The sequence below is a fragment of the Enterobacter cloacae complex sp. SHL021 genome (assembly GCF_049237765.1).
Taxonomy (GTDB): domain Bacteria; phylum Pseudomonadota; class Gammaproteobacteria; order Enterobacterales; family Enterobacteriaceae; genus Enterobacter; species Enterobacter cloacae.
This window is the reverse complement of the sequence record NZ_JBMKJG010000015.1, coordinates 1-57,671: the sequence shown is the minus strand read 5'-3', so window position 1 is coordinate 57,671 and position 57,671 is coordinate 1. Positions and strand designations below refer to the sequence as shown.

The window sequence follows — 57,671 nt, the reverse complement described above, 5'->3', positions numbered from 1 at the left end:
CAGCGCCGTCAGCGGTTCAAAGCGAACATCCCCCTGCGCCAGGTGCGGGTCGTGTTCGTCGATATAGGGCGGATTACTGACAATCATCGCGAACGTCTGCTTCTCCAGCGCACTGAACCAGCTGCTTTGCATCACGGTCACATTAGTCACGCCCAGTCGCTCAACGTTACGCTGCGCCAGTGCCACCGCGTCGGGCATCACATCGACCGCCGTTACCGCGCAATCGGGCCGCTCGGTGGCGAGCGCCAGCGCGATTGCGCCAGTGCCCGTTCCGAGATCGAGAATGCGGCTGGCCACTGCGGGTAACCGCGCCAGCGCCTGCTCCACCAGACATTCGGTGTCGGGACGCGGAATCAGCGTCGCCGCTGAGACGAACAAGGGTAACGACCAGAACTCGCGCTCCCCGACCAGATGCGCCACCGGCTCGCCGGTTTTACGGCGGGCGAGCAGCGCGGCCAGTTGCGCTTCCTGCTCTACGGTCAGTTCAGTTTCACCGAAGGCCAGCAGATACGTGCGGGCTTTTCCCGTCACATATTCCAGCAAAATTTCGGCGTCGCGCTTCGGGCTTTCACTGTCAGGGAGCGCGCCAGTGGCCTGGCGTAACCAGCTCTGATAATCCATTATTCCTGCTCGGACAATGCCGCCAGCTGGTCGGCCTGGTATTCCTGCACGATAGGCTCAATCAGCATATCGAGCTTGCCTTCCATCACCTCATCCAGACGGTATAACGTCAGGTTGATGCGGTGGTCGGTCACGCGGCCCTGCGGGAAGTTGTAGGTACGGTTACGATCGCTACGATCGCCGCTGCCCAGCAGATTACGACGGGTTGACGCTTCCGCCTGCTGACGTTTTGCCATTTCCGCCGCGTGAATACGCGCACCCAGCACGGACAGCGCTTTGGCTTTGTTTTTGTGCTGAGAGCGTTCGTCCTGACACTCCACCACAATGCCGGTTGGCAGGTGGGTAATACGGATGGCGGAGTCGGTGGTGTTAACGTGCTGACCACCCGCCCCGGAAGAACGGAAGGTATCAATACGCAGATCCGCCGGGTTAATGTCCGGCAGTTCCGCTTCCGGCAGCTCTGGCATCACCGCAACCGTGCAGGCTGAAGTGTGAATACGGCCCTGCGACTCGGTCGCCGGTACACGCTGCACGCGATGGCCGCCGGACTCAAACTTGAGACGGCCATACACGCCGTCACCGCTGATTTTGGCGATCACCTCTTTAAAACCGCCGTGCTCGCCTTCGTTGGCGCTCATGATCTCCACGCGCCAGCGACGCGATTCGGCGTAACGGCTGTACATGCGGAACAGGTCTCCGGCGAACAGTGCCGCCTCATCACCGCCCGTTCCGGCGCGGACTTCCACAAACGCATTACGCTCGTCGTCTGGATCTTTCGGCAGCAGAAGCACCTGCAGCTGTTGCTCCATCTCTTCTGAGCGCGCTTTGGCATCCTGCAGCTCTTCCTGCGCCATTTCGCGCATTTCAGGATCGTCGAGCATCATCTGCGCGGTTTCGATATCTTCCTGAACCTGTTGCCAGTCGGTAAAGCATTTTGAAACATCACTTAACTGCGCATATTCACGCGACAGTGCGCGAAAACGTTCCTGGTCCGCAATGGTCCCGGCATCGCCGAGCAGCGCCTGGACTTCTTCATGGCGCTCGTGCAGAGCTTCCAGTTTAGCGACGATAGAAGGCTTCATAGGCGTAAGTGCACCTTGTAATAGAAAATGGGTATAGGGCGCTATTCCAGCCCGAGGCTGTTGCGCAGAATAGTCAGGCGTTCATCGTCCCCGTCACGGGCAGCCTGCTGGAGTGATTTGGTTGGTGCATGGATCAAGCGATTGGTCAGTTTCCAGGCCAGATCCTGCATAATAGCGTGTGCGTCGCCGCCCTGTTCCAGAGCTGCTAACGCTTTGGCAGTCAGGTCATCACGCACCTGCTCCGCCTGACCGCGATATTCGCGGATGGTCTCGCTGACGCTTTGCGCGCGCAGCCAGGCCATAAATTCACTGGCTTCCTGCTCGACAATGGTTTCCGCCTGCACCGCTGCCGCTTTACGCTGGGCAAGGTTGTGCGAAATGATGCTTTGCAGGTCATCCACGCTGTAGAGATAGGCGTTGGCCAGTTTGCCAACCTCCGGTTCGACATCACGCGGAACGGCGATATCCACCAGCAGCATTGGCTGATTACGACGGGATTTCAGCGCGCGCTCTACCATCCCTTTACCGATAATCGGCAGCGGGCTGGCGGTAGAACTGATGATGATATCCGCCTCTTTCAGGCGTTCGTCGATCTCGCTCAGCGCAATCACCTCGGCCCCGACTTCGTCTGCCAGCACCTGTGCACGCTCGCGGGTGCGGTTAGCGATAACCATCTTTTTCACTTTATGTTCGCGCAGATGGCGCGCCACAAGCTCAATGGTTTCGCCCGCGCCGACCAGCATCACGGTGACGGTCGACAGGGATTCGAAGATTTGACGTGCAAGAGTACAGGCCGCGAACGCAACAGAAACCGCACTGGCACCAATGTCGGTTTCGGTTCGCACACGCTTCGCCACGGAGAATGACTTCTGGAACATACGCTCCAGCTCGCTGGCTTTCAGATGCCCTTTTTGCGAATCCGCAAACGCTTTTTTTACCTGACCGAGAATTTGCGGCTCGCCCAGCACCAGCGAATCCAGACCACTCGCGACACGCATAAGATGGCTCACCGCATCGTTATCCTGATGCCAGTACAGGCTCTTACGCAGCTCGTCTTCGTTGAGATTGTGGTAGTCGCATAACCAGCGGATCAGCGCTTCATGCAGGTTATCCTGCTCTTCCACGCTTAAGTAAAGCTCGGTACGGTTGCACGTCGAGAGCACCACCCCGCCCTGCACCATCGGTTGTGCAAGCAGGCTATCCAGCGCCAGGTCGAGCGTATCCGGCGAAAACGTGACGCGTTCTCGCAGCGAAACCGGGGCGGTTTTGTGGTTGATGCCGAGTGCTAATAGGGTCATGTTGAGCGGGAGTAGTACCAGCGTTAATAAGGTTAGCAAGACGCATCATACAGGATGCGCGAGATCAATAAAAGAGACTGCCCCCTTTCGGAGTAATAGGTTACTCAACGCTTTGAGATAATTTGAACGTAGACGGTGACACCCTTCAACGCTAGCATTAACAGTTATAACTGCAACGTATCTCAAGGATTTGTCCTCATTATGACCCGACTGATTCGCCTGCTGCCGCTGGCAGCACTGGTTCTGACCGCATGTTCTGTCACTCAACCAAAAGGCCCGGGCAAAAGCCCTGACTCACCACAGTGGCGTCAGCACCAGCAGGACGTACGTAATTTAAGTCAGTACCAGACCCGCGGCGCGTTTGCTTATCTCTCTGACGAACAAAAGGTTTATGCCCGCTTCTTCTGGCAGCAAACGGGGCAAGATAACTACCGCCTGCTGCTGCTGAACCCGTTGGGCAGTACCGAGCTGGAGCTTAACGCTAAGCCGGGTGAAGCGCAGATCACGGATAACAAAGGCCAGCACTACACCGCCACCGACGCGGAAGAGATGATTGGCAAACTGACCGGAATGCCTATCCCGCTGAACAGCCTGCGCCAGTGGATCCTGGGCCTGCCGGGTGACGCCACCGACTACACCCTGGACGATCAGTACCGTCTGAGCCAGGTGAACTACACGCAGAACGGTAAAACCTGGAAGGTGGTGTACAGCGCCTATGACAGCAACAGTAAACCGTCGCTGCCGTCGAATATGGAGCTGACGCAGGGTAGCCAGCGCATCAAGCTGAAAATGGACAACTGGATCGTTAAATGATGACCCACTGGCCCTCTCCGGCAAAACTTAACCTGTTTTTATATATCACCGGCCAACGTGCTGACGGGTATCACACCCTGCAGACGCTGTTTCAGTTTATCGATTATGGCGACACGCTCTCGATTGAGCTGCGTCAGGACGGGCAGATCTGTCTGCTGACGCCGGTGGAAGGCGTAGCGCATGAGGATAACCTGATCGTGCGCGCCGCGCGTCTGCTGATGAACGCAGCGGCTGACACCGGGCGCTTGCCCGCCGGGAGCGGTGCGGATATTCGCATTGAGAAGCGTCTGCCGATGGGCGGTGGGCTGGGTGGCGGTTCATCCAATGCCGCGACCGTCCTGGTCGCCCTGAATCATCTCTGGGGCTGCGGATTGTCAACGGATGAACTGGCCGCGTTAGGGTTAACGCTGGGGGCGGATGTCCCGGTGTTTGTGCGCGGTCATGCTGCATTTGCTGAGGGGGTGGGTGAAATCCTCTCCCCGGTTGAACCGCCGGAAAAATGGTACCTCGTAGCCCATCCAGGCGTCAGCATTCCGACTCCGGTCATCTTCAAAGATCCTGAGCTGCCACGCAATACCCCGGCGCGGTCAATAGAAACGTTATTAAATTGTGAATTCAGCAACGATTGCGAGGTTATCGCAAGAAAACGTTTTCGCGAGGTTGATGCGGCGCTTTCCTGGCTGTTAGAATACGCGCCGTCGCGCCTGACTGGTACAGGGGCCTGTGTCTTTGCTGAATTTGACACCGAATCCGCCGCTCGTCAGGTGCTTGAGCAAGCGCCGGATTGGCTGCATGGTTTTGTAGCGCGCGGGATGAACACCTCCCCCCTACAGCAGGCCATTCTGGCGCAGACTGAGTTTCGGTGACAACGTCACCCTGTTCCAGACGTTGCATCGCGCTCTTTAATACACCGCCTGGATAGCATTTCGCCTGGCCCCGCACAGTTTGCGGCGAACGCTATCCACCACTGGACGCATGCCTGAGGTTCTTCTCGTGCCTGATATGAAGCTTTTTGCTGGTAACGCCACCCCGGAACTAGCACAACGTATTGCCAACCGCCTGTACACTTCCCTCGGCGACGCCGCTGTAGGTCGCTTTAGCGACGGCGAAGTCAGCGTACAAATTAACGAAAATGTACGCGGTGGTGATATTTTCATCATCCAGTCCACCTGTGCTCCAACGAATGACAACCTGATGGAATTGGTTGTTATGGTCGATGCCCTGCGTCGCGCTTCTGCAGGCCGTATCACTGCTGTAATCCCTTACTTTGGCTATGCCCGCCAGGACCGTCGCGTCCGTTCCGCGCGTGTGCCAATCACCGCTAAAGTTGTCGCGGACTTCCTGTCCAGCGTTGGCGTTGACCGCGTACTGACCGTTGACCTGCACGCAGAGCAGATTCAGGGCTTCTTCGACGTCCCGGTTGATAACGTATTCGGCAGCCCAATCCTGCTGGAAGATATGCTGCAGCTGAACCTGGACAACCCGATTGTGGTTTCTCCGGACATCGGCGGCGTGGTACGTGCCCGTGCTATCGCTAAGCTGCTGAACGATACCGACATGGCAATCATCGACAAACGCCGTCCGCGCGCTAACGTTTCTCAGGTGATGCACATCATCGGTGACGTTGCTGGCCGTGACTGCGTGCTGGTTGACGACATGATCGATACCGGCGGTACGCTGTGTAAAGCCGCTGAAGCGCTGAAAGAGCGTGGTGCCAAGCGCGTGTTCGCGTACGCGACTCACCCGATCTTCTCCGGTAACGCGGTAAACAACCTCCGTAACTCCGTCATTGACGAAGTTGTGGTATGCGATACCATCCCACTGAGTGACGAGATCAAGGCACTGCCAAACGTGCGTACCCTGACCCTGTCCGGGATGCTGGCCGAAGCGATTCGTCGTATCAGCAACGAAGAATCCATCTCTGCAATGTTCGAACACTAATCGAACACGGCCGAAAAACCCGCTGCGGCGGGTTTTTTTGTCTCTGGGTTTTATTTGTATGATTAATGCCTCCTTCACCTGCCATTGATATGACAGATGATGCGCATACGGATGATAGATAATTGTGAAAAACATCACTTCCTCACATGTTCTGCCCTTTCGCGCCCTCATCGACGCATGCTGGAAAGAGAAATACACCTCGTCACGCTTTATCCGTGACCTGATTGCCGGGATCACCGTTGGTATTATCGCCATTCCGTTGGCCATGGCGCTGGCTATTGGCAGCGGCGTGGCTCCACAGTATGGCCTGTATACCTCGGCCGTCGCCGGGATCGTGATTGCCCTCACGGGCGGTTCGCGTTTCAGCGTGTCCGGCCCTACCGCTGCTTTTGTGGTGATCCTCTATCCGGTATCACAGCAGTTTGGTCTGGCAGGCCTGCTGGTTGCCACGCTCATGTCTGGCCTCTTTTTGATTCTCTTTGGCCTGGCCCGCTTTGGCCGGCTGATTGAATATATTCCCCTTTCCGTAACGCTGGGATTCACCTCCGGGATCGGCATCACCATCGGAACGATGCAAATTAAAGATTTCCTGGGGCTGCAGATGCCTCACGTTCCTGAGCACTATCTGCAGAAAGTGGGAGCACTGTTTATGGCACTGCCCACGGCCAACATGGGCGATGCAGCCATCGGGATCGTTACGCTGGGTACGCTCATCGTCTGGCCGCGCTTAGGCATTCGTCTGCCTGGCCACCTGCCCGCGTTGCTGCTGGGCTGCGCGGTGATGGCCATCGTCAACATGTTTGGTGGTCATGTCGCCACCATCGGCTCACAGTTCCACTATGTTCTGGCGGACGGTTCTCAGGGCAGCGGTATTCCTCAACTGTTACCACAACTGGTTCTTCCCTGGGATATGCCCGGCTCCAGCTTTACCTTAAGCTGGGATTCGCTGCGTGCACTGCTGCCCGCCGCCTTTTCAATGGCGATGCTGGGGGCGATTGAATCTCTGCTCTGCGCCGTAGTGCTCGATGGCATGACCGGTACCAAGCACAAAGCCAACAGCGAACTGGTCGGCCAGGGCTTAGGTAACCTCATCGCTCCGTTCTTCGGCAGTATTACAGCCACCGCGGCTATCGCCCGTTCTGCGGCCAACGTGCGCGCGGGTGCAACTTCACCGGTTTCGGCGGTTATCCACTCCCTGCTGGTGATCCTCGCGTTGCTGATCCTCGCACCGCTGCTCTCCTGGCTGCCGCTCTCTGCCATGGCCGCCCTGCTGCTGATGGTGGCCTGGAACATGAGCGAAGCGCATAAGGTGGTGAACCTGCTGCGTCGCGCACCGAAAGACGACATCATCGTCATGCTGATCTGTATGTCGCTGACCGTGCTGTTCGATATGGTGATCGCCATCAGCGTCGGCATCGTGCTGGCTTCCCTGCTGTTTATGCGCCGGATCGCGCAGATGACGCGCCTTTCCCCGGTAAACGTGGAGGTGCCTGATGATGTGCTGGTGCTGCGGGTAATCGGTCCGCTGTTCTTCGCTGCGGCGGAAGGCCTGTTCAGCGATCTGGAATCCCGCATTGCGGGCAAACGGATTGTGGTGCTGAAATGGGATGCCGTACCGGTGCTGGACGCCGGTGGGCTGGACGCCTTCCAGCGCTTTGTAAAACGTCTGCCGGAAGGCTGCGAGCTGCGGGTGAGTAATCTGGAATTTCAGCCGCTGCGCACTATGGCGCGCGCTGGCGTGCAGCCGATCCCTGGCCGCCTTGCCTTCTATCCCAACCGTGACGCCGCGTTAGCGGATCTGTGATTCATCTGATGCGGAGAAACGTCTCTGCATCATTATCCCTATCGCCTGCTGGAGCCATTCAAGCACAGCAGGCGTCATCCATGTCCCTTTCATCAGATGCGGCTCCTGCTGCATAGCAGCGCGAAACTTTTGCTGCGTCTCAGGGTTTGTTCCTGCGTATGACTGGAACAACGCCAGCCAGGTTTCAGCCAGCTTTTGCGCCTCGTCAGAGGTGGGATCGAGATTTTCCCGCTGCGCCTGGTGCAGCTTCGCCACCAGCGGCGGCCACTCCATCATGCGGTCAAAGTAGTGTTTCCGGGTAAAAGCCATCTCATCGGCAGAGAGATACTTTTCCCAGATGACCAGCTTCGATTCGGCAAACGCCCGCGTGATGTAGTCGGTCATCTCTGCGGTGATGCCCGTTTGCTCACGCATTTGAGGTTCGACGCTGTGCATCTCGTTCAGCCGGGTGAGAAACTCCGGCTTGCCGGCAGTGTCCTGCTCCAGGCGCTCCATCCAGCGCGTCGCGAGATCCATCGCCCGCGGGTCAGAAACGGGTGTATGCTGTTCCAGCAGCGTGTTGGCCTCGGTAACCAGCCCTGACCAGACAGCCGCCAGCGCATCTTTCTGCACCGCAAACGGCAGTTGCTGTAACTCTTCTTTGCTAAACCAGCGATCGTACATATTCATTAACTCCAGAGTCTGTAGCCAGGATTCCAGATCGGGCGTTTCATCGCCGGTAAGCCCGGTGCGCAAGTCCACCAGCCTGTCACGCAGCGTGTTAATGCTGCGCAGTTGTTTATCCAGCAAACTGATTTGCGCATCGAGGAGTTCCGTTAACGAAAGCGACTCCTGCTCCAGAAAATCCCTGATTTCAGCAAGCTCCAGCCCCGCTTTTGCCAGTGCCTGAATCATATGCAAGCGCTGTACATCCGCCAGATTATAAAGCCGGTAGCCTGCCACGCTTCTGGCAGAAGGTAGCAATAACCCTGTTTGCTCATAGTGATGCAATGTGCGCACGGTGATCCCAGCGCGTTTTGCCAGTTCACCCACCTGAATCAACATAACTGCTCCTTTTATTTTGCCAGTGACGCCACTCTGGTGCCTTACGTTACGTGAGGGTCAACCCCTCAGGCAAAAAAAAACGACTCCATCTGGAGTCGTTTCAGTGTTCTTTATTCTATGCGCACTAGCTGTGCTTATGCTGGTCGCGGCGGCAGCGTTTGTCGTAATGGCGCACCCACCAGTATTTATCACACACTTCCTCATGACCGCTCACACGCGCCCCGGCGAGCCACAGTACCGCCCCCAGGAAGATGCTCAATACCGCACCATGCGCGAAGTATTGTGGGAGATCAAGCTGCGGCAATTGGTTTAAAATTGAATAACCCACACCGGCTACCATCACGAACAGCCCCAACCCCATCAGCACGTTACCGAGTAACGAAGCGTTTTTGCGTTTCATATGTCACCTCCGGAACTTTGGGTTGTAGGGAATAAGTCCCTATTCCTTGTGTGTAAAGTATAGACAACGCCCCTTTTATGAGTTGCGTCAATGATCACAATTACAGATTACTCCCAAACAAAAATTTACAAATAACGCATTGAACAGCTTGAAATTCTAATTGTTCAAATAAGTAATTATTCGTATTTCGCTGTTAAGGTCGCAGAATTTTGTCAAGCGGCGCGCCAGACAGTAAACTACGCGCCAGATCTGGAACCCATTAGGAATTGAATCGTGACGATTAAACTGATTGTCGGCCTCGCCAACCCAGGCGCAGAGTACGCTGCAACCCGCCACAATGCCGGGGCCTGGTACGTTGATCTGCTGGCCGAACGGTTACGTGCTCCCCTGCGTGAAGAACCAAAATTCTACGGGTATACCTCACGTATCAATCTCGCCGGCGCGGATGTGCGCCTGCTGGTGCCTACCACCTTTATGAACCTGAGCGGCAAGGCCGTGGCGGCAATGGCAACGTTTTATCGCATCAATCCTGATGAGATTCTGGTTGCTCACGATGAGCTGGACCTGCCGCCAGGCGTGGCAAAGTTTAAACTGGGCGGCGGCCATGGCGGACACAACGGTCTGAAAGATATCATCAGTAAGCTGGGTAATAACCCGAATTTTTACCGTTTGCGCGTAGGAATCGGCCATCCGGGCGATAAAAACAAAGTTGTTGGTTTTGTGCTGGGTAAGCCCCCGGTTTCTGAGCAGAAACTGATTGATGAGGCGGTAGACGAAGCGGCGTGCTGCACTGAAATCTGGCTCAAAGATGGGTTAACCAAAGCGACAAACCGCTTACATGCTTTCAAAGCGCAATAATCTGCCCGATACGGCATTTTTACCGCGCGGTAGGCGGGTTACGTGTATAATAGGCGTAGTTATTTACTTTTCATCAGTCGGTTATCGTTAACGGATTGATTATCAAGATATTAAGGTGATTTAGAAATGGGATTCAAATGCGGTATCGTCGGTCTGCCAAACGTGGGCAAATCCACCCTGTTTAACGCGCTTACCAAAGCGGGTATCGAAGCGGCGAACTTCCCGTTCTGTACCATCGAGCCTAACACCGGCGTTGTACCAATGCCCGACCCACGTCTGGACCAGCTCGCGGAAATCGTGAAGCCGCAGCGCATTCTGCCAACCACCATGGAGTTCGTGGACATCGCGGGCCTGGTGAAAGGTGCATCCAAAGGTGAAGGTCTGGGTAACCAGTTCCTGACCAACATCCGTGAAACCGAAGCGATCGGTCACGTGGTGCGTTGCTTCGAGAACGACAACATTATCCACGTAGCAGGTAAAGTAAACCCGGCGGAAGATATTGATGTAATCAATACCGAGCTGGCGCTGTCGGATCTGGATACCTGCGAACGTGCGATCCACCGTATCTCCAAGAAAGCCAAAGGTGGCGATAAAGACGCCAAAGCCGAATTAGCGGTACTGGAAAAATGTCTGCCACAACTGGAAAACGCAGGTATGCTGCGCTCTCTGGACCTGAGCAAAGACGAGAAAGAGCTTATACGCTACCTGAGCTTCCTGACGCTGAAGCCAACCATGTACATTGCCAACGTGAACGAAGACGGTTTTGAAAATAACCCGTACCTCGATCAGGTTCGTGCTATCGCCGAGCAAGAAGGTTCTGTCGTTGTTCCGGTTTGCGCCGCTGTAGAAGCCGATATCGCCGAGCTGGATGACGAAGAGCGAGACGAGTTCATGGCCGAGCTGGGTCTGGAAGAGCCAGGTCTGAACCGCGTTATCCGTGCAGGTTATGCCCTGCTCAACCTGCAGACCTACTTCACCGCTGGGGTGAAAGAAGTGCGTGCGTGGACTATCCCTGTTGGCGCAACGGCTCCACAGGCTGCGGGCAAGATCCACACCGATTTCGAGAAAGGCTTCATCCGTGCGCAGACTATCGCGTTTGAAGACTTCATCACCTACAAGGGTGAGCAAGGCGCGAAAGAAGCCGGCAAGATGCGTGCTGAAGGGAAAGACTACATCGTTAAAGATGGCGATGTGATGAACTTCCTGTTTAACGTCTGAGTCGATATGAATGAAAAAAATCCACGCTTTGGCGTGGATTTTTTTATTGCGCGGTCAAAACACATTGGCTAAGCGTTCTGTTTTCATGCTGGGTTCAAAAGGAATGATGTCAGCCGTCGCAAGCTTTAACCTCTGAAACGGATCTTCGCGTAGTCGCTCTTCAAGTGAGGCAAGACTCTCACATTTAGCGAGAATGACACCACCGTTTCTTGGGACCCGTCTTCCGGATGCGAGGAAAATACCCTCTGCATACCCCTTTTTCAGCCACTCTATATGTGCTGGTATCGCTGCATCAATCTCTTCGAGTGGTCTGATATAGGTTAAAATGACAATGTAAACCGTGCTCATCCTTTGCCTCTCAGTTGTGTTTTAGCCGCTTGTTGAAATTGCTTATGCAGTCCCTCTTTTGCCACCCGGTTATGGTTATCATTTTGGGCACATTTGATCTTAATATGCAGGGCCTGAGTAAGACAACGCGTTACGCGTCATATCCCAGGAGTAAAACCAATCATGCCAGCCGTTTTTTTTTGTTGGATAGCTACAGACAACGACCACTTCCTTTGACAGGTTGAATGTTAAGTAATAGAAAGTCGCGCCTTCAGGAGGTGCAGACCAAAATAGTTTTTCGCCCTGAGCCTTGAAGATGGTCAAAACGGTTTGTAATGGCTTTGGCTCGCTTAACGCAAAGACTAACTGGCGTGTTGAGTCGACCATTGCGAGGTCTAAGCAAGGTATACTTAAGCGTACGCTTCTTGTGCAGCATATCCACTCGAGCACGTCTTTTTCTTTAAAAAATTGAAATAAGCGATCATCTTCGCTCTTAATAAATATTTTTATTACGTTTATAAGTAAGTTTCAGATCATCTCGATATGTTATAGTTTGAAGCCCGATATATTATATAAAGCATCAACTATCGAATCGTTCTGAAGATTCCAAAGAGGTTTAGTGTGTTTATTTTTGAAAATAACCTCGCAATTTAATTTAGGGCATGAGTGTTTTATCTGAATACTCATGAAAATCATCTTTTTTTCGTCATAGATGATTTCTTTCGGTCTATAAATATATCCTTATAGAAGCATGGCATCATATTTTTAATCACGGGCCATAAAAATGCATCAGTGTGTTAAGATCATCTAAATCTTGTTTGGTTGGTTTATTTTTCTCCATTTTATCATATTCATAAATTATTCCTTTCATAGGAATGCCGGAATCATGATTAATTGCCAGCCCCATTAGTTTATCAATATCAGTCTGATTTTTTAAAGTATTCTTTAAAAATTTATGGAGAAGTTTTTCAGCATCTTTTCTTTCTAAGAAATACATCATGTTTATCCTGTGATATTTCAATAAAGTAAATGATTACGATTACCATCTTCATACACTAGCAAAATGCAGTTTTACAATGCTCTGAATATTTTAAATATTCATATCAAATTAAGGATAGCAAGATGAGTGAGCAGATCAAGTTTTAGAATCAGCTAAAGACCATGCTTGCAGCAATGGCTCTTAGCAGACAGTTTTAGAGCCTAATCGCACTCAAGAAAAATAAGGCTAACAAATCCTCAAAAGAACAGTGTCTATCATCATGGTTTAGTGTACAAAATTGTAACAGACTGGGGCAAGACTGCTTCGACGGCTAATTTCGTCCGCATGTAGATGAATTGAATGACGCTAGCTTTAATTTTAATACATTAAGCCGGTTAATAGTAATTATTTATGCGCTCTTTTATTAAAAATTGTCTGTTTTTGTGGTTGGAGTGAGAATTTCAAAAACAGACAACCACATAATTATAACCTCGCAAAAAATCATTCCTTCCCTTTGCTTAATATCAGGGCATCATTTTTTTAATATCAAGTGCGTAATTAACAACATCATCTAAAAGTTTTTCTTCCCTGAGGGAAAAGTTTGCGTATTGAGCCATAGCTCTGCATGTTGACAGACTTTCAACTATTTCCAATGAAATTTTGTCTCCAAAAATTATTATCTGATCATAACGAGTTTGAAAAAAATTTGCCGATTCATGTTTACCATTGGCATTAAGTTCAAAAATTATTTTTTCAAGTGCATTTTTTAAGTTATTCAAATTCATTACCAGGGAACCCTTAAAGTTTTAACCACCCATGCTCTTGGAAGATTTGACACCACAGCCTGGTATCCCATCCCAGGATATCCTGCCCCTTGAGCTGCAGCAGGACCTTCACTCACCCAAGTTCCCTTAGGAACTCTAAACTCTGATACATTAGTAATATTTACACCCCAATCATGACGAATAGCTAGCTTTTCTCGCAACACCTCCTCAGAATTGTATTTTTCATTTGTCAGCCAAGAGATTTTTCTTCCTGTTCTATTATTTACACCATGATATTTATAAAAAGTCTCGTCTCTTTTTAGCTGCCTGTTTTTATAAATACTTTTATCAAATGTTTCAGCAATTCCTCCAGGAAGTTGCGGCCCTGGTTTTTTCCCTGTATTGCATCTACTCAACCCCCACGGATCCACCCACCCCAACGCATTCGGCGCATACTGGTAAAGATTTATCCCTCCCGCCAGCCCTATCGGGTCCTGCTGCGTAAACCGCCCGCAGTCCGGGTCGTAATACCGGAACAGATTGTAGTGCAGCCCTGTCTCACGGTCCAGGTATTGCCCCTGCATCCGCAGGTTCTGGGAATATCCTGATAGCTGCGTCTCGCTTTCCCGCAGCAGCTTGCCCCAGGCGCTGTTAACGCCTTCCCAGCGCACCTGCCCTTCGATATCCGTCATCCGTTCCGGCGTACCGTTCGGCTGGCAGTGGAACCAGAAAATCTCCGGAGCATCAACGCCGTCAATACGTGCCAGCGGATCGTAGCTGTCCTGGTCGCTGTAGACGTAGGTCAGCGGCACGTCTCCATGCAGCTCCTGCAGCAGGCGGAACCCTTCCCAGACAAACCGGGTGGTGACGGGCTTACCGGTTGGCTGTCCGCCCAGCATCTGCTGGCGCGTTTTGCTGATGCGGCGCCCAAGCGGATCGTAACGGAAGCTGACCTGCGTCTGCGGCCTGTTGCGATCCCGCGGCTGGCTGATCACTTCCGTCAGGCGGTGTTCACCGTCGTACCGGTAGTGCCAGCGGGTCTGGCCGTTATCCTTCTCCACGGTGCGGCCGTGGATGTCATAACGCCAGCGAATGCCGTTCAGCTGCGTCAGACGGTTGTGCGTGACCTTCTCAGCAGATCCGTCGAGCGGGTTACCGGCCGCATCCCAGCGCCACTGCTCCTGCCCGGGCAGCGTGCCGTCCTGAACGAGCAGGCGCCCGGCGCTGTCGTACTGCCAGCGGTACCAGCTGAACGGATTATCATCCCGTTCTTCCCGCACCAGGTTATTGCGGTAGTCATAATCCCAGCGGCGGGACCAGCGGCGAGGTGACGGGCGCTGGGCGTTGCCGGTGAAGACGTCCCGGCGATGCAGGCGGCCGAGACGGTCGTATTCGCTGCGGGTGGTGAGCAGCCCCTGCGTGCGGCTGGTCTCCCGGTGGAGTTCGTCGCGGGTAAAGTCGGATACCGACAACTTATCAAGGGCAATGCTGAGCAGATGCCCGCTGCCGTAGTAGAACTGTTTGAGTTCGCGGCCATCCGGCAGCGTAACGGAGGTGCGGTTGCCAAGGGCATCATACTGCCATGCCAGCTCACCGTGCTCGCCCGCTTCGCGGGTCACGCGACCAAGTGCGTCATACTCAAAGGAAAGCTCCTGCTCAGCCTCGGTACTCCACGCGTCGGCTGAAAGCGCCGGGTGCAGCCCAATCCGGGTCAACAGCCCTGACGGGGTGTAGTGGTAGCGGGTCTGCCCTTCCGGCGTAGTGCGGGCGACCAGTTGCCCGCTCGCGCTCCAGGCAAAGGCGTGTGTGATGGCCTCCGGATGACCGGCAGCAAAGGTGCGCGCTATCGTGCGCCCACAGGCGTCGTAGCGATACTGCGAGGCCACACCATCGAGCCCCACCTCCTCCAGCAAGAGCGAGTCAGGCCCCCAGCGGAACTGATACGCTTCGCCGTTTTCATTTTCAAGGGCAATCAGACGCCCTCTGCTGTCCCAGCGGCGGCGGACCTCTTCACCCTGGGTATTACGCGTGGCGGTTAAGCGTCCGGCCTCATCGTATCTGAACTCGCTTTCTTTCCCGTCGGCGCCAGCATGCTTCACCGGCAGGCCACGTTTGTTCCATTTTAGCGACTCTGTCCAGCCTTCCGGACGATCGAGCTGTAGCGGGCGTCCGGCAGCGTCGTAGCGATAACGCGTCTCTTCGCCGTCGGCGCCCGTCTCGGTCATCAACCAGCCCAGCGGATGATATTGGTAGCGGGTGGTGTGGCCAGAGCAGCCTGTCGCACGCACCACTTGTCCTGCTTCGTTGTACTCATGATGGCGGCTGTTTCCGGCGGCATCCACCTCTTCAACGACCTGACCAAACTCATCCCGGCGCAGCAGCGTGGTCTGCCCCATTGGGTCCACCACGCGGTTCAGGCCGTGATGTTCGTCGTACCAGAACCGGGTAGCGCTGCCGTCGGCTTCAATGATGGCCGTCGGTAGCGCGCGGTGTTCAAGCCAGGTCGTGGTGCGGGCATTGCCGTCAGGGTCGATCTCCTGCACCCGGTTGCCCATCTCGTCGTAAACGAAGGTGACGGTGTTCCCGAGCGGATCAATGCGTTGCGTGAGGAGCTCGTTCTCATCCCACGTGTAGCACCAGTTCTCGCCGCGCTCGTCAACGTAGCGGACGATCAGATTTTGCGCGTTCCAGTAGTGCTGACGTTTCTGACCGTCGTAGTGTTCGACGGTGGTCAACCCGGCGTCAAGATCGTAGGTGAAGCGACAGCCATCCCCGGTGCTGGTGCGGTTTTCAACCACGCGCCAGTGGTCAAATTTTTTCCAGCGGTATTCACTTTCCAGCCCGCCCGGCAGACGATGCCAGACCATCAGGCCATGGTCGTTATAGCGGTATTCGCGGGTAACTACACCAGAGGCATCCGTCGCGCTCGCCAGCTGGCCACGCGCATCGTAACCCCATTGCATCAGCGGCCAGCTACGGCTGCCGTCAAAATGGCTGGCAGCGGTTACGCGCTGTGGGAACCGTTCGTGCTCATAGCGCAGGGTGACGTCTATTGCCCGCGGCTCATCGTGCAGACCGACCAGCCTGCCGTGCTCATCCCACTCCGTCAGCAGTGCGTTGCCGTATTCGTCGCTAAGGGAGGCCAGACGCAGAACGGATGGATTCACGCGTGTCGGTTTATACAGGCGCCACACCGCGCCGTCATCATCGGCTATCGCCACATCACCGCTCTCGTTGCGGCGGATGATAATACCCTCGCTGATGCTGTAGAACGCGCGGTCGACGGGTGGCAGTTCAAAGCTCAGCTCACGCCCGGTTTCGTCGAACCAGGTGGCATTGTTCTCTTCAAGCGTCAGATAACTGTCAAAGGTTGTTGCCCAGCCCAGGCCAAACAACCCTTCGCGGGTGGTCAGGCTGTTATAACTGCGCTGCCAGCGAAGCGGAAAACGCCCGGGCAGCGAGAAATCGAGCTCATCATCGTCATTCAACACCTTCACGCCGGTGGCGGCATGAACCGGGTGCGAGGAACCAAATACGGCATTGACGGCCATATCGGCCAGCATCCCGCCCCCGGCTGCTGCCAGGGCACAGGGCATGTTTTTTAAAATCTTGCCCGGACGGCCGCGCAGCAGGGAGAGCGCAATCATCCCCAGTGCCAGCCCCGGCGTTTTGCCGCTCTTGATATCGCGAACCGTCAGCGTCTCGCCGCCGATGATCACATTCGGGGAAACGTCATCGGAAACGGTCCCTTCGCAGGTGGTGCGATCTTTGGCACGTACTGCCGGTTGTCCATTGATAAAGACGCTTTTAGAGCCTTCCGCCAGATACTGTGGTCCGGAGTGTTTTTCACACGCGACCTTATCCTCTTCCAGCGGCGATGTACCCGCCGCAGCGGAGGCCACGCTCGGCTGCCACATTTCGCTGCCGAACTGTCCGGCAGCAGAGAGCAACATACCGGCGTAATCGGCAAAACTACCCGGTGATTGTGGTTCTGGAGGTGGCGTATCTGCGGGCGTCAGCGTTCCGGCCGCGCGTGCAGCGGGAAGGCTGTTGGTGAGCACGTTGCTGGAGCCGGTGGTGATTTTACCTGCGGGTGACGGCGGGAACAGCGCATCACCCAGTCCCTCCGCGATATTACTGATATCGTCAGTAACACCCGCCAGGTTAGCCAGTACGCCACCAACGATCCCGCTTAACAGGCAGCTGGATCCAATCGCCGCCACGCCCGCAGCGGCTGCCCCGGCTCCCAGCAGTGGTGCGGCGGCAGTTGCTGCCAGCCCTACCGCCGCGCCGATCACCGCGTAGGCGGCACCTTCCGCCACAATGCTGGTGATATCCGCGAAAATGCTGGAGTGAATAATCTCGTCACCCTTGCGGGCCGCGTTGTTATCGCTCATGCCTTACACATTCCGGTTGTCGTTAAGCGTCAAACTTTGCTTAAGCGCGCTCCAGCGCGCCTCGTCTTCTTCATTGAATGCTCTGAGTGCCGAGAGGGTAAAAATCATCAGGACCGGTTTACCCGGGGTCTGCAACGCCAGCTGTTTTTGCCACAGGCGCTGGCCGTTACGGTCAAACGAGGTTTCAACTTCCAGACCGTTGATTTTTCCGTCAGGACCGGCTTTTACGCGCTGAAATTCACTCTGGACGATCTCCCCCATCTGTGGGCGCAGCAGCTCCCACTGGCGGTGGAACTCTTTCTCATGATCGCTGCCATCCGGGATAACCCCGCGACTGACAACCACAGACAGCCCGCTTTCGTCATCGCGAATGATGTTCATCGTGTTATCCTGCCAGGCAGCAGGAAAAAGGGAAAACGAACCTTCCTGGAGGGTGTATTTCATAGGTGGACTCGGGATGATTAATATTGAAAGAAATAAAATGACCAGTTTGATTTGGCCTTTTGAACGGCTGTTTCGTTATTCAAGCCAGTGGCCCGACTGCTCAACCAAAATATGGCCGCCTTTGCTGACAACCAGTTTCAGTGGTGCATAGGTCACGGTATAGGTAACGTCCCCATTCTTATAGGTTGAGCCGGTTATTTTACCTGTGGGATCCTGAAGCGTTTTCCCCTTTAAGGAGATCGTACTGTTATCACTTTTGCGAACGCCAAGATAATACATCTGGCCACACTCACGCTCGAAACGCCCGCAGTTATTTACCAGAGAAATAGTGAACTTATCGGTATCCAGCTTTCTGGTTTCAACGTTATGAACGGGAGCCGCTTTATTTAGCGTATAACGCAGCGGAGCATAATCATGACCTTTTTGAGGAGGCGTTACTAAACGCCACGTCATTTTGCTTCCGTTAATTTCCAGAACTGCTCGTCCATCCACACCGCCAAACGAGGAGTCGAACTTAACGTTCGCACGATTGCCCGTGATAGCACCGCTTAGATTGTGTTCATCCTCTGCGGGACAATCGATGCGGTTTCCTCTCTGAGAGATATAGCAATATGACCCGGAGATACGGTCGCCTGATTCCGTTAAACGCAGGGTTAGCGTCGAGTCAGTGCCGAACGTGCCTGCCCACACCCCATCAAACGTTAATTTTGCCTGGCTGTTCGTTGCAAAATGCATCGCTTTGAATCTGGCAGCCCATTGCTGAATATCAGCATTCACCACCTGACGATGATCAGATGACTGATAATGAATAACGTCTGACTCAGGAACGACCCAGGCCGTATAGATTTTGCCGTCAGGTTCAACGACCAAAGCTGACGCATTCTCCAGATAAAGATCGTTACGCCAGCCTTCAACAAACAGGCCTTCGCCTGAGGTTGAATGGGGTTCGCCAAAGACATCAAAATTGCTAATAAACGTCTCGTAATCGCTGCCCAGCGTCTTCCTGAGCGTCTCATTCACTTCGCTGTCGTTAACGATGTGGTCTACGGTATCGAGCCTATTGTATTGCGATAGATCAAGCGCGGCTGAAGTTTCAACTGAGCCCAGTAATAGCGCGGTGAACAATGCGCATGCTAAATTTTTCCTGGCCATAAATTACTCTTGGGCGCCATTATCGTAATTGATTGTTATTGTCACAATCTTGCTGTCTTTAATCCCGAACGAGAGAAGCTTGTTACCCAATTGATAAAAACACCATTGTTCCCCGGCATCATTTTCCATCTGACCCTTGCCATATGCATTACTGAGTTCCCTGGCTGTTGACCCTACATGAATACCGCGCGGTGTTTTGCCCTCCCCGGCTGTAAGGGTAATTTGCGATACGATATAATCGTCAGCATTGCGTTCGACCTTATCCCACCAGAGATTGGAAACATATATGTCAATACCCGCCTTTTGATGCTGGTAGAATTTATAGTGGGTTCCGTCAAAAGGAACCTCACCGACAAAATTACCTTCTATCGGCACCTCAATTTTACGCGCAACGTCATCTGTCCATCTTTCGCCCAATGTGACAGTCTCATCTTCCATCTGCACAGTAAAATCCTGGTTAACTAAAACCGGCGGCATATTATGTGCATACACCCCATAGCAGTTCAGAGCGGAAAATATCGCGGTAAAACGAAGAAATATTAAAATGTAATTTTTCACGTTAATCACTGCCCGCGCTAATGACAACCGAGTCCAGACAATCAGGTTTATTTACGGAGAAACTGAAACTAGCCTTTTGTCCATTCATATCTTCTGGCGCGGTATAGCTGGTCACTTCATTTCCGGAGCGGCCTCGGGGATAATCCGTTAACACCAGCTCCGGATAATGCTTTTTAACGGCATCGAGTGTGATGCACTGACCTGACGGGGAAAAATTCAATAACGGTGCCATGCCGTCGCGCTCTTTGCTTACCCGTAAATCAATCCCGGTAATGCGCATATCCTCTGCCAGCCTGACATCATCGGCATGATAGAAGTGAATGTATTCATTATCTTTCGTCAGCGTAAACTGCAACGGCAGATCATTAACACTGGTGTTGGATAGCGTTCTAAGTGAAGCACTCATCTCTGCAATGAACATCCAGAGATCTTTTTTCGTTGCGTGTCCTTCTGGCATGCCCATCGCTAATAACGCGACAAGCACCGCTCCAGCCTTAATCACCCTCGGTCGTGAATTTCGCCTGAACCGCCGCATCAATGTCTCCTTTGTGCCCCGCGCCCGGCGCCGTTGTGCCTGGCTTAGCGCCTGACGTATTGAGATGCAGCTTACCCCCCGTGGTGATATGACCATCCCCTTCAACGAAGAAGTTAAACTCTTTACCGATCAGGCTAATTTTGCCGTTAGCGTTAAGTTCAATCGCACTTTCACCTGACACCAGCCGCAGTTTGGTGCCGGAGGCAAGGACATACTGCTCCACCGCCGCATCCAGCTTTCCTTTGCCGGTCAGGATCTCGGTTCCGCCTTTTACCGCCTGGATCTGATTCGCTTCCACACGATGCAGTTCATTTTTCTTTACGTAATGGCTACGCTCGCCGCCGACGCTGTGCGTTTCGTCATTCTTGATGCTGGTATCCATATTTCGCTCGGCCTGGATCCACACCTGCTCCGCACCCGCCTTGTCCTCAAACCGCAGGGCGTTGGCGTTATCCACGGAGCCATCTTTCGTGCGGCTCATAAAGCCCATCTGCGTTGCCGCTGCCGGCAGCGCCCACGGTGGCATGCTGGCATCGTTGTACACGCGCCCGGTGATAATCGGACGGTCCGGGTCACCGTTGATAAAGTCCACCACCACCTCATCGCCCACGCGCGGGATCTGCACCCCGCCGTAACCCTGGCCCGCCCAGGCGCTCGACACACGCACCCAGCAGGAGCTGGTGTCGTCCCCTTTTGCCAGACGGTCCCAGTGGAATTTCACCTTCACGCGGCCATATTTGTCCGTCCAGATGCTCTCTCCCTGGGGCCCGACGACCTTCGCCGTCTGCGGGCCGTAGGTACGCGGCCACGCCGTGGACTGCGCCGGACGGAACGACACCGACGCCGGGATAACCGTGAAATCGATACGGTGAATGGTCTCCCCTTCGCCGCTGGCATAGCGGTTCTCTTCCAGATGATACCCGGCCGCCGTCACCAGATAGTCACCGTTATCGCTGAAGAACGGTGCGTTGGTCAGGGTGAAGGTGTGGCCCGGCGCAATACCCGCCGCCGTGGCCGTGGCCTGAATCTGCTGATGCTCCACCTGCCAGCGCTCCTGGCGAATGCGGGCGTAGAACTCCGCATGCCCGGTCTCCACAAAGCGCCCAGGCCAGTCGTACACGTCAATGCTGCCCGGTTTCGGCGACGCCGGGTTCTGCTGCGCCTGAAACAGCCACGCGTTCGGCTTGCGGAAGTCGTAGTCGTCGAGGCTGTAAATGCCCGGCGTGACGCTGTCCTCCAGCGCCCACTGGCTGATGCCCTCTTCGTCCGTGCTGCCGCCGGACGGCGTCTGGTGATAGGGGATGACCTCGTAGCCGCTGAATGGCTGATGCTGCGTGGCGGCATCGGTGAGCACCAGGGTGTGTTTGTCGGCCTCGTGGCTGAAGTAATACGCTATCCCCTCCAGCTCCATCAGGCGGCTGATGAAGTCCAGGCTCGACTCCTGATACTGGACACAGTAGTCCCACACCCGGTAGCTGCCGGTGAGCTTATCTTCCACGTTGACCTGATGCTCGCCCAGCAGGGTTTTCACAATCTGCGGCACCGTCTGCCCCTGGAAGATACGCAGGTTACGGTCGCGCTTCATCGGCCACAGGTCCGGCTCCACCGTCAGCTGATACACCGCATAGCGTGTGCCCGTCAGCTCAACGGCGCTCACCGCCACGCGCGTGACTTTGCCGTTGATGTAGCGCGGGGTAAGCAGGTTCTGGGTCGGGATGGTCACCGTGACCGGCTGGCCCAGCAGTTTGCTGCGGTCGATACGCGCATCCGTGCCGAGCAGGGTCAGCGTCAGGGCGAACGACTCGGACATCGCCTCGCGGCCGGAGAGTTTCCAGAAGAGCAGCCCCTCGACCGGGAGCTGGACGGTAATTCGGTTGAGCATTATCGTTAATCCATATGGCTTATGCGACACAAATGATTACGTCAGTAGATCTGACATGCTGAATACTATTCTGATTCAGCCGACTTATTTATGGCGGGTTGACTTTTTATGAGATAAATAAGTGAACCTATCTTTACTATTTCAGACAGGACAAGAAGAGAGATAGTTACTATTAATCCGCCCCATCCTAATCCACCTGCAATCATAGGAAAAAAAGGTACTGAGCTTCGTAAAGTGATAATGCGCAAAACCTCAAGTGACAATGAAAACTTGACAGCATAATGCTTTTTCTTGAAAAAAAACCACGCAGAAAAAAGCAACACCAGCGGTATCAACACATAAACAAGGTAATACGTCCCCTGCAACGTATCATCTACCCCTCCGAACCATGTAATGTACACTAGCAAAGCCAGATTCACTAATGCTGAAACCCAATCTCCACCCAGAAAACCCCAGGAATCAATGGCGTAATACACAGCCCCAATGACATCCATGACACCCCAAAAGTAGAATATTTTTTCTCTCGCAGTCATACTGGGCACCAACGTAATTTAAATTTCGCAAAGAAAATTTATTTTCAGCAATCAACGCGAGCCATTTAAACTACGTTCTGTTTTCCTGTTGCTCATTAAATAGAGCATAGAATATAATTTCAGACACTCAGATAAAACAAACAACCCTAAATTCAGCCAAGTGTTTGATATTCCAGACACGGTTACCAACAGAGGGAATAGCGTTACTGAACACCTGAAAGAAATAAGCCGCAAAACCTCTTGGATAATCGCAAACTTAATCGCATATGTTTTTCTTTTAAAGAAGAACCAGGCAGAAGCAAATAGCGAAAGTAAGAGAACTAAATCCAAAATAAAAAAAAGAAATACCAGAACGCTATAACCACCGCTTGCAACATCGCTGGAAAGGCCACTAAACGCCACGATATCAGAAATAAATGGAATTCTACCCTGCCGAATTGTATTCACAAAATAAAGCATGACTGCCAGGACATCCATACATCCCCAGAAATACCATAATTTATTTTTTAAATTCATAATCTTCTTCTCTGACTCCCGGTATCCATTGCCATGATTTACCACTTACAGCCCAGGCATCATCCCCTTCCTGATACTTTTGATAAATCGATCGTACTTCACCATATCGCCTGATTACAGACTTTTCCGATATTAAGGCACGAGAAACACTATCTAAATCAGCAGGCAAAGGCGTCCAATTTTGAATTTTATCACGTGACGTATTCATATAATCTTTGCCGTCAGATCCAAAAACTCGCCCCTCATCCCCCATACTTGTCAGTCGGTTTATCGCCATAATCACAACATTTTTTGTGCCATGATAATCATTGTCTACCGTCTTCCAATATCCAGGCCCATATTGAGCCGTGGCGGGAACAAACGTATCTCTCGTTGGAGACGGTTTTCCGAACTGAGCCACATTATGGCGATAGCGCTCAATGATGTAATTTACAAAAGCCGAGTTGTACATCGCCGGATCAACACAAAATAAATCACCCGATTCAGCGATGAAAAAAGGGTAAGTGGATTTTGTACGTTGGCGTTGAGCAATTAAAACCACTTCCCCTGAGTCGATTAATCGCTCAATCTTATTCAGGTTCTGAGCATATAGCGGATCAAATACCGCGTTAGGGTTAAATTCGAAGCGATGTCGTATACTCAGGCCGTCTATGCTGTGAAATGGATTAGATACTCCACGAACCACGACAAATTCACGACCTACATCGCTCCGTGCATACACAGGAGAGACAATCTTTTCGAATTCCTTTGGATGAAGTCTTTGGCTTCTAAGATCGTACACTTCCATAAGATCTCCTGTTTATATTCCTACGGATTCACCAGCCATGTGCCAGGCTTCACGATATCCAGCGTCTGGCTACGGGTTCTGCCGTTGCCCTGCAGTTCAATGCTCACCTCACCCGCTGGCAGCTTGAGCGATGCATAGCCGTTGTTCGCCGGACGCAGCGCTTTCGGCTCGCCGTTCACTTTCAACGTCTCGCCGTCAAGAATGCGAATGTAGACCAGAGCAATCGGGCTGGCTTCAACCGGTGGCGGCGTCGGTTGCGCTGTTGCAGGCGTTGCCGCTTGTTCGCTCACCTTCGCGGTCTCCGGTTTGACATCTTGCGCGTTCGATGCGGTTTCCGTCGTGCGGGATGCTTCCGGCGCTTGCGCAGCCTGCTCTGGTGCATCGTGGCCGCCGCTGAACAGCATCGCGCCAGCGACCACCCCGACCAGCACACCCGCGGCAACCATCCCGGGGATCTTGTAACGACGCCAGTCAAACGCCGAAGCAGGTGCCTCTTCTTCCACCGGCACCAGCATGGTGCCCGGTTTTTTAGCAGTCAGCACGTCATCGATACCGGCGACCGGCATCTCGATTAACGCCGCGAACTCATCAATAGACTGCGGACGGTCTTCCATGTGCAACGCCAGGGCACGGTCGATAGCCTGCAACAGCGACAGGGAGTACCCCTGCGGCTGGATTTCCGCCAGCGGTTTGCAGGTATCCTGAATGGAACGCACCACGCTGACCGGTGGCGGTGAGCCCACGATCAGGGTGCGCAGCACCGCGCCGAGCGCGTAGATATCCGTCCACGGTCCCTGCTCGCTTTCGTTGTCGTCGGTGTACTGCTCGATAGGCGCAAAGCCCGGACGCAGCATGGTCTCGGTTTCGTCAGAGAGGTTACCGATGGTGCGACGCGCGGAGCCGAAGTCCAGCAGCACCGGCAGGCCGTTATCCTGGATCTGAATGTTATCCAGCGAAATATCGCGGTGCAGATAGCCCTCGTCATGGATGGTCTTGATTGCGCCAAACAGCATCGGCAGCGTACGACGGATCCATGCCTCGTTAATCAGCTCCGGCTTCTCCTCGCGCAGGCGAGAAAGCGTGGTGCCGCTGTAAAACAGCGTGCCCATGTAAGCCGTATCGTTTTGCACCCAGAAGCGCAACACGTGCAGCAGGTTCGGGTGGTTGAAGCGCGCCAGCAGGCGGGCTTCCTGAATGAAGCTGTTCAGCCCCGCCGAAAACGCTTTGCCAAAGCGTTCGCTGCGCAGTACCAGCGTCATGTCGTCGCCGCGCACGGCGAGCGAGGAAGGCATAAATTCTTTGATAGCGATAGTGCGTTCGAGCTGGTGATCCCAGGCGCGATAGACGATGCCGAATCCGCCGCCGCCAATCACCTCTTTAATTTCAAACTCGTTGAAGCGATACCCGACCGGGAGCGCGTTTGGGACAGTCCGATTGTTATCATTATCCGTCATCTTTTACAGTTCTCTTGATGATTATTACGCGGCAAACTGACAGTGAAACTCGCCCTGCTCGCAGGTGACATGCAGACGTCGGTACTGCTCGTCGCTGCGGCTGGCGGTAAGTAATATCTGACTCATCTGAGGCAGCAAGGTGTTGGTCAGGATCGCATCCACCATACGTCCACCTGATTCCACCTCGGTACAGCGCTGAACAATCTGTTCTACAACGCTGTCATCAAACTCGGAAATAATATTGTGATTCTCTTCCAGCCGACGCTGAATGCGTTTGAGCTGCAGGCGAACAATTTGCCCCAGCATCGCGTCGCTCAGCGGATAGTACGGCACCACCAGCAGACGGCCCAGCAGCGCCGGTGGGAACACCTCCAGCAGCGGCTGGCGCAGCGCCCCGCTTAACGCCTCCGGCTCCGGCATCAGTTCCGGATCGGCACACATGGCGCTGATAAGCTCGGTTCCGACGTTAGACGTCAGAATAATAATCGTATTACGGAAATCAATGTGACGACCTTCGCCATCCTCCATCCAGCCTTTGTCGAAGACCTGGAAGAAGATCTCATGTACGTCCGGGTGCGCTTTTTCGATTTCGTCCAGCAGCACCACGCTGTAAGGACGGCGACGGACGGCCTCGGTTAACACCCCGCCTTCACCATACCCGACGTATCCCGGGGGTGCACCTTTTAAGGTGGAAACGGTGTGCGCTTCCTGGAATTCACTCATGTTGATGGTAATGACGTTCTGCTCACCACCGTACAGCGACTCCGCCAGCGCCAGCGCGGTTTCGGTTTTCCCCACGCCGGACGGGCCACAGAGCATAAACACGCCAACCGGCTTGTTCGGATCGTCGAGTTTTGCCCGGGAGGTTTTCACCCGGCGGGCAATCAGATCCAGACCGTGACGCTGGCCAATCACCCGCTGGTTCAGCGTGTCGGCGAGGTTCAGTACCGCATCAATCTCGTTTTTCACCATCCGGCCCAGCGGGATGCCGGTCCAGTCAGAGACTACGGCCGCCACCACGTTTTCATCCACAGCGGCAAACAGCAGCGGTTCATCACCCTGTAAGGCGTTCAGCGCCTGCTGCTGCTCTGCCAGTTGGCTGCGCAGCTCAGCGGTATCCTCATCGCCCGCCGCAAACAGTGCGGCACGCAGGCGAATGATCTCCTGCACCAGGCTACGCTCGTCTTCCCAGCGCCGGGCCAGGGCCTCACGTTTCGCCTCATACGCGTCACGCTCTGCGGTTAATGCCGTGACGCGCTCAGATTCCCCTGCACCGACGCGCGCTTCGCGCTCCGCTATCTCAATTTCCACGTCCAGCGCCGCAAGATGGCGCAGGCAATCTTCCAGCTGCGCCGGAGGTGCACTCTGGCTCACCGCCACGCGGGCGCAGGCCGTATCCAGCAGCGCAACGGCTTTATCCGGCAGCTGACGGGCTGGAATGTAGCGATGCGAAAGCTTCACGGCTGCGCTAACCGCTTCGTCGAGCAGTAAGACCTGGTGGTGGGTCTCCAGCGGCGACACGGTGCTGCGCAGCATCAGAACCGCTTTGGCCTCATCGGGTTCATGTACCTGCACCGTCTGGAAGCGACGGGTCAGCGCCGGATCTTTCTCGATGTATTTTTTGTATTCCGCCCAGGTAGTGGCGCCAATGGTACGCAGTTGTCCACGCGCCAGCGCTGGCTTCAGCAGGTTGGCGGCGTCACCGGTGCCCTGCTGACCGCCCGCACCGATCAGGGTGTGGATCTCATCGATAAACAGAATGACTGGCGTGGCGCTGGACTGCACTTCATTGATTAATGCCTGCAGACGGGCTTCGAACTCGCCTTTCATCCCGGCACCGGCCTGCAGCATACCGATATCCAGCAGCCACAGCTGAATGTTTTGCAGCGGCTCCGGCACATCGCCGTCGGCGATGCGCAGCGCCAGCCCTTCCACCACCGCCGTTTTTCCGACGCCGGCTTCCCCGGTCAGCAGCGGGTTGTTCTGGCGACGACGCATCAGGATATCGATCATCTGGCGGATCTCTTCATCGCGCCCAACTACCGGGTCAATTTTGCCTTCACGGGCACGGGCGGTCAGGTCCTGACCATACTGGGCCAGCGTTCCCTGGGCAGCAGGCACCGAACCGGCTGGCGCATCCACTGCGGCAGCGGCCTGCTGCGTCTCTTTGCTGTTGGCACAGATAGTATCGAACTGCTCAATCAGCACCTCGACGTTAAGACGGGTAAACTGCGCCGAGATGCTCTTCAGCACGTTCGCCAGATTCCAGGTTTTCAGAATGCCGATCAGCAGATGGCCACCGCGGATACGGCTGACGCCAAACTTCAGCGATCCATAGACCCAGGCGCGCTCGACGGCGCTGTCGATATGTTCGGAGAGATCGGAAACGGAACTGGCTCCGCGCGGCAGGGCATCGAGCGCCGCCACGATATCGTGCGTCAGCTGCTGTTCGTCGAGGGCAAAATGACGGATCACCTGTTGCAGATCGCCATCCTGCTGCTGCATCAACTGATGCAGCCAGTGCACCAGCTCGACGTAGGGGTTGCCGCGCAGCTTGCAGAACGCGGTGGCGCTTTCCAGAGAGGTAAATAACAGCGTATCCAGTTTGCCGAAAAGCACGGCACGGCTAATTTCTGACATGTTAGTTTCCATTAACAATGATTCGGTATACGGAAGGATTACCGCTCTGCGCGATACACCAGATCGCCACGCGGGACAGGCTGCGGCTGAAGGCCCAGCCAGGTGTTGTACCCCAATCGCCCGGTGCTGCCGAGCGTGGCGCCCTGCACGGCGTCAGCGCGCAGGATCACCCGTGTTTCCCATTCAAATTCCACCCCTGCGTACTGGCGTACCCAGTCCCGCAGTTCGGTTACCCATGCTTCACCGGGCAAAAACCGGTTGTACTCTTCCGCGCTGAGTGGGCCAATCTCGATGCGAAATTTATGCTGCACGTCGCGGACCGCCACGCCCAGAAACGCAGATTCGCCCATCCGCGGCACGCGGCGTCCTGCTCCCAGCTGCGCCTGCTCGCGCGGTGAAAGCGGCATCCACTGCGGTACGTTGGCGATCAGTTTGACCGGGGCTTTAAAATAGTTACGCAGGATTTTTTCCAGACCTTCAGGATCCCGTCCGTGGCGGGTCAGGTGTCCGGCGTGGGTAAAGCGGGCATGGGCGCTCAGGCTGCCTTTGTCCATCTGGCCGGGCTGCCCCATACCAATCAACGACGCCAGATATCCCTCAAATCGTTTATTGTCGGCGCGATCGAGGGAGACGGCAGGCTGCGCATCGGCCCAGGCGCGATAAAACAGCAGCGTCAGACGATGATGGAACAGATCGGCAAACGCGCTCAGGCTCGTGTCCTGATGATGATGGATCCGCTCGCGGGCGTACTCGGTCATGTGAACCGGCAGCGGCCCATTAGGACCAAACAGGCCGAAGCTCAGAATGGAGACCTCGTGCAGCCCGTTGCCTTCGCGCTGGCGTACCTGCGCCACCGTCGAAGGCGCAAAACTCATCGACGGCTGCTGGCCCAGGCGTAGCGGCTCGAATTTTGGTAGCGGCGCACGCCCCAGCGGGTAGCGCTCCCCGCCCTGAGCATCAATGCGCCTTAACAGCTGGAACAGATCGTAGCGCCATGGCGTCTCGCGAACCCCGCGCCAGAAACTGTCCGGCAGCGGCGTCAGACGATGGACCTTCAGTGGCGCAGTGACAACGTCGCTCATACCAGTGCCCTTTTGCCCATACGCGGCGCCCAGTAGCCGATCTCGCCGCGCTGCTGACTTTTCAGGGTGAATTCCGTGAAGCTGTTGATCGATACCAGACGGGCAAACAGCCGCTCCAGCACGCTACCGAAAAGCCAGGGACTGGCACCGGAAAACGCACGTTCATCCACCGTCAGGGTAATGCCGATGCCACGGGCGAAGACGACCGGTCCCGGCTCGGGCACGCGGCGGTGAACCGGCTCCAGCACGCAGTGACGAACCCCTTCTACCTGACGCGCAACCGGCGTCTCCGCAAGATTGGCGTACAGCCCTAACAGCTGACGCAGCGCGGCGGCGCCCTCTTCGTTTTCACTGTCCATCAGGCTGAGGTAGTTCATCTGTAGCTGGCTGATCAACCGCCAGGTGCTGAACCCTTCTGCCAGCGCCGGACGCGGCGGCGTCGGCCCCTTACGCAAGGTCAGCGACTTCACCGGCATGGAGTCAGCCATAATGAACTGTCCCAGCTCCTGCTGCAGCATCAGCGGCAGATCCCGGCTGGTGCACAGCACCTCGGCGGAGATATAGCGCAGGTTCTCCTGCCAGGGTGCATGCTGCTCATCCACCAGCGAGACAAAGACCTCCGAGCCAATGTAGCCGGTGCGGGTGCCGTAACGCAGGGCGTGCTCAGAGAGCACGCGTTGTTCCCGGCGCAGGGAAAAGTAGGCCCCGTAGTTGCCTGCATCGCCGCTCCAGGTGCTCCAGAACGGACGAAACGTCTGGTCGTCGCGCTGACCATCCGCACTGCCGTATATCTTGTTTACCGCGTAAATTTCATAATCCAGCGGGCGGATGTTATCCACCACCAGATGGTATTCATGCTGGCCTTCGCTCAGCTTCTGACGCGCCGCTACCTTCGGGAACAGGTTGATCACTGGCGTGCAGTGCAGGGCCAGATGGCTGGCATCGACAACGCGCTCCAGCTGTTCATCGGTTTTATCCAGCAGAATGAAGATATCGAAGGCTTTTTCGTTTTCGCAGCGCTGGATCAGTTTGCTCAGCCCGCTCAGGCTGATGAAGCGGAAACGGGCCGGAAAAGCAAAGTACTCCTGCAGCAGACGGTAGCCGTCAAAGTTGCGCAGATCGTCCGGGAGTAGCGACTGATCCGCGTCAAACCCTTCCTGACGCAGGGCATCAGACGCCAGCACATCACGCTGCGGATGTTTGCTGACGGTCTGGCAGACCACCCCGACATGGTGCTCCATCACCAGCTCCAGCAGCTTTAACGCCTCGATATCCGGGCCGCTAAGGAAAAACTCCAGCCGGTCAAAATCAAGGTGGCCGAGGTTTTGCGGACCGTCGCAGGCAATGCGGATCCGTAAGGCGCTGCTGATCCCCTGCTGGCCCAGACCAAGCTGTGTCAGGGGCAGGTCGGCAGGCACACCGCCCAGCTCAACCTTGTCGATTTTCAGCGGCAGCAGGTTCACCTCATGCGCCGTGGTGTAGCTGCAGGTCACGCCGGTTTTCTTCAGCGCCAGGCTGTCCATCATTGTGCCGCGCGGCACGATAAAACCGTTGCTCAAATCGCCACGGCTGCTGTCAGGCTGAATTTCAGCAATCGCCATGGATGGAGTGGGCGCGAGATAGTTTGGCGCAATCATCTCCAGCAAGCGCTGGGAGAAGCGCGGAAACTCCGCGTCCATTTTCATCTGCACGCGCGAGGTCAGAAAGGCAAAGCCCTCCATCAGTCGTTCGGTGTACGGATCCGCCACTTCGATGCCGCGCATGCCCAGCCGTCCGGCCACTTTGGGATAGCGCTCGGCAAATTCGGCGCCCATCTCACGCAGATAGGCCAGCTCACGGTTGTAATATTCGAGCAGTTTACTTTCCACGATCACCCCGCATCTTTCAGTTCAAAGTGGCCGTTTTCCAGATCGACATCGGTACGAAACAGAAACTCCAGCGGGTACGGCACACACCACAAACGCCCTTTTATCTCGATGGAGAGCACGTTGTGCAGATCCAGCGAGGAGGTGTCCGACACACAGCCGACCTGCAGCCCCTGGGGCAAAATGCGGGGTTCAAAGTTGACAATGGCCTCGGTGAGTTTGCGCTGAATGTCGTGCCATTCGATATCCGACATGCGCTTTCCGGCCAGCGGCGCAACGCCAAAATTCACCACTGAACGGCTTACGTGTGGCAGCATGCTCAAATCGCCGGAGGCGTCGTGGTTGATGGTATTAAACAGCCACTGCAGATCCCGTAGCACGTTGCGACGCAGCGCGGCATGGGTGATCAGGTTGCTGTTGGCCGACTCGCGCTTTTTCTCCGGGTCGTTATCGGTGAGGCGATCGAGCAGCGACGGCTGCATTTTATCGCGCGCCCCCACCTTCTCCTGCTTACTGCGGGCTTGCCAGCCGCTGCGCAGCAGATCGCCTTCGCCAGCAGGATTACTCATGGGCTCCATCCGTTGCAAAAGTAACGAGACTCAGCGACAGCAGCGGGCTTTCGCTTTGCTCGCTGAGCCAGGCTTTCTGCCCCACCCCTTCATACAGAGTGCCGTCATCATCAAGCGGCAGCCACTCGGTGGTGCGTGCGAGTTTAACGGCGTCAGAGGCATCGGTGGCAAAAGGATAACGCGCCGGGATCTGACACACCTGCTCCGTCCCATCGGTCAAACGCACCAGCGCATGACGCCAGACCAGATCGGTGACGCTGGCCGGCGCCTGGAAACGGATCTCCGCGATAGCGCTAAACGGCAGCCAGAAGTAACGGCCATTAACAAGGGTTTCGCACACCGGCCCCAGACGGGCATCGCCGTCCATCAGCCATTCAAAGATCTGCGTCTCATCATTCTCTAGCGTCCATTGCCCCGCGCTCGCCTGCGCCTGTTCAAGGGCTTCCAGACGCAGCGCGTGAGCGCGTTCATCGCTCTCGCTCAGCGCGGCGGCAAGGGTGGTCAGCCATGGCCACTGGGCTTCCGGCATGGCCGGACGACGTTCTCCCGCCATCACCTGCGCGCGCTGCAGTTCTCCCTGAATGCACTGCTCCAGCAGGGTGACGGTGGGTTTCGCCTGCGGCTTAAGCGCCAGCCAGCTTTTCAGCTGGGTCAGCGCGCGCGTCCAGTTACCGCTGAGGGTGAGAAACTGCACGAACGCGGCACGGAGATCGGCATCCGCCGGACGGGCTTTAATCTCGTTTTCAAGACGCACCAGCGCGTCGCTGAGCGACTCACCCGCCAGATGTTGATAGAGCGTATTCATAGCCATTCCTTAGTTTGCCGAGCGCCAGGCGCCCACTGCCGGGTCACGCAGTTGAGGACGCAGGGTATCAATCAGGACAATATTCATCGTGGTGCCAGGGGTAACCCAGGCGCTCCAGACCTTCTTCACTGCAGCAATACGCGCCTGCAGTTTTGCATCGTCGCTGGCGGTTTCACGGGAGATCTCCACGGCCACCGTGCCGTTGCTTTTCCAGCCGTTCAGGGCGCTGTCGTAAGGCAGGATCATCCAGCTCTGGTCGCTGTTCGGGGTGCTGAAGACCATACGCTCTTTGTTGACGGAGGTGATCAGGGCATGTTCCGGGTCGACGCTTTGATTCAGCCCCATCACCGGGAAGCCGTGAATGTAGGTCACCGCTATCTCTTTTTGACCGCCGCTGCGGGTCTGCGAGATAACCGTGTGGCCGCTCAGCCAGCTGCCGTTGCCGCAGCGGGTCGTGTCGGAATCCGGAATAAACAGCGCCGGCGCGGAAGATCCCCCTTCCCAGAAGGTGCGCAGATGGCAGCCGTCCTGGAGGGTAAACTCCTGCCACGGTGTGCGGTCAGCGGCCACCGTGTTGGTTTCAGCGTTCTGGTCAGGTGGCAGTAACGCGCCGCTGGTCTGGGTCGCAGTGGGTGCCGTCTGCTGCTGTTTCACCACCAGCTTCCACTCCTGAGCTTTGTCTGCCGTTCCCTGCGCAAGCGTAGTCCCTGCCGGATCGTTGAGAGCCCAGCTCAGCTTATTCACTTTGCTGCACTGGTGTTCCAGCAGCGAGCCGAGACGTGGAACAAAGTTTTCCAGCACTGAAACGTCTTTATTGCCGTTCGCCACAATGCGCAGCGCAATCTCTGATTTACACCAGCTCTGCGGGGTGTTGTCTTTGATGTTGTCGATCCAGATATCCAGCTTCTGCGCAGGAGACTGCACGATGCGGAAATTTTCAGCCTGGGCGGTGGAGGCCACCGCCAGAAGTGCCAAACCCGATAGCCAAAGTTTCATATCGTTCCTTGTGTGTCTAGTCAGTTCCGCAGGGAAGAAATTGTGCTGCGTCAGAGAGCGTATGCAGCAAAGTGGTGTCCTGAGGGTTGCCCATCCATACCGCCAGCGCCGTATAGTTATCCTGAGCATTCCCCTCCTGTTCAGCATTCTTTTGAATGATTTGGTTCATTAAGGTCAGCCACTCCTGTGGGGTGTTGACCATATGCAGCGACTGTTTCATCTGCTCTTCGCTGACGCCGTGCCAGAAACCGTCGGTGCAGAGTAAAAAGGCATCGCCGTCTTCAACCTGCACCACGTCGCTGTAACTCGCTTCCGGGCCACCGTTTTCAATACCCAGCGCCAGATACAGCAGGTTGCTGTTGAGGTTATCGGTCTGGTGGCCAGCATCTTTCATCTGCTGAACCAGGCTGTGGTCGGTGGTGACATGCCACAGCCAGCCGCGACGAAACAGGTACAGACGGCTGTCCCCGGCGTGTGCCCAGTAGGCCAGACGGTAATCCCGGTCGATAAACAGGCTGACCAGGGTGGTACCCATCCGGCGATAGTCCTGCACCGCCTGCTGTTCGCTGAGAATGGTGCGATTCGCGGTTTGCACATAGTCACGAATATGCTGCGCGTTAAGGTGTTTGTCGCCATCAAAACGGGAGATGATGCTGTTGCGGGCCAGTTCAGCGGCCACCTCACCGCCCGGCAGACCAGCGATGCCGTCACAGACGACAAAGCAGGCTGAACGTTCCCCTATGGTTTCTCCCGTCTGGTCCTGATTGCTGGCGCGCGTTCCCTGGCGGGAGAGAGAAGCCGTTGCGATATTCATTTTTCTTCCGATCCGCTCTGTGAGTCTTTGTACTGATTGACCTCCATGTCATAGGCATGAAGGAACGCTTCGCCAAACAGGGTGTGGAAGTCATCCTCAATCTCACCGGCCGTCTCGCCATAGCTGCGAACAAAGTAGTCCCACAGCGCGGCTTTGCGGCTGCCCGGCAGCGCCAGACGAGAGGTCATGCCGTTCTGCTTCGCCTGCTCTTCCAGTTGCTCCGGGTTAAAGGACTGCAGCATCGCGGCGATGATGGCGCGGATACCGGAGATCATCCCCAGCTGATGCGCCTGCAGATCGATCAGCGCGTCACGCACTGATTTGGTGGGTGGCATAAAGCCCGGCATCGGCGTACCGAACATCTGAATCAGGACCGTTTTCCCGGTCGGCAGCAGCTTGAACGGGTTGTTGGCATCGTCCAGCACCATGGTCATATCGGCTTTTACGCCGCGCTTGAGGATAGAGCGCGAAGAGAGCAACGCCACGGTGCCCTGCGAGAACATGCCGAGGATCTGGCCCAGTTGACGCATATTTTCACGGTCAAACTGCGGCACCGGCTGCATTTCGCTCAGGCCCATCCCCTCCAGCAGCGCCTCCAGCAGCTCGCCCTGCAGCACCTCGCCTTTCTCACCGTTTTGCGCCGTAGCGCTTGGCACAGCCGCGTTTTTGACCGGGTCGATACGCAGACGTCCCTTCGGCGTCTGTGCGCTGCTGCGTGCGACGGCCTGCGGCGTAGGCATGGTAAAGCCTGCGTAATCGGTACGTACCGGCTCTTCCTCTTCCGCACGCGGTGGATCCTGTGGCTCAGGAGCAAACAGCGGAGAATCCGCCAGCGGATCGTCCTGCGGCACGGCCTCTGGCTCTGGCGCGGGTGCAGATGTCTCAGGCACGATCTCATCCGGATGGGTTAACGGCGCCCCGCCCATCAGCCCAAGCGGATCATCGTTACGCGCGGCTGGCGCGCTGGCCGAACCACCAAACAGGGCCAGCGGGTCGAGTTCATCCGTCGCCTCTTCTGCTGGCGCAGGTTTGCTCTCTACCGGCGGCACCAGCGTTGAAGGGGTGACATCGTCAAAAATGCTCTCTTTTTTGAACAACGCTTCATCGCTGAACAGCGTGTCGGGATCGACATTCTTACGCTTAAGCTTCGGCTCGCTGTCGTTGAACATTGCCAGCGGATCTTCAGCGTTACGCTCGGGTGCCGCGGGTTGCGAGAAAGGATCGTGAGACGCCGCAGGCTGCGGTTTCGCGCGGTTGCTGGAGATGCTGTCAGAGATAGAGAACTCCTGCATCAGGCTATCCCAGATTTCCGACGGCACGGCCGTTGGCTCCGCCTTTCCGCGCGGTGCGGCACTGGCTGGCTTCGGCTGCGGAGCAGGTGTCGGCGCCACTGTCGGGCGAGCCTGCTGCTGCATACTGGCGGCCATGCGGCTCACCGGCTGCGTGTCGTGGATAAGTTCCGTCACTTCGATGCGGTAGTCATCAATACCGAGAATATCCCCGTCCTGCAGCTCTACCTGACGCCCCCGCTCCAGCGGGATGTCGTTCAAAACCACGCGGGTGACGCTGCCACGGTTGGTCACGCGGCATTCGCCCTGGGCGTCAACGTGAACAATAGCCTGCAGGCGCGAGATGGTACGGTCATTGTCCGGCAGTACCAGATTGTTATCCGTACCGCGCCCAATAGTGCCCCCGGGGGCATAAAAATCACAACTGCTCTGCGGCGGCTGATGACCGGGTTTCGTAGAAATAATCGTGAATCGCATGGCGTATTCCTGCTGGTATGATTAGCGCTCAAACGCTGCCGCTCTCAGGGATGAGAACGGCGGCGTTTGGGGCCGATTTCATCTTTACTACTTTGAGGATTTGAGTGGTCGAATAGCGTCACTATTAGCGATCAAGGTGCACTTCAATATCTGATAATGACCTGGCTCGGTACCACCTACCTTCTGTTTCAGTAAAGAAACAATCACCTCATCAGCTTTTTCAAAATTCTCAGCAGGCAGATTGCTTGCTTCCAGCCATGCCGCGGCGCTGGCATCAGCATCTTCTTTCAGGCTTTTACTGTCCGCAATCTTACCGATGCATCGATTCTGCACCCAGTTTTCGAAGATTTGTTGTTGAGAAAAAGTACTGATATCAGGCAACGTCTGGGCATTTGCGGCGGAGGCAACGAAGGCTAAGACAAAGAGCAATGGCTTTTTCATTTCAGGCTCCAGAAGGTTGCGTTAGTAGGGATAAATGAACCATTACCCGGTGAGCCAAGGAAATGACAATCATCCGAACAAATATTTCCGTTCCAGAGTGTTACATGCCCGGTTGCATCAAGCCAGCCATGCCCGGTAAAAATAATAATACCTTGCTTGCCCGCAAATTGTGCTGGGGTTGGAGAAGAAACAGATATGTCAGCTTTTCCCAATACCGTGGGTAAAAAAGCAATCATATCTTTAACACGGAACATATATCGCTTCTTGTCGCTCCCGGTCACAGTTGCATATTTACTATTAGAAGGAACTGGAATGCCACAATAATTTAAAACATAGCTCATACGAATGGGGCAGGCATTTTTAAAAATACCAGCATCTATATTATGCTGAACTTTCCCCCCCAATAACTTGCCAACCTGTTCTACGTTGACGTTCACTTCTTTAAATCGGTTCCAGGCGGCACCAAAAGCAGGACGCATATGAGACATCTTGTTTCTCCTTGAAAAGAAGCTCAGGAAAAAGTGGGCCCTTTCGGACCCACTACTATTATGCTTCTTTGTTTTCTTTGATGTTCCAGCCAGCGCTGCTTTCAGCACCTTTACCACCAGAGGTGGTCTGCTCCCAGTACTGCTGTTTCACTTTCGCAGCCTGGAATGCATAGGTCACACCAACGGTATCGCCGTTGTCTGCACCGGTGTACTGAACAGACGTTACCAGAACGTCTTCCAGGGTAATGCGAGAGTATTCCACCTGCTGGCCACCGGCTTTACAGACGGACAGCTCAACTTTGGTCAGGTGTTTACCGCTGGCGCAGTGTTTCAGGATTGCTGTGGTGGATTTGTCGATCAGAGCGTTAACGTGCAGATCGTTAAAGTTAACTTTACCGGCACCGCCGCCACCGCCAACGCTCATATTACCTGGCTGGGAAGCGCCCCAGGAGAAGGAGGTAATATCAGTCCAGCCGGTGTGGTTAGAATCTTTAGATTCGCCCGTAACACCCTCGACCTTCAGAAACATATCAATAGCCATAATATCTACTCTTCGTGGATGAACAATATTGCTTTCGAAAAAGCACTTATATGGCAAACAGGAAAGCATGGGGCTGAATAAAACCGTCCATATTTTACCTCTGCCTCACATCAAATGACCCGTGTCATTTGACAGTCTTACATTCCCTCCCGAATAAAAGGAAAGAATGAGAAGTCTTTTACTACCGAGCGTTATTCCGGAACCTCTCAGGACCAGACTTTCTTGCCGGGTGGCGCTTTGCTTACCCGGCCTACGCTGTGCAGCGATATCAATATATTTCACGTTGCATTGTAGGCCCGTGCAAGCGTAGCGCCGCCGGGCGAAACTCACAAAAATTACGCGTCTTTCGTTTTCAGCGACGGCAGTTTAGATACCAGACGCAGAGAAACGGTCAGACCTTCCAGCTGGTAGTGCGGACGCAGGAAGAACTTCGCGGCGTAGTAGCCCGGGTTGTCTTCAATCTCCTGCACCTGGACTTCTGCAGCGGCCAGTGGCTTGCGGGACTTGGTCTCCTGAGAGGAGTTGGCCGGGTCACCGTCCACGTAGTTCATGACCCAGTCGTTCAGCCAGCGTTCCATCTCTTCGCGCTCGCGGAAGGAGCCGATTTTGTCACGCACGATGCACTTCAGGTAATGCGCAAAGCGGCAGCAGGCGAACAGGTACGGCAGACGGGAGGCCAGACGCGCGTTGGCGGTGGCATCCGGGTCGTGGTACTCGGCCGGTTTTTGCAGCGACTGCGCGCCAATGAAGGCAGCAAAGTCGGAGTTTTTGCGGTGAACCAGCGGCATAAAGCCGTTTTTCGCCAGCTCGGCTTCGCGACGGTCGCTGATGGCGATCTCGGTCGGACATTTCATGTCCACGCCGCCGTCGTCGCTCGGGAAGGTATGGCACGGCAGGTTTTCAACCGCCCCGCCGGACTCCACGCCGCGAATTGAGGTGCACCAGCCGTACTCTTTGAAGGAGCGGTTGATGTTGGCCGCCATCGCGTAAGCGGCATTCGCCCAGGCGTAGCTGTTGTGGTTCGCGCCGTCGGTCTGCTCTTCAAAGTCAAAGCTGTCGACCGGGTTAGTACGAATGCCGTAAGGCAGGCGCGACAGGAAGCGCGGCATCACCAGGCCCAGATAGCGGGCATCTTCCGATTCACGCAGTGAACGCCAGGCGGCATATTCGGTGTTCTGGAAGATTTTGGTCAGATCGCGTGGGTTAGCCAGCTCCTGCCAGGACTCCATCTGCATCACGCCCGGTGCGGTACCGGTGATGAACGGACAGTGAGCCGCAGAGCCGATACGCGCCATTTCACCCAGCAGTTCAACGTCCTGCGGGCTGTGGTCAAAGTAGTAGTCGCCGACGATGCAGCCAAACGGCTCACCACCAAACTGACCGTACTCCTGCTCATAGATTTTCTTGAAGATCGGGCTCTGATCCCAGCCCACACCCTTATAGCGTTTCAGGGTACGGCCCAGCTCCTGCTTGGAGATGCTCATAAAGCGGATCTTCAGCATCTCGTCGGTTTCAGTGTTGTTCACAAGATAGCTCAGACCGCGCCAGGCGCTCTCCAGCTTCTGAAACTCTTCGTGGTGAATGATCTGATTCACCTGCTGAGAGAGCTGTTCGTCGATACCCGCAATCAGGTTCTGGATGGTGCGATAGGTGTCGTTGGAGAAGGTAACGGTGTTTTCCAGCGCCTGCTGCGCCAGAGTTTTTACCGCGCTCTCGACGGCGGAACGCGCCTGGTCAGTTTTAGGACGGAACTCTTTGTTCAGCAGTGCGCTGAACTCGTCCTGACTGAACGCCTGACCTGCCTGCTGCTCGTGTTGTTGAGTCTGGTTGCTCATCGATTACTCCTCGCTACCTTTCGCACTTTCGTCATTTTTCGGCAACTGGCTCAGGGATTTGAGCAGCGTCGGATCCTGCAGAATTTTAGCGATCAGCTCTTCCGCGCCGTTTTTACCGTCCATGTAGGTCAGCAGATTGGAAAGCTGAGTACGCGCTTCCAGCAGCTTGTTCAGCGGCTCAACCTTGCGTGCCACCGCATCCGGCAGGAAGTCGTCCATGCTGTCGAAGGTCAGGTCGACGTTGAGCTTGCCTTCGCCGGTGAGGGTGTTATCCACCTGGAACGCTACGCGTGGCTTAAGCGCCTTCATGCGTTCGTCAAAGTTATCAATGTCGATTTCGAGGAATTTACGCTCATCGACGGCCGGCAGATTTTCCACCGGTTTGCCGACCAGATCGGCCATAACGCCCATCACGAACGGCAGCTGAATTTTACGTTCTGCACCGTAGATCTCTACGTCGTACTCGATCTGCACGCGGGGGGCACGGTTACGTGCGATAAATTTCTGCCCACTGTTACTCATTGCCATGATGTTCTCCATCAAAGATGCGCGGTGAAGGTGAAACGACAAGCTCCGTGCCCGTCGTCATAATGCCTGGACGCGTCATTCGCGGCGTCCAAAAATATTTTCCAGTTGGTTAACGCCGTCTGGCGCCAGGTCGCGAATAATGTCCATAAAGTTAAGTTCTGACAGCCGCTGCACCCGTTCAATCATCAGCGGTGCGGGGTGGCTCGGTTCGTACTGCGCAAAATACTGTTTCGCTTTCTCCAGCATCAGCTGGGCGTCGGCGCGACTGGTAACCTGCACACTGCGCCAGTCGGTGACCTGCTGCACGGGTTGGGTGGCCACCGTCTGCGGTTCAGCGTGGTGTTCCGCCTGCGCATCCCGATTGGGCAGCAGCTTGCTGATGTCGGTCACCTGACAGGCGCTGGCGACCAGGCCCACGGTTTTCAACAACTGCTCCATTTCCGGTACGCCGCTTTCACCAAGGTAACCGCTGAGCAGATCGCGAATGGCCAGCAGCCTTTCATTAATCAGGATGACGGCCTCTGTACCTGGCTGGTCGCCGCGCGCCAGTTCGTCAATCAGTCTTGGGCGGCCGCCGGGATAATCCGGGCATTCGGTTTTGCTGCCATCCAGCAATGCCTGCGCGTCACGCAGCGAAATTTCATCGCCGTTTGAGCGCAGCAGCGAGGCGTTTCGCAGCGCGACGGTCAGGTCAGATTTATCGCTCAGCGCGGCAAGGGCGTTAATGCGATAGAACGGGTCCGTTTCGCCATACTCCTCCAGCAGTGGATAGAGCGGCTCCCAGTAGCGGGTGATCGCCTCCTGCACCAGCAGCAGGCCGTCCGCGTAGCCCGGCAGCCCACGACGTCGGGTCCAGGCATGGGTTAACGCCAGCATGACGCGAAGATCTTTGGTGCGCCCCAGCAGGCTGGTGGCGAGCTTTTCTACCGTATTCCAGTCAGCGGGCTCGGCGGGAATGATCGTGTCGCCGAACTGCTGTTCCGCTTTACCCTGGCTTGCCTGTCCCATAGCCTGAAAATCGGCGTCGTACTCAAGGTTGTCGCCGCAGGGTTTTTCGGGGCTTATCGGCGCGAGAAATTCTTCGATATTCATGTGATCCCTGCTTATTCAAACATAGGCGGATAAAGACCGTGACGGCCTGGTCGGGCGCCGCCAGCCGGATCGAACAGCAGCGTAAAGAGCTGCCCGGTGAAGTTTCCGCTGTGGACGTGGGTGTAGAGCGGGTAGCCGTCGCAGCGGTTGGTCCACCAGTAGCTGGTCTGACGAAGCGGGTCAAAACACTCCGCCGCCTGAGGCCAGCCCAGCGTGCTCTGGCCGTCTTCGTCATAACCAATCACATCAAGGATGTCGGAACGCTTTTGCGGCTCGACGGGCTGCGGCGCCGGAATCGACATCAGCATCTCATCCAGCTGCGAGGCGGAAAAACTGTTGCGCACCGCATGCAGCCCGAGACGGCCAATCTGCTGATACCAGCTTTCAGCCTGGCTGAGCAGGTTGGTCGACCACTCTGACGGGGCGAAGCTGAGCTGAATGCAGATCGGGTACTGTCGGCCCACACTGTCGCGGCCCGGCAGCAGGCAGCCCATCTGGATCATCTGGCTGCCCAGCATCGGCGGGACAACAAAGTTCCACACCGGCGCCTTGTTAAACTGGCGTTCGCCGCTGCGCTGCTCTTCCTGTTGCCAGGCCAGCAGGCCGACCTGAAACCAGTGTGACCACTGACGCTGTAGGGTGTCAGGAAAGCGACGCTGCAAAAAATCTCCGGCGCTGGGTAATTTGCCATACCAGCTGTAGCGGTTCATCGCAGGGGTATTCGTCATACGGCTGTCCTTGCGGTTATGGGCATGAGAAACGAGGAAGCTGGAACGGATTGCGAATGCTGTTCGGCGCAAACTCCAGCGTGACCTGATGGCCATCGACGTTGAACGTGGCCTGACGGCTCAGACTACCTGCCCCAGGGCTGGTGCGCGCTTTATCGAAGAAGCGGTTCAGGGCCCAGGCGCCGTTGGTTACCAGCGTCGCGGTGCTGCCGTTGGCCAGACCCAGCTGCATACGCACCTGGTTGGTGCCGCCCGGCCCTGGCCAGTTCATGATCTGCACCGCCTGTGGACCGTGGCTGTAACGCAGCAGTTGGCCGTCAACGTCCAGCGTCAGGTTAAGAATGGTGTTATCCATCCGCACGGTACGCACCGTCACCTTGAAAGAGGGGGTCGTCGCACCGTTAGCAAAGAAGGCATCGCGAATGGACTGGGCCTGCTGGAACGGTCGCAGCAGTCCTTCACTTCCCGGCAGCGTTTTCCCGTCGATCCCAGGCATAAAGCGCCAGTTCGCCTGAGTGGTATCCACTTTGTTGGTCAGGTTGTCGCGAAAGAAGGTATCCATCAGCCCGGTACCCGGCGCAAACATGCGTGCCAGATCGTCCGGCGTCACCTCGGTGCTGGCGCTGCGCACCAGCGGGTAGCGACCGGCAATTGCCTGACGGCAGAAACCACCCACTTCGACGTTAATGCGCTTACGGACGTTTTCCAGATCGCGACGCTGGGTATCACTGCTGGCCCCCACCGCCATGTTGCTGAACATGGTTTGCAGCCCGCCCGGCAGACGCCCGGCGCTGGCCTGCAGACGGCTGATTGCTTCACCACCCGGGGCTGGCATGCCGCTGTTGGCAGCGTCCTGCACCGCGGTCAGGTAACGATACAGCTCATCCACCTGCTTGAGGAAATCATCAAAGACGATGGTCTTGCCGCCCTTCTCCAGCGGCTGAGCCAGCTCGATCATCGGCGCGTAATGGTCGGTCACCAGCTGTTCAGGTGCCTGCGTCACTACTGCCCCCTGCGTCGGGGCATTGTCGTTATTGCTGAACAGCGCTTCGAGCGTACGAGTGGCGCGGTTACTCTGGTCTTGCGCTTTCCCCGCGTCCTCCGGCGCTGGCGCGTTGCGCGACAGCGTCAGCACCTGGCTCAGGTTCTGCACCAGACGGCGCAGCGGCGAGTTTGCGCCGGAGAGCAGGCGCGCCGTGTTGATGCGCTGCGAGAGATCGGCGCTGTTGTTAAGCTGAATGTCGGCGAGGAAACGATCCCAGTTAGCGATAAAGTCGCGCATATAGAGCTGACGCACGGCGTTATCGATCTGCTGCTTGTCTTCCCCGGAGGTGGTCGCGCCCAGCACCCAGGCATCATCTTCATGCAGCGCCGTGGTCACGCTGTCAATCTGGCTGTTAAAGCTCTTCCAGTAGCCGTCCGGGGTGTAGAGCCCCGGCACGCCTTCGCTCACCGGTTTGCCGCTTTTGCGTGAGAACACCAGTTCGCTCTGCGGGCCACCCAGGTCGGACAGGGAGACCGGCTTCAGGTTTTCGTCATGCTCCAGCAGACGCTTCAGACGCCCATACACGCGGGTGGAGAGCGGCTGCTGGTTGATGAGCGCCCTCTCGCGGGCCACCAGCGCTTCGTCCTGGGCATACGGCGAGGCCTGAATTTTTGGCTCCAGCAGCTGCGTCAGGTGCCACTCCAGCTGTTGCAGCTGCGCCTGCGTCACGTTCTGCGGCAGATTACGCTGCAAATTGAGCATCACCCAGGAATGCAGGAATTTGCCGTCGTAGTGTTTCGGCTGATACAGCATCTGGTAGGCTTTCAGCGCCTCGTAGCTGTATTCCACGTCGCTGCCGTTGTCGTTGCGCAGCCAGGTGGTGATATGCATCGCCACGGCGGGCAGCAGCATCTGATCCAGCGCTTTCTGATACAGCGACTGGGAAGCATCGCTGACGTCATCCCCGCGATAGAGCCCCATACGGCGGGAGACCGGCGGGTCGTTGACATCGAAGGCCTCGCTTTTCGGCAGATCGACCAGGCTGTTCAGCAGCGGCAGGAGCGCGAACAGATCGCGCTGAGGCTGATTCTGTAACGCTTTACTCTGCTGCTCCAGCTGCGGGACTTTAGCGTCCACCTCTTCCAGATAGGCCTTATTTTTGGCATAGCTGGTCAGCCACAGTCCGCCGAGGATCACCAGCAGCGCCAGCAGCGCCGCGTATCCGGACCAGATCACCGCGCGGTTGCGCAGTTCCCACCAGCGGTTTTCACCGGCAATACCGGCTTCCTGGAAAATGACGTTTTGCAGCAGGTTTTTAATGAAGAAGCTCTGCCCTTTTGCACCAGGGATAGGCGCCTCTTTACTGACCGAATCCCACTTCTCTGCCTCTGCCCCTTCCGGCAGTGACAGGGCGCGGTTCAGTTCACCCATGACGCGGTCGAACGGCATGCCTTCCTGGGTGCCGCTGGCGAAGTATATTCCGCGTGGGGAGAACTCGGTCTCAAAGTTAGACCGGGCAAAGACCGTGCTCAGGTAGTCTGCCAGCAGCGGGCGCAGCGCCGCGAACTCCTGCGGGAAGAGATACGCTTCGGCACGGGTTTTGGCGTCATGCTCTTTCAGCATGGTCTCCGGCAGCCCGGCGTCCAGACGCTGCTGCAACAGCGAGAACTCCTGGTGGAAGTTCCCCATCAGGTCGAAATCGGCGTGTTTGGTCTGTTCCCACGGCAGCGTGAAGCCCCAAATCTGGTCGCGCTGCGCTTTGTCGTAGTCAGCAAACCAGGCGCGGAAGCCTTTAAGCAGGTCCGCCTTGGTCACCATCACGTAAACCGGGAAGCGGATACCCAGCTGTTCATGCAGCTCAGACAGCCGCTGGCGCAGGTTGACCGCCTGCTGGCGCGCCGCCTCCGGGGAGAGCGTCAGCAGATCGGAAATGCTGATGGTGATAATGACGCCGTTAATAGGCTGGCGGCGGCGATACTTACGCAGCAGGCCGATAAATTCCAGCCACTCCCCGGCATCCTGAACCTGCTCGCTCTCCTGTGTGGTGTAGCGGCCCGCAGTGTCCAGCAGGACGGCTTCGTTAGTGAACCACCAGTCGCAGTTGCGGGTGCCGCCAATGCCGCGCAGAGCGGTTTTACCGAAGCGATCCGCCAGCGGGAATTGCAGGCCGGAATTGACCAGCGCCGTGGTTTTACCGGCGCCCGGTGCGCCGATAATGACGTACCACGGCAGCTGGTAGAGATATTGCGTACTGAAGCGCTGCGTCCACTGGGCACCGTGTCCCGCTTTGCTGAAGTGGGCTTTCTTCAGCATTTGCGCCGCTTCATCAAAACGTCCGGCGAGGATCTGCTCCTCGCTGTTCAGCCGCTTCTGGGGATCGGCCGCGTCCGGTTTGGCGGTGTTTTCATTGAGCTTGTCCATCAGCTTGCGGTTCAGCCAGGCGTTGTAGAGCCGCGGCAGAATATGCCCCTGCGCCCAGAGCAGATAAACCACCGCAATACTGATGATGCGGTTTTGTTCAGATTCGAGCGGGCGGGTATCCACGATGGATAACAGCGGACCAATCATCCAGATCACCGCCGACAGGGCGGTAACGCCCAGGAAGCTCCACAGAATGCGATTGGTCAGTATGGAAAGAAGAGTCGTCAGCATCCTTAGTTTCCTTGCGGCAATCCGTTCAGCTCAGCCTGCGTATTTTCAGGCGACACCAGCAGAGTTATTTCCACACGGCGGTTACGGGCGCGGTTTTCAGGCGTATTGTTTGGCGCCACAGGATTGATCTCTCCCCGCCCTTCCGCTTTCACGCGGTCAGGCTGCGAGAGGCTTCCCTGCAACATTTTTTGCACGGACCGGGCGCGATCCAAAGAGAGTTCATAGTTGGAGGCGAAGCGCGCACTGCGAATTGGCACGTTATCGCTGTAGCCCACCACCAGAATTTTGCCGCTGACGTTGTTCATCGCCTGGGCAATCCGGTTGATAACCGGCTCATAGCGGTCACGCACCACGGTAGAGGCAGAAGCAAACAGCCCGTCTCCTTTCAGGATCACCACGCTGCGATCCGCTTCATCCTTCACCGCCACCAGACCGGCGTCGATTTCCGGCTTCAGGAAGCCACGCAGGTTGAGCACCGCAGGCAGTTGACGCGCAGGTTGCTGAATGGTGGTTTCAGGCAGCTGAGACTGATAAATCTTCGCCAGCACCGGGTTGGTGTTGTCGCCAAGACGCCAGTTGAGAATGATGTAGAACAGGCAGGCGATAAACCCGGCCAGCGCGACACAGGCCCACAGCGGCACCATCGGCCGCCACAGCTTGCGCAGCACGGGACGATCTTCCGGGTGTGGAGAGAGCGGTGCCGGATAGCTGCCGCGCACGCCACGGATCATCTGCCACAGCCGCTGCTTGATGGTTTCCAGCTGGGTGCGGCCATTATCCAGAACCCGATAGCGCCCTTCGAAACCGAGCAGCAGGCAGTAGTTGATCATCTCCAGCAGGAGGATATGTTCACGCGGGTTCTGCGACAGACGCGCCAACAGCTGGAAGAACTTTTCGCCGCCCCAGGTTTCGTTATGAAACGTGACCAGCAGACCATTGCTTGACCAGACACCGCTGCTGCCCCAGGGGGTCAGCGCCGCGGCTTCATCCAGCGCCGTACAGAGGCAATAGCGCGCCCCGACGATCACCTCATACGCAAGCCCTGCCTGCTGGCAGCGGACTTCAAAACGGCGAATCTCGTCGATCAGACGCTGGCGCAGTGCCACCTGATCGTCATGAGACACCGAATGACGAATTTGCGGAATCGCGTTGAGCAGCGGATTGGCGGCCGCCACCAGCTGATTGTTGCTACTGGCTCCGGTAAACGCGGCATCACTGCCGGTATCCTGTCGTTCCTGCATATTAAGCGCTCGCTTTATTATTCAGTCGGGCTACGGATGGCCCAAAACTCCATATCAAGACCCGGGAACTCCCCTGCGAGATGCAGGGCGAATGCACCGGACTTATCCATCTCGTGCCACAGCTCGCTGCCCTTCTCCAGTTCAAAGTAGCTGTAGCCCGCATGCCATGGGATTTGCGGCGGCGCAACCGGCATGGCGCGCAGCATAATGCCCGGCAGCTGTAACTGAACCAGATCGCGGATTTTCGACACCGGCGCGACTTTCATCTGGGCAGGGAAATGGGTTTGCAGGTGTTCGCCCGGCACGTTGGCTTTGACCGCCAGGACGAAGCCGAACTCGCGCACCATGCTGGTCTCCGGCACCGTGGCGATGTTCAGGCCATGGGAGCGCTCGTTCAGCGGCAGCTGAATGGCCTGATCTTCCATCACCAGCGACAGCCCCTGACGCAGCATCAGCATCAGCTTGCTGAAGCATCCCGCAAGGTCGTCGTGATCGTAAATCGGCAGCACGCTTTCGGCGGTGCGTTGCGAGGTCCAGGTGGCAAGCTCCGTGGCAAACGGCAGCCAGCTGCGCCAGAGCGTTTCCGGGTGCAGCAGCGGGAGCGTTTTTAAATGGGAGACTTCGCCCAGGTGACGGTTAACCAGCGACAGCAGCGTAAATTCGATCAGCTCTGAGGTGTTAAAGCGGCCAGGCTGGCGCAAACGCCCCCCAATCTGCTGGCTGCGCTGCACCAGCAAGCCGTGGAGATCGTTGACCATGCTGTAAAGTTGCGGGCTGTTGCAGGCATTCAGCATCGGCGGAATGTAGCTGCTATCCAGACGCACATGGTTGTCGTTGCGCTTTTCCGCGACAAACGCGATGCCAATCGCCGTCCATTCGGCCGTCAGATCTTTTTCCAGCATCAGGGTCAGACGTAAACGGCCAAACTGCACCGTGGCATCCCCCACCGACATGGCGTTATCGTCTTCCACCTCCTGTTCGAAGGCGATAAAACGCGCCAGTGACGCGGGCTCTTCGCTGAAAATAACCTCTTCACGCTCTCCCCTACGTACCGGCAGCGCGAGCACCACCTTTTCGTTGGTGAGATTGTCAGGAATTTTCAGCGGGGCCGGGCCATTGCGCCCATTGCGAACCTGGAAAAACGTACCGTCGGGTAGCACGCCGCTGGCATAGCTCAGGGCAATGCAGCCCTGGCGAAGCATCGCTTCGTCCAGTTCAACATCGAGGAAGCCCCAAAGATACGATCGCTGCAGCGCACCCCATTCCCGAACGTGGTTGAGCAGATAACTTTCTGTCCGTTGAAAATGGTGTGGACGCAGGAACATGCCTTCGGTCCAGACGACCTTCTCTGCTTTGGTCATGATAGGTTTCCTGTTTTTAAGCGCGTTACTGGCTGATGACCCGGATGCCATTTATGTCGAGAAAGACATTGGCCTGGAGTTCATCGGATGACCATTTCCAGAACTGGTAGAGATGGTTTTCGCCCGGAACAGGCAGTGGGAGTGAGACACGCCATTTCTTTCCATCCAGCATCTGATATTCGGCCATAACACCGATATAGCGCGCCTCGGGTGAGCTTTGTCCGCTAAGGGTTTTTGAAAGCTGGCCCGGCATCAGGAAGAAAACATCGCTGTTCAGCAGATTTGCGCCAAGCGTGGCTGACGCGTTGTTCTGCAGGGAATAGAAGTCACTGGACATGAAATCCGCATCGGACTTCAACAGCAGCACTCTGACTTTAAGCGGCGCAGAATCATTGATTTGTGGATGAGCCTGAAACTGCAGATTGTAGCGGGAGGGGTCGCTGTGTGAAGACGACGAACAACCACTGACCAGGGCGAATATCACCGCGTAAAAGACGAACCACAGCTTATGAAAATTTTTATTATTCATAAAAATACGCTCAGAAAAGCCGTTTAGTTCAGGATCCAGGTACCGTTAGCGCTGTCTTTGCAGGCTTTGCTGTTACCATCGACATCGACACAGGTCGCTTTTTTACGCGCCTTAGGACGAATAGCCTGTTTACGCACGGTGGCTTCGTACTGATCGGCTTTGATTACCGCACGCATTGGAACGTAACCAATCAGCTGGTCTTGTCCTTCATCGGCAAGCGCCATCCAGTAGTGTTCAACCTGCCCCAGCACCACGTAGGTTTTACCGGTGACAAGCGTACTGACCACTTTCCCACCGAAATCAGGGCGGCTCATCAGGGAGGCCGGATACATGGCACGGTATGGCTCGTTAACCTGAGTGAACTCAGCAGGAGGCGTGATGGCATGACGGTGGGTTAAGGTGACGCCGTTGACCTGGCTGGTCACGATCGTATCGTCGGTGATCACAGGTTTCTGCGGCGCTTTACAGCCCGCCACCGCCATTACAAACAGAAGTGAAAACAATACGCGCATTTTCATATGCTTTTCCGTAGCGATATTTCGATGATGAGATAAAGGGGATGAAGTTTGACTTAAGTGCTATCGTTAAAATAGCCAGGATATTTTCGGGGCGTTACTATTATTCGGGCATAGCTACCGCACGAGCCCTTCAGAATAAGGCCCAGCGTCTTCCTGACATATTTTGACAAACGGTAAACAAGTTTACATGAGCTTGTCACCAATTCAATATTTCCTTCCTCACAACTGCTGCTTAATGAAGCACCCGACTCATTATAGGATTAATCTGAGAAAAAAAGCTTACTTTGCTGAATTTGTCTTATTATTACGCGCTCCTCTAACACAACCCATTGATTCAGAAATGAAAAAACCAAAAGAGAACCATTGTCATTAACGCAATACTGCTATTATCGCCACTACCATAATTAGTAGAATGGGGATTTTTTCAGGGGGAGTATGAATATATCTTCCATGAATTATTTGTTGCATTGATAGCGTATCTTTAATAGCGATGACTTTTCCGCCCTGAATTAAGACAATTCATAGACGATGAAAAAAATTAATTTTACGGCGCAAAATAACCTGGTGCCTTTAATCCCTTAGAGGCACGATTTACACCGCCCGCAGTGAATTAACAGTTAAGCAGGACTACATCTTTATTCCCCGGCACATTGTTCACTTTATCGCCTTCAGCATCGACGGGTAAATATATTGCAGGTTCCCCTGCCCGCCTTTCGTTTGAAAATTTTACTGTCACTAACATTGTCGCCTTCACGCCACCCTTGTCAGGACACATTATCGACATGATAAAAATTTGTTATGATTTCTTTAATTTTTCTCAGCCGCATCATGCACGACCGGCGGTCTAACAGGGTAATCTGGAATGAATAACAAACGACGTGCCGTTCCCGGCATCAGACCTTACGACGGCCCTGCAGGCGGCTGGGGAGCATTAAAAGCGACGGCAATTGCCGTGCGAACACAGATGGATGCCCTGGATGCTCCCGCCACGCTGTTGCGCACCAACCAGCCTGACGGCTTCGACTGCCCGGGCTGCGCGTGGCCAGACAAAGAGCATAAATCCACATTTCAGTTCTGCGAGAACGGGGCAAAAGCGGTCACCTGGGAAGCCACCAGCAAACGGGTGACCTCTGAGTTCCTCGCTCATAACACCGTTACGTCGTTACTGGCAAAATCTGACTTTGAGCTGGAAGGATACGGGCGCCTGACCCATCCTCTGCGCTATGACCGGGCAAGTGACACCTTCCGCCCCGTTGAGTGGGAGGATGCCTTCGAACGCATCGGCGAGGTTCTGCGTGGGCTTGAACCAGACCAGGTGGAGTTTTATACCTCCGGCCGCGCCTCCAACGAAGCGGCCTGGCTGTTCCAGCTTTTTGCCCGTGAGTACGGAACCAATAATTTTCCCGACTGCTCCAACATGTGTCACGAAGCCACCAGCGTCGGTTTACCGCGCTCTATTGGTATCGGAAAAGGCACCGTCTCGCTGGACGATTTTGACAAGACGGAGCTGGTGATCTCCATCGGGCATAATCCCGGCACCAACCATCCGCGTATGATGGGCACCCTGCATGAACTGGCGCGCCGCGGCGTGCCGATCATCGTCCTGAACCCGCTGCGCGAACGCGCGCTGGAACGGTTTGCCGATCCGCAGAGCGTGATTGAGATGGCAACCTACAGCTCTACCGACATCGCCTCTACCTACTTTCAGGTTAAAGCCGGGGGCGATGCCGCCGCGCTAAAAGGCATCGCCAAACACCTGCTGCAAATGGAAGCCGGGCGTGGCAACGTGCTCGACCACGCGTTTATCGCTGAACACACACAGGGCTTTGAAGACTTTGCGGCAGACATTGCGCAAACGAGCTGGGACGCCATTGAGAGCGAGTCCGGGCTGAGCCAGGCGGCGCTGAAACAGGTTGCCGATGCCTACGCGAAATCGAATGCCACCATCATTACCTACGGCATGGGCATTACGCAGCATAATAAAGGAACTTCCAACGTCCGCCTGATCGCCGATGTGCTGCTGCTGCGCGGCAATATAGGCAAGCCCGGTGCGGGGATCTGTCCGCTGCGCGGCCACTCTAACGTTCAGGGAAACCGTACCGTCGGGATAAGCGAGAAACCAACCCCGGCGTTTCTGAACCGTCTTAAGGAGGTGTTTGGCTTTGAGCCGCCCTCTCACCATGGCCATGACGCAGTGCAGGCAACCCAGGCCATGATTGACGGTCGTGCCAGAGCGCTTATCTGCCTCGGCGGCAACTTCGCGGTGGCGATGCCCGATCACGAAAACGGCTTCCCGGCGATGAGTAAGCTGGATCTGAGCGTGCACGTTGGCACCAAGCTGAACCGTACGCACCTGCTGGTGGGTAAAGAGACCTTCATTCTCCCCTGCCTTGGCCGCACGGAACTGGATATGCAGGCCAGCGGACGTCAGTCCATTACCGTTGAAGATTCCATGTCGATGGTTCATGCCTCCTCAGGCAAGCTGAAACCCGCCTCTCCTCTGCTTCGCGCCGAACCGGCTATTGTGGCCGGCATGGCGAAAGCGACCCTGAAGACAACCCGCGTGGACTGGATGCACCTGGTTGCGGATTACGATCGCATTCGCGATCTGATTGAGCAGACCATTCCGGGCTTTGAGGACTATAACGCGCGGATCCGGGTACCCGGTGGATTCCGTATGCCGCTGCCGCCCACGAAACGTATCTGGCCGACGGCGACGGGCAAAGCGATGTTCTCGGTATTTGAAGGGGTCAATGAAGATGCCAGCGGTGAAGGCGATAACGTCCTGCGTCTGATCACGCTGCGCAGTCACGACCAGTACAACACCACGATTTACGCTCTCGACGACCGCTACCGGGGCGTCTTTGGCCGTCGCGACGTGCTGTTTATGAATGAAGCGGATATGGCGCAGTCAGGACTGGAGCACGGCGACCGGGTGGATATCGAAACCGCCCTGCCGGGCAGCGCTCAGCGTCTGGAAGATATCACTGTGGTGGCCTATGCCATCGCCCCGGGCTCGGTCGGGGCCTACTATCCTGAGGCTAACGTGCTGGTTCCGCTCGACTATCTGGATAAAGAGAGCGGCACGCCGTCGTATAAATCGGTGCCCGTCCGCCTCACCCTGCGCTCGAAAGAGATCCGTCCGCTGTAATCCCGGTTAACACAGACCAGGCCTCACGCGCCACGACGCTAAACCCGCCGATAAACAGCGCATCACACACGCCCCGGTATTCCGGGGCGCTCACCAGCGTGGTTAGCGCATCACGGATGGCATGAAGCGTTTCGGGGGTGGTGCCGGACGCAGTGATCAGCGGCAGTCCTGGCGTAAGGGGCGTCTGGTCAATCACAGTTAGCCCCGCCAGCAGGGTCGGTTCATGCCGCTGCAACAGCGCATACGTCACGCAGTCGATCGCCGCGATATCCCCTCCCCCACGTTTTACTTCGATCAGCGACTGGCGATGGCTGCCGCTAAAGATAACCTCTGAGAACCAGGCGTTTAACGCACGTGACGGCACGCAGTTGCGCAGCGCATTGTAGCCAGACTGGGAATCGGGCGCGTTACATACCACCCGCCGTCCGCGAAAATCAGCCAGCGTGCGGTATTTATCCTCATCACGTACCACCAGAAAACTGCGGTAGTGAATGCCTTCGCAGCCCGGTACCCGGTAGTGAAAACAGCCGACGACCTGCACCTCCGGCAGTTGTGTCATCAGCGGGTAGCCGCAGGTCTGGCTCAGGATAAGATTAGGCTGCTGCCAGTGTGCCAGCAGGTCAGGCTCAGGCCTGCCGGGAATAAGCTCCTCCACCGGGAGACCACGCGCCACCAGCAGACGCTGGACGGCCCGCCACAGGGCAAGAGTATCGGTACTATCCACCGCATACATCGGAAACGCCAGCCGGTTATTCATGTCCTTCCTCCTGTTGACGCCAGGGATGTACGGTGACGTCCACCGACGTTTTCCAGAACCGTCGCATCCATTCGCCATATCCTCTGACCAGAAACCCGTGGTTACGCTCCCGGTACGCCTGCTGGTTTTGCAGATAGATCGTCTTCAGCCCGTACCAGGGCACGCCGGGTAAATCGTGATGTACTGAATGGTAGTTAAGATTTAAAAACAGCACGCGCCAGAACAAGCCTGCTTCGTTAATCACCGAACGCGCCAGCGGGTCGTCCGCCGCGCGATGTTCCAGAAAAGAGCGTACTTTTGTCAGCGCCAGCGCCGGGTAGCTTACCGCCAGCACAAACCAGAGCGGAGAGAAACTGTTGTGCATCATCCAGGTAAAAAGCAGCGCCAATAACGCCATATGCACAAGCCACATCACCATCGCCCGCAGTTGCAGATGGCGAAACGCCGCCACCGCGCTGCCCAGCGTCTGGAGAATATCCAGCAGCGGCGCCAGCAACAGTCGCCCGGTAAAGGTGTTTCGGGCGTGGATCACCCGCTTCTGCCAGGACGACAATCGCGCCCAGCTCGCCTGCGTAAAGTAGTATGACTCCGGGTCATCCACCGGAATGGTGAGATGGTCGTGACGATGGTGGGCCAGATGAGAATCCCGGTACAGGCCATACGGATACCAGACAGCCAGCGGCAGCATGCCAAAGAGCTGGTTCAGCCACACGAAACGCGTGGGATGACCGTGGATCAATTCATGCTGAAGGGACATATACCAGGCGGTAAACCAAATCAGCAACAGCGTGGCAGGCAGCAGACCGAGGGTGTGCCAGAACGCCAGCGTCGAGAACCAGCCGCCATAAATGGTGGCGATCAACAGCCACGTGGGCACTTCGGTTCGCCAGAGAAACCCCGAGGCGAGATGATGAATTTGGTCGCGTTGCTGCGGATGTAAATAGAGGGAGCTTCGTTTACCCATTCCTTCAGAGCCGTTTCGCCAGAGATAATATGCTGACGATCCGGGATAACGCCTGAAATAACAAAGAACTTAAATCACTTTGCTTTGCCAGAAAGGCGCGTAGCGCCCGTTAACTCCCTTGCCCTCCGCTTGACTTATTTTGCAATAAAGGTACTTTTCAGGACATGAAGAAGATCCTGATTATTGTTCCTGACGGCGGCATGTTGTTTGAAGCCGCCGGCATCGCCGACATTCTGATGCAAGCCAACCGCCTGCACCCGGGAGGCCTTGCGCTGCCCTGCTATCGCATCATCATCGCCACGACCCAGCCGCACCAGGTGATCCACGGCCAGTCCGGTCTCAATCTGCTGGCAGATTATCGCCTGCCGGAGCTGGATCCCCGTGAGCCGCTTGATACCATCATCATTACCGGGCGCGGCATGAACGAGCAGGAGAGCACCGCCGTGGTGGACTGGCTGCATCTTGCAGCCCCCCATGCGCGGCGGATCGCCTCCATTTGCGGTGGCGCAATGCTGCTGGCCCAGACCGGTTTGCTTGACGGCCGTCGGGCAACCACCCACTGGCGGCTGCTGGAAACCATGCAAGCGCAGTACCCCACCATCCGTGTTGATGGGGGGCCGCTCTATATTCAGGATGGCCCTGTCTGGACCTCCGGTGGCGTGAGCTCCGGCTTTGATCTGACCCTGGCGCTGGTGGAAGACGATTATGGCTTCAGCCTCGCGCGCGACGTGGCGCAGGATATGGTGATGTATCTGCGCCGCCCGGGAGGACAGCTGCAGTTCAGCCGCTATAATCTGTCGCAGTCCGGCTCCTCCGGCCCCATCAGCGAGCTGCAAACCTGGATCCTGCAAAACCTGACGGCCGATCTGTGCGTCGAAAAGCTGGCGGAAAAAGTAGCCATGAGCCCGCGCAACTTCACCCGGGTATTCACCCGCGACACGGGGGCGTCTCCGGCACGTTATGTGACCGAAGCGCGCCTTGCCGCAGCCCGACAGTTGCTTGAACAGACCGAGGATCCGCTGTCCGTTATCGCCGAGAAAAGCGGATTTGGCACCAGCATTAACCTGCGTCGCGTATTTGAAAAACAGCTCCACCTCACACCCGGTGAATACCGTCAGCGTTTTCACTGCCGCAAAATGGCGTAATATGATCCTTTTTTGTCGTTTACGCCATCCGGCCTGAAGCCTACAGTGACTCCAGACAACAGAGATAAGGAGTGCATTATGGTTAAGGTCGGCATTAACGGTTTCGGCCGTATCGGACGTAATTTCCTGCGCGCGGCGCTGGGCAATCCGGACCTGCAGATTGTGGCGATTAACGATCTGACGGACAGCAAAACCCTCGCCCATTTGCTTAAGCATGATTCCCTGCTCGGCACGCTACCGGCACCCGTTGAAGCGGCGGACGGCACGCTGCAGGTTGACGGCCAGCGCATTACCGTCTTTAGCGAACGCGATCCGGCGAATATTCCCTGGCGCGATGCGGGCGTTGACGTGGTGATTGAAGCGACCGGTTTCTTCACCGAGCGCGAAAAAGCGCTGGTGCATATCACCCAGGGTGGGGCGAAGCGCGTCATCATCTCCGCGCCGGGTAAAAATGACGATCTGACGGTGGTGATGGGCGTTAACCACGAGCAGTACGATCCGGCTAAGCACGTGGTAGTAAGCAACGGGAGTTGCACCACGAACGGCCTGGCCCCGGCTGCTCAGGTCCTGCATCAGCAGTTTGGTATTGAGCATGGCCTGATGAACACCACGCACGCTTATACCAACAGCCAGGCGCTGCACGACCAGCCGGAAAAAGATCTGCGCGGCGCACGTGCAGCAGCCCTGTCGATTGTGCCGTACTCCAGCGGTGCCGCGAAGGCACTGGGGAAAGTCATCCCGTCTCTGGACGGCAAGCTGACCGGCTATTCCCTGCGCGTACCGGTTCCGGTGGTCTCGATTGTGGACTTAACGGTGACGCTGAGCCGTGACGTTACGGCCGAAGAGGTGAACGATGCGTTTCGCAAAGCCGCGGCCAGCGGCCCACTGAAAGGCATTCTGGGATACAGCGATGAACCGCTGGTCTCCAGCGATTATCAGGGCGACCCGCGCTCTTCGATTATTGACGGTCTCTCCACCCTGGTGATTGGTGGTCGGATGGTGAAAATTCTGGCGTGGTATGACAACGAGTGGGGCTTCTCTAACCGCCTGGTGGATCTGGCGGTGCTGATGGATAAGAAAGGGTTGTAAGGTTTAAGCCGGGTGGCGCTTGCGCTTACCCGGCCTACGGATTATGTCACCATCCTCGCAGAATAAATAATACTTGATAAGATTAATTATATTCATCGTTTCCAAATTCATCACATCAATTATATATAACCACCAATTTATTTAGAAAATAAATTGGTGGTTATTCTTGCTTTCACTTTTTATAAATGCGAGTGTGATCACTGTCCCCAGTCGACAACGTAGCCCATGATAAACTCTGTACACAACAGGGACAGGCTATGTATTACAGTAAATCGATTATCGAAAAAATTGGGTCCGATAAAGAACTTGCATTAAGGCTTGATCGTGCCGTAGCTGGGGTGAAAGATGGAGCCCTAGAATATCTACATAATCTTGGCGATGCGACAACGCGTTTACTCTATTATACGTCTTGCTTCACTGAAAATTATTTTGATGTATGCAAAAATTTGGCTTCCGAAGATAAAAGGTTCATGCTTGGCATTGCAGAGCTAGTTAAACACAGGGATTTAATATTTCGCATGGTTAAGTTATACATTGAAACAATACTTAAAAACAGAAGCGAAAATGAAAAGAAGACCATACTCGAAAAAGTCATACCCTTCACAACACACTATTCAGTTAAACAAGCATCCAAATTGAGTTTAATTTATGCTGTCGCAAAATATATATGCTATAGCAATCAAATGAATGCTGCAATACAGAGCGCATTGATGAAAAAAGTTGCTGGAAGAACGGGAGGTGCATTTTTAGTGCTTAACGCTTACGCATTGGTCCAACGAGCGGCAGACAGCGCCAATAATCTCAAAAAATTCTTTCCATTATTTTATCATGCATTATATATGGAGAAACTTGAAATGATGTACTTCCTCATCGAACCAGTAATAATGAAAGCTGGTTACCTGAATATTTACACAGCATCAGATCATGATATTACCAATGCTTTTATAAAAATGGCTCAATAATGAGGAGGGCCATAAAGACGATTTTTAAACTTCTTCTGGAAGACTTGAAGAATGATTTAAAAGCATATACCGCGATTTTTGTTGTTGTGATTCTATCAATGATACCAGCAACCTTAATTGAAGACGATCAAACAGCAATGCTTATTGTTGGGGCTATAGTAGTAATCGTTTTTTATATAGCCTATTTCTACGAACCTAAAGGATGAATAAATGTCTACACCAGCATATATATGGTTTACAGATGAGAATAACGCCCCTGTTACAGGTGAATGTTTAATGCCCACAAGGTTGGGCTCTACCGAACTAAAATCATTTAACCACTCGGTCTGGATACCGACCTGTTCCAACACGGGTAAATTAACAGGAACACGACTTCATGTCCCCATCACCTTTGAAAAAGAAATCGATCGCATCACACCCTATCTCTTTCGTGCCGTCTGTACAGGTAAAACCTTCAAAACGGCATTAATCAAAATGTATAAAATTAATGACGCCGGTATCGAGCGTGAATACTTCAACATCATTCTGGAAAACGTCAAGGTAACAAGGATATCGCCAGTCTTGCATCCGCTAGGGATTGCAAGTGCCCACCTTGAAGAAGTTGAAATACGTTATGAATCAATTGGGTGATGCTGCCAACTTACTGATTTAGTGTATGATGGTGTTTTTGAGGTGCTCCAGTGGCTTCTGTTTCTATCAGCTGTCCCTCCTGTTCAGCTA

The 57,671-nt window shown here is 55.5% G+C and carries 51 protein-coding genes (1 of these 51 running past the window's edge); 11 read left to right on the top strand and 40 right to left on the bottom strand.

Annotation, left to right across the window (positions count from 1 at the left end; all coding sequences use genetic code 11):
* The 3 genes in view from prmC to hemA are tightly spaced (at most 41 nt apart) and all read right to left on the bottom strand, a layout consistent with a single transcriptional unit that may run on beyond the window.
* Positions 1 to 621, bottom strand: partial view of a peptide chain release factor N(5)-glutamine methyltransferase gene (gene prmC / locus ACOTZF_RS15990; protein WP_040022154.1) — the 5' portion only. The gene continues 216 nt to the left of window position 1, outside the view; only the first 621 of its 837 coding nucleotides appear in the window; the start codon lies at positions 619 to 621; the stop codon falls past the left edge of the window.
* A complete protein-coding gene (prfA, locus tag ACOTZF_RS15985) occupies positions 621 to 1,703 on the bottom strand; it encodes a peptide chain release factor 1 (RefSeq protein WP_013096233.1) in 1,083 nt (360 codons plus the stop codon). Before prfA ends, prmC begins: the two co-directional genes overlap by 1 nt.
* 41 nt (positions 1,704 to 1,744) lie before the next feature.
* A complete protein-coding gene (gene hemA, locus ACOTZF_RS15980) occupies positions 1,745 to 3,001 on the bottom strand; it encodes a glutamyl-tRNA reductase (protein ID WP_013096232.1) in 1,257 nt (418 codons plus the stop codon).
* 201 nt (positions 3,002 to 3,202) lie between these two features.
* On the opposite strand from hemA, the gene lolB reads away from it, so the two are divergent.
* The 4 genes from lolB to dauA all read left to right on the top strand — a co-directional run bounded on the left by lolB (position 3,203) and on the right by dauA (position 7,559).
* Complete coding sequence (gene lolB / locus ACOTZF_RS15975; RefSeq protein ID WP_013096231.1) at positions 3,203 to 3,814, top strand: lipoprotein insertase outer membrane protein LolB; 612 nt, start codon at positions 3,203 to 3,205, stop codon at positions 3,812 to 3,814.
* Positions 3,811 to 4,680, top strand: coding sequence for a 4-(cytidine 5'-diphospho)-2-C-methyl-D-erythritol kinase (gene ispE / locus ACOTZF_RS15970; protein ID WP_020690900.1), 870 nt, complete (start codon positions 3,811 to 3,813; stop codon positions 4,678 to 4,680). Before lolB ends, ispE begins: the two co-directional genes overlap by 4 nt.
* Positions 4,681 to 4,807: 127 nt before the next feature.
* A complete protein-coding gene (prs, locus tag ACOTZF_RS15965; RefSeq protein WP_003856663.1) occupies positions 4,808 to 5,755 on the top strand; it encodes a ribose-phosphate diphosphokinase in 948 nt (315 codons plus the stop codon).
* A 124-nt stretch (positions 5,756 to 5,879) separates the two neighbouring features.
* Entirely contained in the window at positions 5,880 to 7,559 is a 1,680-nt protein-coding gene (gene dauA, locus ACOTZF_RS15960) for a C4-dicarboxylic acid transporter DauA (RefSeq protein WP_129318089.1), read from the top strand.
* Here the strand turns inward: dauA and ACOTZF_RS15955 are convergent.
* Both ACOTZF_RS15955 and ychH read right to left on the bottom strand, forming a co-directional pair.
* The gene (locus ACOTZF_RS15955; protein ID WP_129251850.1) at positions 7,545 to 8,603 is read right to left on the bottom strand and encodes a MerR family transcriptional regulator; all 1,059 of its coding nucleotides are present in this window, start codon (positions 8,601 to 8,603) and stop codon (positions 7,545 to 7,547) included. The genes dauA and ACOTZF_RS15955 overlap by 15 nt on opposite strands.
* Before the next feature lie 124 nt (positions 8,604 to 8,727).
* The gene (ychH, locus tag ACOTZF_RS15950; protein WP_013096227.1) at positions 8,728 to 9,003 is read right to left on the bottom strand and encodes a stress-induced protein YchH; all 276 of its coding nucleotides are present in this window, start codon (positions 9,001 to 9,003) and stop codon (positions 8,728 to 8,730) included.
* 273 nt (positions 9,004 to 9,276) lie between these two features.
* Between ychH and pth the strand changes: the two genes are divergently transcribed.
* Positions 9,277 to 9,861: an aminoacyl-tRNA hydrolase gene (gene pth / locus ACOTZF_RS15945; RefSeq protein WP_129251852.1), complete on the top strand. Its 585-nt coding sequence runs from the start codon at positions 9,277 to 9,279 to the stop codon at positions 9,859 to 9,861.
* A 126-nt stretch (positions 9,862 to 9,987) separates the two neighbouring features.
* Positions 9,988 to 11,079 carry a redox-regulated ATPase YchF gene (gene ychF, locus ACOTZF_RS15940; protein ID WP_129251854.1) on the top strand — a complete coding sequence of 364 codons (1,092 nt, stop codon included), beginning with the start codon at positions 9,988 to 9,990 and terminating at the stop codon, positions 11,077 to 11,079.
* Positions 11,080 to 11,133: 54 nt separating this feature from the next.
* On the opposite strand, the gene ACOTZF_RS15935 is transcribed toward ychF, so the two are convergent.
* The 33 genes from ACOTZF_RS15935 to ACOTZF_RS15775 form a co-directional block, all read right to left on the bottom strand.
* The gene (locus tag ACOTZF_RS15935; protein ID WP_029882738.1) at positions 11,134 to 11,427 is read right to left on the bottom strand and encodes a YciI family protein; all 294 of its coding nucleotides are present in this window, start codon (positions 11,425 to 11,427) and stop codon (positions 11,134 to 11,136) included.
* Between the two features lie 748 nt (positions 11,428 to 12,175).
* Positions 12,176 to 12,406 (bottom strand): hypothetical protein, encoded by a 231-nt coding sequence (locus ACOTZF_RS15930; protein WP_224085025.1) that lies wholly within the window; start codon positions 12,404 to 12,406, stop codon positions 12,176 to 12,178.
* A gap of 503 nt (positions 12,407 to 12,909) precedes the next feature.
* Positions 12,910 to 13,170, bottom strand: a complete 261-nt coding sequence (locus ACOTZF_RS15925; RefSeq protein ID WP_048972362.1) for a hypothetical protein — start codon at positions 13,168 to 13,170, stop codon at positions 12,910 to 12,912.
* The gene (locus tag ACOTZF_RS15920) at positions 13,170 to 17,546 is read right to left on the bottom strand and encodes an RHS repeat-associated core domain-containing protein (RefSeq protein ID WP_129251856.1); all 4,377 of its coding nucleotides are present in this window, start codon (positions 17,544 to 17,546) and stop codon (positions 13,170 to 13,172) included. The genes ACOTZF_RS15925 and ACOTZF_RS15920 overlap by 1 nt, the downstream gene beginning before the upstream one ends.
* A 3-nt stretch (positions 17,547 to 17,549) precedes the next feature.
* Complete coding sequence (locus ACOTZF_RS15915; protein ID WP_129251858.1) at positions 17,550 to 17,990, bottom strand: DcrB-related protein; 441 nt, start codon at positions 17,988 to 17,990, stop codon at positions 17,550 to 17,552.
* 75 nt (positions 17,991 to 18,065) lie between these two features.
* The gene (locus tag ACOTZF_RS15910; RefSeq protein WP_129251860.1) at positions 18,066 to 19,142 is read right to left on the bottom strand and encodes a hypothetical protein; all 1,077 of its coding nucleotides are present in this window, start codon (positions 19,140 to 19,142) and stop codon (positions 18,066 to 18,068) included.
* A gap of 3 nt (positions 19,143 to 19,145) precedes the next feature.
* A complete protein-coding gene (locus ACOTZF_RS15905; RefSeq protein ID WP_230210001.1) occupies positions 19,146 to 19,586 on the bottom strand; it encodes a hypothetical protein in 441 nt (146 codons plus the stop codon).
* 115 nt (positions 19,587 to 19,701) lie between these two features.
* On the bottom strand, positions 19,702 to 20,184 hold the full coding sequence (locus tag ACOTZF_RS15900; RefSeq protein WP_230210002.1) for a hypothetical protein: 483 nt from the start codon (positions 20,182 to 20,184) through the stop codon (positions 19,702 to 19,704).
* 10 nt (positions 20,185 to 20,194) lie between these two features.
* Positions 20,195 to 22,117: a type VI secretion system Vgr family protein gene (locus ACOTZF_RS15895; RefSeq protein ID WP_095427636.1), complete on the bottom strand. Its 1,923-nt coding sequence runs from the start codon at positions 22,115 to 22,117 to the stop codon at positions 20,195 to 20,197.
* A gap of 65 nt (positions 22,118 to 22,182) precedes the next feature.
* On the bottom strand, positions 22,183 to 22,650 hold the full coding sequence (locus tag ACOTZF_RS15890; RefSeq protein ID WP_129252491.1) for a hypothetical protein: 468 nt from the start codon (positions 22,648 to 22,650) through the stop codon (positions 22,183 to 22,185).
* Between the two features lie 51 nt (positions 22,651 to 22,701).
* Positions 22,702 to 23,166 (bottom strand): hypothetical protein, encoded by a 465-nt coding sequence (locus tag ACOTZF_RS15885; protein WP_129252489.1) that lies wholly within the window; start codon positions 23,164 to 23,166, stop codon positions 22,702 to 22,704.
* Complete coding sequence (locus ACOTZF_RS15880) at positions 23,150 to 23,953, bottom strand: hypothetical protein (RefSeq protein ID WP_129252486.1); 804 nt, start codon at positions 23,951 to 23,953, stop codon at positions 23,150 to 23,152. Before ACOTZF_RS15880 ends, ACOTZF_RS15885 begins: the two co-directional genes overlap by 17 nt.
* A gap of 20 nt (positions 23,954 to 23,973) precedes the next feature.
* Positions 23,974 to 25,407 (bottom strand): serine/threonine protein kinase, encoded by a 1,434-nt coding sequence (locus ACOTZF_RS15875; protein ID WP_058650778.1) that lies wholly within the window; start codon positions 25,405 to 25,407, stop codon positions 23,974 to 23,976.
* Between the two features lie 24 nt (positions 25,408 to 25,431).
* Positions 25,432 to 28,047 (bottom strand): type VI secretion system ATPase TssH, encoded by a 2,616-nt coding sequence (gene tssH / locus ACOTZF_RS15870; protein ID WP_058650779.1) that lies wholly within the window; start codon positions 28,045 to 28,047, stop codon positions 25,432 to 25,434.
* A gap of 38 nt (positions 28,048 to 28,085) precedes the next feature.
* Positions 28,086 to 29,129 carry a type VI secretion system baseplate subunit TssG gene (gene tssG / locus ACOTZF_RS15865; protein ID WP_013096190.1) on the bottom strand — a complete coding sequence of 348 codons (1,044 nt, stop codon included), beginning with the start codon at positions 29,127 to 29,129 and terminating at the stop codon, positions 28,086 to 28,088.
* Positions 29,126 to 30,997 carry a type VI secretion system baseplate subunit TssF gene (gene tssF, locus ACOTZF_RS15860; protein ID WP_038420938.1) on the bottom strand — a complete coding sequence of 624 codons (1,872 nt, stop codon included), beginning with the start codon at positions 30,995 to 30,997 and terminating at the stop codon, positions 29,126 to 29,128. The genes tssG and tssF overlap by 4 nt, the downstream gene beginning before the upstream one ends.
* Before the next feature lie 2 nt (positions 30,998 to 30,999).
* Positions 31,000 to 31,563 carry a type VI secretion system baseplate subunit TssE gene (gene tssE, locus ACOTZF_RS15855; RefSeq protein ID WP_421636119.1) on the bottom strand — a complete coding sequence of 188 codons (564 nt, stop codon included), beginning with the start codon at positions 31,561 to 31,563 and terminating at the stop codon, positions 31,000 to 31,002.
* A complete protein-coding gene (locus ACOTZF_RS15850; RefSeq protein WP_129252484.1) occupies positions 31,556 to 32,368 on the bottom strand; it encodes a type VI secretion system accessory protein TagJ in 813 nt (270 codons plus the stop codon). Before ACOTZF_RS15850 ends, tssE begins: the two co-directional genes overlap by 8 nt.
* A 9-nt stretch (positions 32,369 to 32,377) precedes the next feature.
* A complete protein-coding gene (locus ACOTZF_RS15845; RefSeq protein ID WP_129318183.1) occupies positions 32,378 to 33,364 on the bottom strand; it encodes a hypothetical protein in 987 nt (328 codons plus the stop codon).
* Positions 33,365 to 33,380: 16 nt separating this feature from the next.
* Positions 33,381 to 34,178, bottom strand: a complete 798-nt coding sequence (locus ACOTZF_RS15840) for a PP2C family protein-serine/threonine phosphatase (RefSeq protein WP_013096185.1) — start codon at positions 34,176 to 34,178, stop codon at positions 33,381 to 33,383.
* Positions 34,175 to 35,944 carry a type VI secretion system-associated FHA domain protein TagH gene (gene tagH / locus ACOTZF_RS15835; RefSeq protein WP_129318184.1) on the bottom strand — a complete coding sequence of 590 codons (1,770 nt, stop codon included), beginning with the start codon at positions 35,942 to 35,944 and terminating at the stop codon, positions 34,175 to 34,177. Before tagH ends, ACOTZF_RS15840 begins: the two co-directional genes overlap by 4 nt.
* A gap of 87 nt (positions 35,945 to 36,031) precedes the next feature.
* On the bottom strand, positions 36,032 to 36,385 hold the full coding sequence (locus tag ACOTZF_RS15830; RefSeq protein WP_013096183.1) for a T6SS amidase immunity protein Tai4 family protein: 354 nt from the start codon (positions 36,383 to 36,385) through the stop codon (positions 36,032 to 36,034).
* A complete protein-coding gene (locus ACOTZF_RS15825; RefSeq protein ID WP_013096182.1) occupies positions 36,382 to 36,873 on the bottom strand; it encodes a type VI secretion system amidase effector protein Tae4 in 492 nt (163 codons plus the stop codon). Before ACOTZF_RS15825 ends, ACOTZF_RS15830 begins: the two co-directional genes overlap by 4 nt.
* A 58-nt stretch (positions 36,874 to 36,931) precedes the next feature.
* Entirely contained in the window at positions 36,932 to 37,414 is a 483-nt protein-coding gene (locus ACOTZF_RS15820) for an Hcp family type VI secretion system effector (RefSeq protein WP_008502640.1), read from the bottom strand.
* Positions 37,415 to 37,749: 335 nt separating this feature from the next.
* On the bottom strand, positions 37,750 to 39,249 hold the full coding sequence (gene tssC, locus ACOTZF_RS15815) for a type VI secretion system contractile sheath large subunit (RefSeq protein ID WP_013096181.1): 1,500 nt from the start codon (positions 39,247 to 39,249) through the stop codon (positions 37,750 to 37,752).
* A gap of 3 nt (positions 39,250 to 39,252) precedes the next feature.
* Entirely contained in the window at positions 39,253 to 39,777 is a 525-nt protein-coding gene (tssB, locus tag ACOTZF_RS15810) for a type VI secretion system contractile sheath small subunit (protein ID WP_008502644.1), read from the bottom strand.
* 75 nt (positions 39,778 to 39,852) lie between these two features.
* Positions 39,853 to 40,869, bottom strand: coding sequence for a type VI secretion system protein TssA (gene tssA, locus ACOTZF_RS15805; protein WP_013096180.1), 1,017 nt, complete (start codon positions 40,867 to 40,869; stop codon positions 39,853 to 39,855).
* Between the two features lie 11 nt (positions 40,870 to 40,880).
* Positions 40,881 to 41,597 (bottom strand): type VI secretion system-associated protein TagF, encoded by a 717-nt coding sequence (tagF, locus tag ACOTZF_RS15800; protein ID WP_013096179.1) that lies wholly within the window; start codon positions 41,595 to 41,597, stop codon positions 40,881 to 40,883.
* A gap of 16 nt (positions 41,598 to 41,613) precedes the next feature.
* On the bottom strand, positions 41,614 to 45,234 hold the full coding sequence (gene tssM / locus ACOTZF_RS15795) for a type VI secretion system membrane subunit TssM (protein WP_058650782.1): 3,621 nt from the start codon (positions 45,232 to 45,234) through the stop codon (positions 41,614 to 41,616).
* A 2-nt stretch (positions 45,235 to 45,236) separates the two neighbouring features.
* Positions 45,237 to 46,475 (bottom strand): DotU family type VI secretion system protein, encoded by a 1,239-nt coding sequence (locus ACOTZF_RS15790; protein ID WP_013096177.1) that lies wholly within the window; start codon positions 46,473 to 46,475, stop codon positions 45,237 to 45,239.
* Positions 46,476 to 46,492: 17 nt separating this feature from the next.
* Positions 46,493 to 47,836, bottom strand: a complete 1,344-nt coding sequence (tssK, locus tag ACOTZF_RS15785; RefSeq protein ID WP_013096176.1) for a type VI secretion system baseplate subunit TssK — start codon at positions 47,834 to 47,836, stop codon at positions 46,493 to 46,495.
* A gap of 25 nt (positions 47,837 to 47,861) precedes the next feature.
* Positions 47,862 to 48,365 carry a type VI secretion system lipoprotein TssJ gene (gene tssJ / locus ACOTZF_RS15780; RefSeq protein WP_013096175.1) on the bottom strand — a complete coding sequence of 168 codons (504 nt, stop codon included), beginning with the start codon at positions 48,363 to 48,365 and terminating at the stop codon, positions 47,862 to 47,864.
* 23 nt (positions 48,366 to 48,388) lie between these two features.
* Positions 48,389 to 48,883: a hypothetical protein gene (locus ACOTZF_RS15775; protein WP_013096174.1), complete on the bottom strand. Its 495-nt coding sequence runs from the start codon at positions 48,881 to 48,883 to the stop codon at positions 48,389 to 48,391.
* 862 nt (positions 48,884 to 49,745) lie between these two features.
* Between ACOTZF_RS15775 and ACOTZF_RS15770 the strand changes: the two genes are divergently transcribed.
* Positions 49,746 to 52,034 carry an FdhF/YdeP family oxidoreductase gene (locus tag ACOTZF_RS15770; RefSeq protein ID WP_062728705.1) on the top strand — a complete coding sequence of 763 codons (2,289 nt, stop codon included), beginning with the start codon at positions 49,746 to 49,748 and terminating at the stop codon, positions 52,032 to 52,034.
* Here ACOTZF_RS15770 and ACOTZF_RS15765 read toward each other — a convergent pair.
* Together ACOTZF_RS15765 and ACOTZF_RS15760 are read right to left on the bottom strand one after the other, a co-directional pair.
* Complete coding sequence (locus ACOTZF_RS15765; protein ID WP_129252477.1) at positions 52,000 to 52,791, bottom strand: phosphate/phosphite/phosphonate ABC transporter substrate-binding protein; 792 nt, start codon at positions 52,789 to 52,791, stop codon at positions 52,000 to 52,002. The genes ACOTZF_RS15770 and ACOTZF_RS15765 overlap by 35 nt on opposite strands.
* Positions 52,784 to 53,755 carry a fatty acid desaturase gene (locus ACOTZF_RS15760; RefSeq protein ID WP_129252475.1) on the bottom strand — a complete coding sequence of 324 codons (972 nt, stop codon included), beginning with the start codon at positions 53,753 to 53,755 and terminating at the stop codon, positions 52,784 to 52,786. The genes ACOTZF_RS15765 and ACOTZF_RS15760 overlap by 8 nt, the downstream gene beginning before the upstream one ends.
* A 164-nt stretch (positions 53,756 to 53,919) precedes the next feature.
* Between ACOTZF_RS15760 and ACOTZF_RS15755 the strand changes: the two genes are divergently transcribed.
* The 4 genes from ACOTZF_RS15755 to ACOTZF_RS15740 all read left to right on the top strand — a co-directional run bounded on the left by ACOTZF_RS15755 (position 53,920) and on the right by ACOTZF_RS15740 (position 57,581).
* Positions 53,920 to 54,900 (top strand): GlxA family transcriptional regulator, encoded by a 981-nt coding sequence (locus ACOTZF_RS15755; protein ID WP_129252473.1) that lies wholly within the window; start codon positions 53,920 to 53,922, stop codon positions 54,898 to 54,900.
* A 78-nt stretch (positions 54,901 to 54,978) separates the two neighbouring features.
* On the top strand, positions 54,979 to 55,989 hold the full coding sequence (gene gap, locus ACOTZF_RS15750; RefSeq protein WP_129252471.1) for a type I glyceraldehyde-3-phosphate dehydrogenase: 1,011 nt from the start codon (positions 54,979 to 54,981) through the stop codon (positions 55,987 to 55,989).
* A 257-nt stretch (positions 55,990 to 56,246) separates the two neighbouring features.
* Complete coding sequence (locus ACOTZF_RS15745) at positions 56,247 to 56,951, top strand: hypothetical protein (protein WP_058650787.1); 705 nt, start codon at positions 56,247 to 56,249, stop codon at positions 56,949 to 56,951.
* 210 nt (positions 56,952 to 57,161) lie between these two features.
* Complete coding sequence (locus ACOTZF_RS15740; protein WP_421636118.1) at positions 57,162 to 57,581, top strand: Hcp family type VI secretion system effector; 420 nt, start codon at positions 57,162 to 57,164, stop codon at positions 57,579 to 57,581.
* The last annotated feature ends 90 nt before the right edge of the window (positions 57,582 to 57,671 follow it).

Coding starts and splice junctions, on each gene's coding strand:
- prfA (WP_013096233.1), bottom strand. CDS start 1,703: ATGAAGCCTTCTATCGTCGCTAAACTGGAAGCTCTGCACGAGCGCCAT.
- hemA (WP_013096232.1), bottom strand. CDS start 3,001: ATGACCCTATTAGCACTCGGCATCAACCACAAAACCGCCCCGGTTTCG.
- lolB (WP_013096231.1), top strand. CDS start 3,203: ATGACCCGACTGATTCGCCTGCTGCCGCTGGCAGCACTGGTTCTGACC.
- ispE (WP_020690900.1), top strand. CDS start 3,811: ATGATGACCCACTGGCCCTCTCCGGCAAAACTTAACCTGTTTTTATAT.
- ACOTZF_RS15955 (WP_129251850.1), bottom strand. CDS start 8,603: ATGTTGATTCAGGTGGGTGAACTGGCAAAACGCGCTGGGATCACCGTG.
- ychH (WP_013096227.1), bottom strand. CDS start 9,003: ATGAAACGCAAAAACGCTTCGTTACTCGGTAACGTGCTGATGGGGTTG.
- ychF (WP_129251854.1), top strand. CDS start 9,988: ATGGGATTCAAATGCGGTATCGTCGGTCTGCCAAACGTGGGCAAATCC.
- ACOTZF_RS15935 (WP_029882738.1), bottom strand. CDS start 11,427: ATGAGCACGGTTTACATTGTCATTTTAACCTATATCAGACCACTCGAA.
- ACOTZF_RS15930 (WP_224085025.1), bottom strand. CDS start 12,406: ATGATGTATTTCTTAGAAAGAAAAGATGCTGAAAAACTTCTCCATAAA.
- ACOTZF_RS15925 (WP_048972362.1), bottom strand. CDS start 13,170: ATGAATTTGAATAACTTAAAAAATGCACTTGAAAAAATAATTTTTGAA.
- ACOTZF_RS15920 (WP_129251856.1), bottom strand. CDS start 17,546: ATGAGCGATAACAACGCGGCCCGCAAGGGTGACGAGATTATTCACTCC.
- ACOTZF_RS15915 (WP_129251858.1), bottom strand. CDS start 17,990: ATGAAATACACCCTCCAGGAAGGTTCGTTTTCCCTTTTTCCTGCTGCC.
- ACOTZF_RS15910 (WP_129251860.1), bottom strand. CDS start 19,142: ATGGCCAGGAAAAATTTAGCATGCGCATTGTTCACCGCGCTATTACTG.
- ACOTZF_RS15895 (WP_095427636.1), bottom strand. CDS start 22,117: ATGCTCAACCGAATTACCGTCCAGCTCCCGGTCGAGGGGCTGCTCTTC.
- ACOTZF_RS15890 (WP_129252491.1), bottom strand. CDS start 22,650: ATGACTGCGAGAGAAAAAATATTCTACTTTTGGGGTGTCATGGATGTC.
- ACOTZF_RS15885 (WP_129252489.1), bottom strand. CDS start 23,166: ATGAATTTAAAAAATAAATTATGGTATTTCTGGGGATGTATGGATGTC.
- ACOTZF_RS15880 (WP_129252486.1), bottom strand. CDS start 23,953: ATGGAAGTGTACGATCTTAGAAGCCAAAGACTTCATCCAAAGGAATTC.
- ACOTZF_RS15875 (WP_058650778.1), bottom strand. CDS start 25,407: ATGACGGATAATGATAACAATCGGACTGTCCCAAACGCGCTCCCGGTC.
- tssH (WP_058650779.1), bottom strand. CDS start 28,047: ATGTCAGAAATTAGCCGTGCCGTGCTTTTCGGCAAACTGGATACGCTG.
- tssG (WP_013096190.1), bottom strand. CDS start 29,129: ATGAGCGACGTTGTCACTGCGCCACTGAAGGTCCATCGTCTGACGCCG.
- tssE (WP_421636119.1), bottom strand. CDS start 31,563: ATGAGTAATCCTGCTGGCGAAGGCGATCTGCTGCGCAGCGGCTGGCAA.
- ACOTZF_RS15850 (WP_129252484.1), bottom strand. CDS start 32,368: ATGAATACGCTCTATCAACATCTGGCGGGTGAGTCGCTCAGCGACGCG.
- ACOTZF_RS15845 (WP_129318183.1), bottom strand. CDS start 33,364: ATGAAACTTTGGCTATCGGGTTTGGCACTTCTGGCGGTGGCCTCCACC.
- ACOTZF_RS15840 (WP_013096185.1), bottom strand. CDS start 34,178: ATGAATATCGCAACGGCTTCTCTCTCCCGCCAGGGAACGCGCGCCAGC.
- tagH (WP_129318184.1), bottom strand. CDS start 35,944: ATGCGATTCACGATTATTTCTACGAAACCCGGTCATCAGCCGCCGCAG.
- ACOTZF_RS15830 (WP_013096183.1), bottom strand. CDS start 36,385: ATGAAAAAGCCATTGCTCTTTGTCTTAGCCTTCGTTGCCTCCGCCGCA.
- ACOTZF_RS15825 (WP_013096182.1), bottom strand. CDS start 36,873: ATGTCTCATATGCGTCCTGCTTTTGGTGCCGCCTGGAACCGATTTAAA.
- ACOTZF_RS15820 (WP_008502640.1), bottom strand. CDS start 37,414: ATGGCTATTGATATGTTTCTGAAGGTCGAGGGTGTTACGGGCGAATCT.
- tssC (WP_013096181.1), bottom strand. CDS start 39,249: ATGAGCAACCAGACTCAACAACACGAGCAGCAGGCAGGTCAGGCGTTC.
- tssB (WP_008502644.1), bottom strand. CDS start 39,777: ATGGCAATGAGTAACAGTGGGCAGAAATTTATCGCACGTAACCGTGCC.
- tssA (WP_013096180.1), bottom strand. CDS start 40,869: ATGAATATCGAAGAATTTCTCGCGCCGATAAGCCCCGAAAAACCCTGC.
- tagF (WP_013096179.1), bottom strand. CDS start 41,597: ATGACGAATACCCCTGCGATGAACCGCTACAGCTGGTATGGCAAATTA.
- tssM (WP_058650782.1), bottom strand. CDS start 45,234: ATGCTGACGACTCTTCTTTCCATACTGACCAATCGCATTCTGTGGAGC.
- ACOTZF_RS15790 (WP_013096177.1), bottom strand. CDS start 46,475: ATGCAGGAACGACAGGATACCGGCAGTGATGCCGCGTTTACCGGAGCC.
- tssK (WP_013096176.1), bottom strand. CDS start 47,836: ATGACCAAAGCAGAGAAGGTCGTCTGGACCGAAGGCATGTTCCTGCGT.
- tssJ (WP_013096175.1), bottom strand. CDS start 48,365: ATGAATAATAAAAATTTTCATAAGCTGTGGTTCGTCTTTTACGCGGTG.
- ACOTZF_RS15775 (WP_013096174.1), bottom strand. CDS start 48,883: ATGAAAATGCGCGTATTGTTTTCACTTCTGTTTGTAATGGCGGTGGCG.
- ACOTZF_RS15770 (WP_062728705.1), top strand. CDS start 49,746: ATGAATAACAAACGACGTGCCGTTCCCGGCATCAGACCTTACGACGGC.
- ACOTZF_RS15765 (WP_129252477.1), bottom strand. CDS start 52,791: ATGAATAACCGGCTGGCGTTTCCGATGTATGCGGTGGATAGTACCGAT.
- ACOTZF_RS15760 (WP_129252475.1), bottom strand. CDS start 53,755: ATGGGTAAACGAAGCTCCCTCTATTTACATCCGCAGCAACGCGACCAA.
- ACOTZF_RS15755 (WP_129252473.1), top strand. CDS start 53,920: ATGAAGAAGATCCTGATTATTGTTCCTGACGGCGGCATGTTGTTTGAA.
- gap (WP_129252471.1), top strand. CDS start 54,979: ATGGTTAAGGTCGGCATTAACGGTTTCGGCCGTATCGGACGTAATTTC.
- ACOTZF_RS15745 (WP_058650787.1), top strand. CDS start 56,247: ATGTATTACAGTAAATCGATTATCGAAAAAATTGGGTCCGATAAAGAA.
- ACOTZF_RS15740 (WP_421636118.1), top strand. CDS start 57,162: ATGTCTACACCAGCATATATATGGTTTACAGATGAGAATAACGCCCCT.